Annotated in this window: 58 protein-coding genes and 1 tRNA gene (2 of these 59 running past the window's edge); 38 read left to right on the top strand and 21 right to left on the bottom strand. The window is 69.4% G+C overall.

Annotated elements, in window-relative coordinates; translation table 11 throughout:
* The 4 genes from dapA to CK951_RS01045 form a co-directional block, all read left to right on the top strand.
* Positions 1–347, top strand: partial view of a 4-hydroxy-tetrahydrodipicolinate synthase gene (gene dapA, locus CK951_RS01060; RefSeq protein WP_096787125.1) — the 3' portion only. It extends 526 nt beyond the left edge of the window; the window shows 347 of its 873 coding nt (coding positions 527–873); its start codon lies beyond the left edge, outside the window; it ends in the stop codon at positions 345–347.
* Between the two features lie 143 nt (positions 348–490).
* On the top strand, positions 491–964 hold the full coding sequence (gene smpB, locus CK951_RS01055; RefSeq protein ID WP_096784414.1) for an SsrA-binding protein SmpB: 474 nt from the start codon (positions 491–493) through the stop codon (positions 962–964).
* Between the two features lie 99 nt (positions 965–1,063).
* Positions 1,064–1,912 carry a 3-mercaptopyruvate sulfurtransferase gene (gene sseA, locus CK951_RS01050; RefSeq protein ID WP_096784413.1) on the top strand — a complete coding sequence of 283 codons (849 nt, stop codon included), beginning with the start codon at positions 1,064–1,066 and terminating at the stop codon, positions 1,910–1,912.
* Between the two features lie 7 nt (positions 1,913–1,919).
* On the top strand, positions 1,920–3,104 hold the full coding sequence (locus CK951_RS01045) for an amino acid aminotransferase (RefSeq protein WP_096784412.1): 1,185 nt from the start codon (positions 1,920–1,922) through the stop codon (positions 3,102–3,104).
* A gap of 154 nt (positions 3,105–3,258) precedes the next feature.
* Here CK951_RS01045 and CK951_RS01040 read toward each other — a convergent pair whose 3' ends face one another.
* Together CK951_RS01040 and CK951_RS01035 are read right to left on the bottom strand one after the other, a co-directional pair.
* A complete protein-coding gene (locus CK951_RS01040) occupies positions 3,259–4,611 on the bottom strand; it encodes an ammonium transporter (protein ID WP_096784411.1) in 1,353 nt (450 codons plus the stop codon).
* A gap of 26 nt (positions 4,612–4,637) precedes the next feature.
* Complete coding sequence (locus tag CK951_RS01035; RefSeq protein ID WP_096784410.1) at positions 4,638–4,976, bottom strand: P-II family nitrogen regulator; 339 nt, start codon at positions 4,974–4,976, stop codon at positions 4,638–4,640.
* Between the two features lie 263 nt (positions 4,977–5,239).
* Between CK951_RS01035 and CK951_RS01030 the strand changes: the two genes are divergently transcribed.
* Positions 5,240–7,501 (top strand): transglycosylase domain-containing protein, encoded by a 2,262-nt coding sequence (locus CK951_RS01030; protein WP_157764486.1) that lies wholly within the window; start codon positions 5,240–5,242, stop codon positions 7,499–7,501.
* 258 nt (positions 7,502–7,759) lie between these two features.
* On the opposite strand, the gene CK951_RS01025 is transcribed toward CK951_RS01030, so the two are convergent.
* Both CK951_RS01025 and CK951_RS01020 read right to left on the bottom strand, forming a co-directional pair.
* Positions 7,760–8,383 carry a phospholipid-binding protein MlaC gene (locus tag CK951_RS01025; RefSeq protein ID WP_096784409.1) on the bottom strand — a complete coding sequence of 208 codons (624 nt, stop codon included), beginning with the start codon at positions 8,381–8,383 and terminating at the stop codon, positions 7,760–7,762.
* The gene (locus tag CK951_RS01020) at positions 8,373–9,161 is read right to left on the bottom strand and encodes a VacJ family lipoprotein (protein WP_096787124.1); all 789 of its coding nucleotides are present in this window, start codon (positions 9,159–9,161) and stop codon (positions 8,373–8,375) included. The genes CK951_RS01025 and CK951_RS01020 overlap by 11 nt, the downstream gene beginning before the upstream one ends.
* A gap of 204 nt (positions 9,162–9,365) precedes the next feature.
* Between CK951_RS01020 and CK951_RS01015 the strand changes: the two genes are divergently transcribed.
* The 7 genes from CK951_RS01015 (at position 9,366) to CK951_RS00985 (ending at position 16,029) form a co-directional block, all read left to right on the top strand.
* Positions 9,366–11,102, top strand: coding sequence for a type I secretion system permease/ATPase (locus CK951_RS01015; RefSeq protein ID WP_096784408.1), 1,737 nt, complete (start codon positions 9,366–9,368; stop codon positions 11,100–11,102).
* The gene (locus CK951_RS01010; protein ID WP_096784407.1) at positions 11,099–12,400 is read left to right on the top strand and encodes an HlyD family type I secretion periplasmic adaptor subunit; all 1,302 of its coding nucleotides are present in this window, start codon (positions 11,099–11,101) and stop codon (positions 12,398–12,400) included. Before CK951_RS01015 ends, CK951_RS01010 begins: the two co-directional genes overlap by 4 nt.
* Before the next feature lie 209 nt (positions 12,401–12,609).
* Positions 12,610–13,068: a RidA family protein gene (locus tag CK951_RS01005; protein WP_096784406.1), complete on the top strand. Its 459-nt coding sequence runs from the start codon at positions 12,610–12,612 to the stop codon at positions 13,066–13,068.
* Entirely contained in the window at positions 13,068–13,838 is a 771-nt protein-coding gene (locus CK951_RS01000) for a glycerophosphodiester phosphodiesterase family protein (protein ID WP_096784405.1), read from the top strand. The genes CK951_RS01005 and CK951_RS01000 overlap by 1 nt, the downstream gene beginning before the upstream one ends.
* A 100-nt stretch (positions 13,839–13,938) precedes the next feature.
* On the top strand, positions 13,939–15,120 hold the full coding sequence (locus CK951_RS00995) for a GNAT family N-acetyltransferase (protein WP_096784404.1): 1,182 nt from the start codon (positions 13,939–13,941) through the stop codon (positions 15,118–15,120).
* 10 nt (positions 15,121–15,130) lie between these two features.
* The gene (locus tag CK951_RS00990; protein ID WP_096784403.1) at positions 15,131–15,745 is read left to right on the top strand and encodes a glutathione S-transferase family protein; all 615 of its coding nucleotides are present in this window, start codon (positions 15,131–15,133) and stop codon (positions 15,743–15,745) included.
* Entirely contained in the window at positions 15,742–16,029 is a 288-nt protein-coding gene (locus CK951_RS00985) for a 4a-hydroxytetrahydrobiopterin dehydratase (RefSeq protein ID WP_096784402.1), read from the top strand. Before CK951_RS00990 ends, CK951_RS00985 begins: the two co-directional genes overlap by 4 nt.
* A 15-nt stretch (positions 16,030–16,044) precedes the next feature.
* Here the strand turns inward: CK951_RS00985 and CK951_RS00980 are convergent, their stop codons facing one another.
* A complete protein-coding gene (locus CK951_RS00980) occupies positions 16,045–16,533 on the bottom strand; it encodes a peroxiredoxin (protein WP_096784401.1) in 489 nt (162 codons plus the stop codon).
* Between the two features lie 103 nt (positions 16,534–16,636).
* On the opposite strand from CK951_RS00980, the gene CK951_RS00975 reads away from it, so the two are divergent.
* The 7 genes from CK951_RS00975 (at position 16,637) to CK951_RS00945 (ending at position 22,714) form a co-directional block, all read left to right on the top strand.
* Entirely contained in the window at positions 16,637–17,842 is a 1,206-nt protein-coding gene (locus CK951_RS00975) for an NAD(P)/FAD-dependent oxidoreductase (RefSeq protein WP_096784400.1), read from the top strand.
* Positions 17,839–18,393 (top strand): 16S rRNA (guanine(966)-N(2))-methyltransferase RsmD, encoded by a 555-nt coding sequence (rsmD, locus tag CK951_RS00970; protein ID WP_096784399.1) that lies wholly within the window; start codon positions 17,839–17,841, stop codon positions 18,391–18,393. Before CK951_RS00975 ends, rsmD begins: the two co-directional genes overlap by 4 nt.
* Complete coding sequence (locus CK951_RS00965) at positions 18,390–19,034, top strand: HAD-IA family hydrolase (protein WP_096784398.1); 645 nt, start codon at positions 18,390–18,392, stop codon at positions 19,032–19,034. The genes rsmD and CK951_RS00965 overlap by 4 nt, the downstream gene beginning before the upstream one ends.
* A 191-nt stretch (positions 19,035–19,225) precedes the next feature.
* The gene (locus CK951_RS00960; protein ID WP_394341554.1) at positions 19,226–20,131 is read left to right on the top strand and encodes a metal ABC transporter substrate-binding protein; all 906 of its coding nucleotides are present in this window, start codon (positions 19,226–19,228) and stop codon (positions 20,129–20,131) included.
* Positions 20,131–21,012: a manganese/iron ABC transporter ATP-binding protein gene (locus CK951_RS00955; RefSeq protein WP_096784397.1), complete on the top strand. Its 882-nt coding sequence runs from the start codon at positions 20,131–20,133 to the stop codon at positions 21,010–21,012. Before CK951_RS00960 ends, CK951_RS00955 begins: the two co-directional genes overlap by 1 nt.
* A complete protein-coding gene (locus CK951_RS00950) occupies positions 21,009–21,869 on the top strand; it encodes a metal ABC transporter permease (RefSeq protein WP_096784396.1) in 861 nt (286 codons plus the stop codon). The genes CK951_RS00955 and CK951_RS00950 overlap by 4 nt, the downstream gene beginning before the upstream one ends.
* The gene (locus CK951_RS00945) at positions 21,866–22,714 is read left to right on the top strand and encodes a metal ABC transporter permease (RefSeq protein ID WP_096784395.1); all 849 of its coding nucleotides are present in this window, start codon (positions 21,866–21,868) and stop codon (positions 22,712–22,714) included. Before CK951_RS00950 ends, CK951_RS00945 begins: the two co-directional genes overlap by 4 nt.
* Here the strand turns inward: CK951_RS00945 and CK951_RS00940 are convergent.
* Together CK951_RS00940 and CK951_RS00935 are read right to left on the bottom strand one after the other, a co-directional pair.
* A complete protein-coding gene (locus CK951_RS00940) occupies positions 22,689–23,297 on the bottom strand; it encodes a response regulator transcription factor (RefSeq protein ID WP_096784394.1) in 609 nt (202 codons plus the stop codon). The genes CK951_RS00945 and CK951_RS00940 overlap by 26 nt on opposite strands.
* Positions 23,294–25,279 carry a sensor histidine kinase gene (locus CK951_RS00935; protein WP_096787122.1) on the bottom strand — a complete coding sequence of 662 codons (1,986 nt, stop codon included), beginning with the start codon at positions 25,277–25,279 and terminating at the stop codon, positions 23,294–23,296. The genes CK951_RS00940 and CK951_RS00935 overlap by 4 nt, the downstream gene beginning before the upstream one ends.
* Before the next feature lie 140 nt (positions 25,280–25,419).
* Between CK951_RS00935 and CK951_RS00930 the strand changes: the two genes are divergently transcribed.
* From CK951_RS00930 to CK951_RS00920, 3 genes are all read left to right on the top strand, one after another.
* Entirely contained in the window at positions 25,420–26,424 is a 1,005-nt protein-coding gene (locus tag CK951_RS00930; protein WP_096784393.1) for a TRAP transporter substrate-binding protein, read from the top strand.
* 87 nt (positions 26,425–26,511) lie between these two features.
* On the top strand, positions 26,512–27,195 hold the full coding sequence (locus tag CK951_RS00925; protein ID WP_096784392.1) for a TRAP transporter small permease: 684 nt from the start codon (positions 26,512–26,514) through the stop codon (positions 27,193–27,195).
* 1 nt (position 27,196) lies between these two features.
* Positions 27,197–28,519: a TRAP transporter large permease gene (locus CK951_RS00920; protein ID WP_096784391.1), complete on the top strand. Its 1,323-nt coding sequence runs from the start codon at positions 27,197–27,199 to the stop codon at positions 28,517–28,519.
* Positions 28,520–28,571: 52 nt separating this feature from the next.
* Here the strand turns inward: CK951_RS00920 and CK951_RS00915 are convergent, their stop codons facing one another.
* Both CK951_RS00915 and CK951_RS00910 read right to left on the bottom strand, forming a co-directional pair.
* A complete protein-coding gene (locus tag CK951_RS00915; protein ID WP_096784390.1) occupies positions 28,572–29,192 on the bottom strand; it encodes an enoyl-CoA hydratase/isomerase family protein in 621 nt (206 codons plus the stop codon).
* Positions 29,189–29,941, bottom strand: a complete 753-nt coding sequence (locus CK951_RS00910) for an SDR family oxidoreductase (RefSeq protein WP_096784389.1) — start codon at positions 29,939–29,941, stop codon at positions 29,189–29,191. Before CK951_RS00910 ends, CK951_RS00915 begins: the two co-directional genes overlap by 4 nt.
* Before the next feature lie 124 nt (positions 29,942–30,065).
* Here CK951_RS00910 and CK951_RS00905 point away from each other — a divergent pair, with 124 nt between their 5' ends.
* The 3 genes from CK951_RS00905 to CK951_RS00895 all read left to right on the top strand — a co-directional run bounded on the left by CK951_RS00905 (position 30,066) and on the right by CK951_RS00895 (position 33,815).
* The gene (locus tag CK951_RS00905) at positions 30,066–31,595 is read left to right on the top strand and encodes a DUF2125 domain-containing protein (protein ID WP_096784388.1); all 1,530 of its coding nucleotides are present in this window, start codon (positions 30,066–30,068) and stop codon (positions 31,593–31,595) included.
* Between the two features lie 113 nt (positions 31,596–31,708).
* On the top strand, positions 31,709–33,052 hold the full coding sequence (locus CK951_RS00900) for a TldD/PmbA family protein (protein ID WP_096784387.1): 1,344 nt from the start codon (positions 31,709–31,711) through the stop codon (positions 33,050–33,052).
* Positions 33,039–33,815, top strand: a complete 777-nt coding sequence (locus tag CK951_RS00895) for a 3'(2'),5'-bisphosphate nucleotidase CysQ (RefSeq protein ID WP_096784386.1) — start codon at positions 33,039–33,041, stop codon at positions 33,813–33,815. The genes CK951_RS00900 and CK951_RS00895 overlap by 14 nt, the downstream gene beginning before the upstream one ends.
* Positions 33,816–33,836: 21 nt before the next feature.
* On the opposite strand, the gene CK951_RS00890 is transcribed toward CK951_RS00895, so the two are convergent.
* Complete coding sequence (locus tag CK951_RS00890; RefSeq protein ID WP_096784385.1) at positions 33,837–34,499, bottom strand: protein-L-isoaspartate(D-aspartate) O-methyltransferase; 663 nt, start codon at positions 34,497–34,499, stop codon at positions 33,837–33,839.
* A gap of 150 nt (positions 34,500–34,649) precedes the next feature.
* Here CK951_RS00890 and CK951_RS00885 point away from each other — a divergent pair, with 150 nt between their 5' ends.
* The 4 genes from CK951_RS00885 to CK951_RS00870 all read left to right on the top strand — a co-directional run bounded on the left by CK951_RS00885 (position 34,650) and on the right by CK951_RS00870 (position 37,988).
* Positions 34,650–35,507 (top strand): SDR family oxidoreductase, encoded by an 858-nt coding sequence (locus tag CK951_RS00885; protein WP_096784384.1) that lies wholly within the window; start codon positions 34,650–34,652, stop codon positions 35,505–35,507.
* A gap of 247 nt (positions 35,508–35,754) precedes the next feature.
* Entirely contained in the window at positions 35,755–36,687 is a 933-nt protein-coding gene (exbB, locus tag CK951_RS00880) for a tonB-system energizer ExbB (protein WP_096787121.1), read from the top strand.
* A 3-nt stretch (positions 36,688–36,690) separates the two neighbouring features.
* Entirely contained in the window at positions 36,691–37,122 is a 432-nt protein-coding gene (gene exbD, locus CK951_RS00875; protein WP_096784383.1) for a TonB system transport protein ExbD, read from the top strand.
* Positions 37,119–37,988, top strand: coding sequence for an energy transducer TonB (locus tag CK951_RS00870; RefSeq protein ID WP_096784382.1), 870 nt, complete (start codon positions 37,119–37,121; stop codon positions 37,986–37,988). Before exbD ends, CK951_RS00870 begins: the two co-directional genes overlap by 4 nt.
* 3 nt (positions 37,989–37,991) lie before the next feature.
* Here the strand turns inward: CK951_RS00870 and map are convergent, their stop codons facing one another.
* Entirely contained in the window at positions 37,992–38,810 is an 819-nt protein-coding gene (gene map / locus CK951_RS00865) for a type I methionyl aminopeptidase (protein WP_096784381.1), read from the bottom strand.
* Positions 38,811–38,963: 153 nt separating this feature from the next.
* Between map and CK951_RS00860 the strand changes: the two genes are divergently transcribed.
* The 3 genes from CK951_RS00860 (at position 38,964) to CK951_RS00850 (ending at position 41,425) form a co-directional block, all read left to right on the top strand.
* Positions 38,964–39,695 (top strand): molybdopterin-binding protein, encoded by a 732-nt coding sequence (locus CK951_RS00860; RefSeq protein WP_096784380.1) that lies wholly within the window; start codon positions 38,964–38,966, stop codon positions 39,693–39,695.
* A complete protein-coding gene (locus CK951_RS00855; RefSeq protein ID WP_096784379.1) occupies positions 39,692–40,402 on the top strand; it encodes an N-acetyltransferase in 711 nt (236 codons plus the stop codon). Before CK951_RS00860 ends, CK951_RS00855 begins: the two co-directional genes overlap by 4 nt.
* A gap of 63 nt (positions 40,403–40,465) precedes the next feature.
* Complete coding sequence (locus tag CK951_RS00850; protein ID WP_096784378.1) at positions 40,466–41,425, top strand: OmpA family protein; 960 nt, start codon at positions 40,466–40,468, stop codon at positions 41,423–41,425.
* Here CK951_RS00850 and CK951_RS00845 read toward each other — a convergent pair whose 3' ends face one another.
* Positions 41,426–42,331: a LysR family transcriptional regulator gene (locus CK951_RS00845; protein ID WP_096784377.1), complete on the bottom strand. Its 906-nt coding sequence runs from the start codon at positions 42,329–42,331 to the stop codon at positions 41,426–41,428.
* 331 nt (positions 42,332–42,662) lie between these two features.
* Between CK951_RS00845 and CK951_RS00840 the strand changes: the two genes are divergently transcribed.
* Positions 42,663–42,803: a hypothetical protein gene (locus CK951_RS00840; RefSeq protein WP_096784376.1), complete on the top strand. Its 141-nt coding sequence runs from the start codon at positions 42,663–42,665 to the stop codon at positions 42,801–42,803.
* Positions 42,804–42,829: 26 nt separating this feature from the next.
* Here the strand turns inward: CK951_RS00840 and CK951_RS00835 are convergent, their stop codons facing one another.
* Genes CK951_RS00835 through CK951_RS00825 form a run of 3 tightly spaced genes read right to left on the bottom strand, consistent with a single transcriptional unit; the run spans position 42,830 to position 44,586 of the window.
* Positions 42,830–43,195, bottom strand: coding sequence for a hypothetical protein (locus CK951_RS00835; protein ID WP_096784375.1), 366 nt, complete (start codon positions 43,193–43,195; stop codon positions 42,830–42,832).
* Positions 43,196–43,205: 10 nt separating this feature from the next.
* Positions 43,206–43,979, bottom strand: coding sequence for a DUF6478 family protein (locus CK951_RS00830; RefSeq protein ID WP_198402379.1), 774 nt, complete (start codon positions 43,977–43,979; stop codon positions 43,206–43,208).
* A gap of 49 nt (positions 43,980–44,028) precedes the next feature.
* A complete protein-coding gene (locus CK951_RS00825) occupies positions 44,029–44,586 on the bottom strand; it encodes a cation transport ATPase (protein WP_232520652.1) in 558 nt (185 codons plus the stop codon).
* 366 nt (positions 44,587–44,952) lie between these two features.
* On the opposite strand from CK951_RS00825, the gene CK951_RS00820 reads away from it, so the two are divergent.
* The 3 genes from CK951_RS00820 (at position 44,953) to CK951_RS00810 (ending at position 47,572) form a co-directional block, all read left to right on the top strand.
* Positions 44,953–45,195, top strand: coding sequence for a hypothetical protein (locus CK951_RS00820; protein WP_157764485.1), 243 nt, complete (start codon positions 44,953–44,955; stop codon positions 45,193–45,195).
* Positions 45,196–45,344: 149 nt separating this feature from the next.
* Positions 45,345–46,301, top strand: coding sequence for an acetyl-CoA carboxylase, carboxyltransferase subunit beta (gene accD / locus CK951_RS00815; protein WP_096784373.1), 957 nt, complete (start codon positions 45,345–45,347; stop codon positions 46,299–46,301).
* Positions 46,298–47,572, top strand: coding sequence for a folylpolyglutamate synthase/dihydrofolate synthase family protein (locus CK951_RS00810; RefSeq protein WP_096784372.1), 1,275 nt, complete (start codon positions 46,298–46,300; stop codon positions 47,570–47,572). Before accD ends, CK951_RS00810 begins: the two co-directional genes overlap by 4 nt.
* A gap of 6 nt (positions 47,573–47,578) precedes the next feature.
* Here the strand turns inward: CK951_RS00810 and CK951_RS00805 are convergent, their stop codons facing one another.
* From CK951_RS00805 to dapF, 6 genes are read right to left on the bottom strand one after another with little or no spacing between them, the layout of a single operon-like run.
* Positions 47,579–48,067 (bottom strand): RNA pyrophosphohydrolase, encoded by a 489-nt coding sequence (locus CK951_RS00805; RefSeq protein WP_096784371.1) that lies wholly within the window; start codon positions 48,065–48,067, stop codon positions 47,579–47,581.
* Between the two features lies 1 nt (position 48,068).
* The gene (locus CK951_RS00800; RefSeq protein WP_096784370.1) at positions 48,069–49,415 is read right to left on the bottom strand and encodes a S41 family peptidase; all 1,347 of its coding nucleotides are present in this window, start codon (positions 49,413–49,415) and stop codon (positions 48,069–48,071) included.
* A gap of 7 nt (positions 49,416–49,422) precedes the next feature.
* Positions 49,423–50,538 carry a murein hydrolase activator EnvC gene (locus CK951_RS00795; protein WP_096784369.1) on the bottom strand — a complete coding sequence of 372 codons (1,116 nt, stop codon included), beginning with the start codon at positions 50,536–50,538 and terminating at the stop codon, positions 49,423–49,425.
* Positions 50,535–52,055, bottom strand: coding sequence for a 2,3-bisphosphoglycerate-independent phosphoglycerate mutase (gene gpmI / locus CK951_RS00790; protein ID WP_096784368.1), 1,521 nt, complete (start codon positions 52,053–52,055; stop codon positions 50,535–50,537). Before gpmI ends, CK951_RS00795 begins: the two co-directional genes overlap by 4 nt.
* Positions 52,056–52,085: 30 nt before the next feature.
* A complete protein-coding gene (gene mtaB / locus CK951_RS00785; protein WP_096784367.1) occupies positions 52,086–53,363 on the bottom strand; it encodes a tRNA (N(6)-L-threonylcarbamoyladenosine(37)-C(2))-methylthiotransferase MtaB in 1,278 nt (425 codons plus the stop codon).
* Positions 53,360–54,202, bottom strand: a complete 843-nt coding sequence (dapF, locus tag CK951_RS00780) for a diaminopimelate epimerase (RefSeq protein WP_096784366.1) — start codon at positions 54,200–54,202, stop codon at positions 53,360–53,362. Before dapF ends, mtaB begins: the two co-directional genes overlap by 4 nt.
* A gap of 146 nt (positions 54,203–54,348) precedes the next feature.
* On the opposite strand from dapF, the gene CK951_RS00775 reads away from it, so the two are divergent.
* Positions 54,349–54,423 (top strand) — tRNA-Lys (locus tag CK951_RS00775).
* A 108-nt stretch (positions 54,424–54,531) separates the two neighbouring features.
* Positions 54,532–54,843: the beginning of a DUF72 domain-containing protein gene (locus tag CK951_RS00770; RefSeq protein ID WP_096784365.1), read on the top strand. It continues 477 nt past the right edge of the window; only the first 312 of its 789 coding nucleotides appear in the window; it begins with the start codon at positions 54,532–54,534; the stop codon falls past the right edge of the window.

The following is a 54,843-nucleotide window of genomic DNA, read 5'->3' as shown; positions in this document are numbered from 1 at the left end:
GCGGAACGGATTTCATCCAGCTCTCGGGCGAGGATGCGACGGCGCTCGGCTTCAACGCGCACGGCGGCGTGGGCTGCATCTCGGTCACGGCCAACGTGGCCCCGCGCCTCTGCGCCGAGTTCCAGCAGGCCACGCTCGCCGGCGATTTTGCCAAGGCGCTGGAGTATCAGGACCGCCTGATGCCGCTGCACGAGGCGATCTTCCTCGAGCCGGGGCTGGTGGGGGCGAAATACGCGCTCTCGAAGCTCGGCCGCTGCTCCGACGAGGTGCGCCTGCCGCTCGTGGGCCTCACCGATCCGACCAGGGCGCGCATCGATGCCGCCATGCGCCACGCCGGCCTGATCTGATACCTTGCACCGGCGGCCAGATCGCGCCGCCGGTTCCACCCTCCGCGGCAGCGCCGTCCGAGGGGGCTCGATGCCCCCTCGGACGGCACCCTCCCCGCGCGACGCTGGACAGCGCCCCGCCGCTCGCCTATCTCGGTCGCGTCATGGCCAAGCATTCCGACCCCAACAGCAAGCTCATCGCCGAGAACCGTCGCGCCCGCTTCGATTTCCACATCGAGGAGGAGATCGAGGCCGGCATCATCCTCATGGGCTCCGAGGTGAAGTCGCTCCGGCAGGGCGGGTCGAACATCGGCGAAAGCTACGCCTCGGTCGAGAATGGCGAACTGTGGCTGATCAACGGCTACATCGCCCCCTACCTGCAGGCCAAGACCTGGGGCCACGAAGAGCGCCGCAAGCGCAAGCTGCTCGTCTCGCGCAAGGAACTCGCCCGGCTCTGGAACGCCACGGCGCGCGAGGGCATGACCATCGTGCCGATCCGGATGTATTTCAACGACCGCGGCATCGTGAAGCTGAAGATCGGCATCGCCAAGGGCAAGAAGCTCGCCGACAAGCGCGCGACCGAGGCCAAGCGCGACTGGAACCGCGAGAAGCAGCGCCTGCTGAAGCAGAACGTCTGAGCCGGCGACGGTCGTCCCGCGCCCAGAGGTCACGGCCATGCGGGCTTGCCTGCGGAGAGCCGCCGGATTAAGCGGGATTGGCTTTCCGAGGAGCCCGCCATGACCGATGATCCCAGAACGCTCGTTTCCACCGACTGGCTCGCCGCCCACCTGCGGGATCCCGACCTGAGGATCATCGACGCCTCGTGGTATCTGCCCGCGATGGGGCGCAACGCGCGCGCCGAATACGAGGCGGGCCACATTCCCGGCGCCCGCTTCTTCGACATCGACGAGATCGCGGACCTGCGCTCGGCCCTGCCGCACATGGCGCCTCCGCCCGAGAAGTTCATCAGCCGGATGCGGGCGATGGGCATCGGCGACGGTCACCAGGTGGTGATCTACGATGGCGCGGGCATCCTGTCCGCGCCCCGGGTCTGGTGGACCTTCCGCCTGATGGGCAAGACCGATGTCGCCGTGCTCGACGGCGGGTTGCCGAAATGGACGGCCGAGGGCCATCCGCTCGAGGACATGCCGCCCGTCGTGCGCGACCGCCACATGACCGTGCAGCGACAGGCGGGCCTCGTGAAGGACGTGACGCAGGTCGCCCACGCCTCGAAGCTTGCCGAGGCCGAGATCATCGACGCCCGCTCCGAAGGCCGCTTCAAGGGCACCGAACCCGAGCCGCGGCCGGGCCTGCGCGGCGGCCATATCCCCGGCTCGAAGAACGTGCCGTTCCAGACGCTGCTGACCGGCAATGGCACGCTGAAGCCCGCCGCCGAACTGCGCGCGATCTTCGAGGCGGCGGGCGTGGATCTCGCGAAGCCCGCGATCACCACCTGCGGCTCCGGCGTGACCGCCGCCGTGCTGAGCCTCGCGCTCGAGATCATCGGGCACCGCAATCATGCGCTCTACGACGGCTCCTGGGCCGAATGGGGCATGTACGACGATCTCAAGGTCGCGAAAGGATGACGAAGGAATGCTGACCGCCCTGAAGCCGCAACCTGCGGACAAGATCCTGCAACTGATCCAGATGTTCCGCGAGGATCCGCGCGACGGCAAGATCGACCTCGGCGTGGGCGTCTACAAGGACCCGACCGGCCTGACCCCGGTGATGCGCGCGGTGAAGGCGGCCGAAAAGCGGCTGTGGGAGGTCGAGACGACCAAGACCTACACCGGCCTCGCGGGCGAGCCCGCCTACAACGCGGCGATGGTGAAACTGATCCTCGGCGGGGCTGTCTCTGGCGAACGCGTGGCCTCGGTCGCGACGCCGGGCGGCACGGGGGCGGTGCGGCAGGCGCTGGAGCTGGTGCGCATGGCTTCCCCGCAGGCCACCGTCTGGATCTCGAACCCGACGTGGCCGAACCACCTGACCATCGTGAAGTACCTCGGCATCCCGATGCAGGAGTACCGCTACTTCGACGCCGAGTCGGGTGCGGTCGATTTCGACGGCATGATGGCCGACCTCGCGCAGGTGAAGGCGGGCGACGTGGTGCTGCTGCACGGCTGCTGCCACAACCCGACCGGCGCCAACCCGAACCCGGTGCAGTGGGAGGCGATCTGCGCCGCCATCGCCAAGGCGGGCGCCGTTCCGCTGATCGACCTCGCCTACCAGGGCTTCGGCGACGGGCTGGAGGAAGATGCCGCAGCGACCCGGCTGATCGCCTCGAAGCTGCCCGAGGTGCTGATTGCTGCGTCGTGCTCGAAGAACTTCGGCATCTACCGCGAGCGGACCGGCATCCTCATTGCCATCGGCGGGGCCGAGGGCAAGGCGGTGGTGCAGGGAAACCTCAACTTCCTGAACCGGCAGAACTTCTCGTTCCCGCCGGACCACGGCGCGCGGCTGGTGACGATGATCCTCGAGGACGAGTCGCTGACGGCGGACTGGAAGGCCGAGCTCGAAGAGGTTCGGCTGAACATGCTGACGCTGCGGCAACTGCTGGCCGAGGCGCTGCGTGCCGAGACGGGATCGGACCGCTTCGGCTTCGTCTCCGAGCACCGCGGAATGTTCTCGCGCCTCGGCCTGAGCCCCGAGCAGGTCGAGAAGCTGCGCACGGAACACGCCGTCTACATGGTGGGCGACTCGCGGCTGAACATCGCCGGGCTGAACCGGACGACCGTGCCGGTGCTGGCCCGCGCGGTGGCTGAGGTGCTGCGCGGCTGACGGGGAGGTGCCGCCCGCCGCCCCCGTCGAGGGGGCTGCGTGCGGCGCTGCCGCGGACCTCAAACCGACCCGGAACGAAGAAGGCCCGGACCATCGTCCGGGCCTTCCGCTTTCGGGGTGGCAGGGGGAGGAGGAACCCGCCGCCCCGTCTGTCTCAGGCGTGATAGGCCGATTCGCCGTGCGAGGTCTGGTCGAGGCCGATCCGCTCGCTTTCAGTATCGACGCGCAGGCCCACGATCAGGTCGGCGACCTTGTAGGCGACGACCGAGACGATGGCCGTCCAGATGATCGTCACCGCGACGGCCTGGATCTGGATCGTGGTCTGGCCGATGATCGAGTAATCCTCGACCTTCACGCCGCCGAAGGTGCCGGCCGAGAGGATGCCGGTGCCGACCGCGCCGATGATGCCGCCGATGCCGTGGATGCCGAACACGTCGAGGCTGTCGTCATAGCCCAGCGCGTTCTTCACGGTGGTCACGAAGAAGTAGCAGACGACAGAGGCGAGGGCGCCAAGGACGATGGCCCCCATCGGGCCGATGGTGCCGCAGGCAGGCGTCACGGCGACGAGGCCCGCGATCATGCCCGAAGCCGCGCCGAGCATCGAGGCCTTGCCGCGCTGCAGCGCCTCGATCAGCGACCAGGCGATCACGGCGGCCGCGGTGGCCACGAAGGTGTTGATCATGGCGAGGGTGGCGCCGCCGTTCGCCTCGAGGTTCGAGCCCACGTTGAAGCCGAACCAGCCGAACCACAGCATAGAGGCGCCGATCATGGTCATGACCATCGAATGCGGCGCCATGTTCTCCTTGCCGAAGCCCACGCGCTTGCCGAGCATCAGAGCGCCGATCAGAGCCGCAACGCCCGCGTTGATGTGCACCACGGTGCCGCCGGCGAAGTCGATCGCGCCCCACTTGAAGATCAGGCCATTCGCATCCCAGACCATGTGGGCGATCGGGAAATAGGCGAAGGTTACCCAGATCACCGCGAAGATCAGCACTGCGGAGAACCTGATCCGCTCGGCGAAACCGCCGACGATCAGCGCCGGGGTAAGGGCCGCGAAGGTCATCTGGAAGCAGATGAACAGGTATTCCGGGATGACGTAACCCGCCGAGAAGGTGGCCGACATCGAGTCGGGCGTGACGCCCGCGAGGAACAGCTTGCCGAGGCCGCCCCAGAACGGGCTGGTGCCGCCGCCGAAGGCGAAGGAATAGCCGTAGAGCACCCAGATCACCATCACGACGCAGCAGATCAGCGTGCACTGCATCAGCACCGACAGCATGTTCTTCGCGCGCACGAGGCCGCCGTAGAACAGCGCGATGCCGGGCAGGATCATGAAGAAGACCAGCACGGTCGAGATCAGCATCCACGACACGTCGCCCTTGTCCATGACGGGGGTGACGGTCTCGGCCGCGGCTTCGGCCGCCTCGGTGGCGGCCTCCTGCGCCCATGCGGGCAGGGCGGCTGCCGCGGCAAGCGCGGAGAGGCCCCAAAGTTGCGAAAGTTTCTTCATCTTACCCTATCCCTCTGCCGTCCGCGTCAGAGCGCGTCGTCGTTGATTTCGCCCGTGCGCACGCGGACAGCGTGTTCGACGTCGAGCACGAAGATCTTGCCGTCGCCGATCTTGTCGGTCTTGGCCGTGGTGCGGATCGTCTCCACCACCGGGTCGGCCAGGCTGTCGGGCACGACGATCTCGAGGCGGACCTTCGGCACGAAGTTCACGGCATATTCAGCCCCGCGATAGATTTCCGTGTGGCCGGACTGAGAGCCGAAGCCCTTGATCTCGGTCACCATCATGCCGCGGACGCCGATGGTGGTGAGCGCCTCGCGCACCTCCTCCAGCTTGAACGGCTTGATTGCTGCAATGATGAGTTTCACGACGATCCCCTGTTCTGCATTGGGCCGCTTTCGGACCCCACGCAGCCACAAGGCTCGCTCCATCGGCAGGCGACAACAGGACGGCAGCGAACCTGCGCCCCCCACATCGAGAAGTTGCACATTTTTTGCACCAACCCGCGCATTCGCCCATTTTTAATGCAACATGAAGAGCCGATTTAAAGCCGGTGCGGCTCCACATTCCCTGTCCCTGCGGGTAGAGTCGCGCGAAAGTCCCGGCGGGACGAACGACGGACAAGGCAGGCATGAGCGGGTCGAACGGACGGCGTCCGCCCCTGGTGGCGGACAGGCGATATGGCGCGCCCCCGGCGCGGAATGCGACGACGGCCAAGCCCAAGTCGGGCGGAGGCGGCGGGCGTCCCCCGGCACCGCGGCGCAGGAAGAAGCGCGATCCGCTCTCGGCGCTGGTCGCATGGGTCTTCGGGCTGGTCTGGGGGATCTTCCGCTTCGTCTGGCGGATCGTCTGGGGCATCGGCTGGCGCATCGCGGCGTCGGTCGGCCTCGTCGTCGGGCTCTCGTCCTACTACTTCTACTCGCAACTGCCCGAGGTCTCGCAACTGGTGGACGGACGCGCCCGCGGCTCGGTCACCATGCTCGACCGCGACGGCAAGGTCTTCGCCTGGCGGGGCGAGACCTTCGGCGGCATGATCACCTCGGATTCGGTGTCGGACCACCTGCGGGACGCGGTGGTCGCGACCGAGGACCGCCGCTTCTACGGCCATTTCGGGATCAGCCCGCGCGGCATCGCCTCGGCCATCAAGATCAACCTCAGCGAGGGGCGCGGACCGCTGGAGGGCAACGGCGGCTCGACCATCACGCAGCAGGTGGCGAAGCTCTTGTGCCTTGGCGTGACCTACGATCCCAAGCAGTGGAAGAGCGAGGCCGAGTATGAGGCCGACTGCCGCCGGGGCGGGATCTGGCGCAAGGTGAAGGAGGTGCCCTTCGCCTTCGCGATGGAGGCGAAGTATTCCAAGGCCGAGATCCTGACGATCTACTTCAACCGCGCCTACCTTGGCGCCGGCGCGCGCGGCTTCGAGGCGGCGGCGCAGCGCTACTTCGGCAAGTCGGCCAATGTCGTCAACGCGGCCGAGGCCGCCATGCTGGCCGGCCTGCTCAAGGCGCCGTCCTACTATGCGCCGACGGCGAACCTTGAACGGGCGCGCGACCGGGCGAACGTCATCATCGGCCTGATGGAGGAGCAGGGCTACCTGACCCGGGACGAGGCCGACAAGGCGCGGCGCAACCCCGCGCAGCTGTCAGAGGCGGCGCAGAGCCGCTCGGGCGGGTTCTTCGCGGACTGGGTGATGGAGTCGGGGCCGACCTTCCTGACCAAGGACACGACCGAGGACGTCATCATCCGCACCACGCTGGACCAGCGCCTGCAGAAGGCGGCGGAAAGCGCGCTGGCCGATGTCTTCGCGACGAAGGTCAGCGCAGGCTCGAAGGCGCAGGCCGCGGTGGTGGTGATGTCGGCCGATGGCGCGGTGCGCGCAATGGTCGGCGGCCGCAAGGTCGAGGCGGCGGGGGCCTTCAACCGCGCGACGCAGGCGCTGCGCCAGACGGGTTCGGCCTTCAAGCCGTTCATCTATGCCGCGGCCATGGATCTCGGCTACAGCCCGGCGGATTTCGTGGACGACAGCCCGCTCACCGTGATGGTGAAGGGCTCGGGGCCATGGACGCCCGCCAACTACGACCGCGAGTTCCGCGGCCTCGTGACGCTGACCACGGCGCTGAAGCAGTCGCTGAACATCCCCGCGGTGCGGATCACCGAGGCCGTGGGACGCGACAAGGTCCGGCAGGTGGCGACCGAATTCGGCATCAAGAGCGACCTTGCCGCCGGGCCCGCGCTGGCGCTCGGCGTGTCCGAGGCGACGCTCCTCGAGATGACGGGCGCCTATGCCGGCATCCTGAACGGCGGCTCGGCGGTGCGTCCCTACGGCCTCTTGGAACTGAAGCTGCAGGGCGACGACCAGCCGCTGATCGGGCAGGAAGGCGGCATCGGCGAGCGCGTGATCTCCGAGAAGGCGGCGCGGCTTCTGACCTACATGATGACGCAGGTGATCGAGTCCGGCACCGGAACGCGCGCCCGCATTCCCGGCTGGGAGGCTGCGGGCAAGACCGGCACCACCCAGGCCGCGCGCGATGCCTGGTTCGTGGGCTTCACGGCGGACTACGTCGCCGGCGTCTGGATGGGCTACGACGACAACACGCCGCTGAAGGGCGTCACGGGCGGCGGCCTTCCGGCCGAGATCTGGCACGAGGTGATGCTGCGCGTCCACGAGGGCCTCGTCCCGCGGCCTCTGGAGAAGATCGTTCCCGAGCCGCGCCTGCCGCCCCGCACCTCCTCGGACGTGCGGACCGACCCGGTGCCGCAGGATACCGGCGACTGGCAGGCGGCGCCTGCACCGCGCGACACCGGCGACTGGATGGCGGCGCCGCGTCCGCCCAGCGCCGGCGAACAGATCGTGCGCGACGTGCTGGGGATCTTCGGCGGCGGGCGGAACTGACCCGCTCCGTCCAGGGACGGATCCGCCTGCTGCGGTGATGCGGCGCCGGATCCCGGAAAGGGAGCCGGACCCCGGCCGGCGGTCGCGCTTCAGGCATGGGCGCCGGGTGTGCCCCCTTTGCCGTATCGACGTCGCTGTCCGCCTCCGGTCATACCGCCGATCCGCGCCGACCGGACCACCGCCTGAACGACCGCCTGCCCCGCAATGCAAACGCCGCCCGGCTGGGCGGCGTTCAGGCCTTCGGAGGCTCAGGCGCGGTCAGCTCGCGCGTTTCAGCTGCTCGGTCAGCGCCGGGATCGAGCCGCGCTGCCTGTCCAGCATGGCGCCGATCTCGGTCCGCTCCGAGGCGAGCATGTTCACGCCCTCGATGATGATGTTGAAGAAGGCCGGGCGCCCCGACTTGTCCGAGACATGCCAGCGCACCTCGAAGGGGTTCTCGTTGCGCAGGTAGGCGGTCGAGATCACCTCGACCGCGCTCTTCATCTGGCGGGCGTCGATCACCTTGATCTCGCTGCCGATGAACTCGCGGAAGCGCTTGCCATACTTGCGGCTGATGTAGCCCTGATAGGCCTTCGTGAAGGCGGCGAGTTCCGCCCTGCTCGCGCTGCGGCCCGCGACACCCAGGGCGGTGCGCGCGATGGCCGGCACATCGGCATACTGCACGAAGAGCCGCTCGAAATCGGCGAACATGGCCTGCTCGGACTTGCCGGAGTTGATCGTGCGGTTCACCTCCGCCACGGCCTGGACCACCAGCGCGCGGGCCGAGGCCGTATCAAGCGCCTCCGCGCGCCAGGGCATGACGCCAGCGGCCAGGCCCGCCACCAGGCCCGCCGTCACGAGCCGACGGTTGGGCCTTGCGAAGGGGGAAAGTTCATTGGGCATCGAAATCCTCATAGGGGTCGGTGGCGTAGGGGTCGATGTAGACATCGTCCGCACCGCCGGTCTGTCCAAGCTCGAAGCGCCGGTTCTGCAGGTAGAGCAGCCGGCTCTGAGCATAGCTGTCGGCGCTTTCATATAGGACAGAGTCGATCGTGTCGGAATACTGCGCCCGTTCACCAAGTATTGAGGCGCCCTCGGCCGCCGTGCCGAACGGCCCGAAGGCCGAGGGCACGATCAGGCGAAGCGGGTTCATCGCGATGTCGACCACCTCGCCGACGACGTCGCGCTCGGTCCGCGGACCGAAGAACGGAACCTCGCCATAGACGCCTTCCTCGGCGCCCCAGACATACAGGGTCTCGCCGAAATCCGTCTCGTGCCCCTCAAGGCCCATCTCTCCTGCGGGATCGAAGATCCCCAGGAGGCCGACGGTCGAGTTGACGGCGAAGCGCGCCGTGTTCTCCAGCGCGGCGACCGGCCGCCCCTGAAGCAGGCTGTTCAGCGCCTCCTTCGGCAGGTCGAAGTTCTCGGCGACATTGTCGATCCCGCGTTCCACCGGATCGGGCAACCGTGAATAGCCCTGCGACAGGGGGCGAACGAAGTTGCGGTCGAACGACTTGTTGAACTCGTGGATCTTGCGGTTGTCGGCCTCGTCCGGGTCATTGATCGCCTGGGTCGGACCGGCGGTTCCGGCGCAGGCCGAGACGGAGGCCACGAGAACCGCCAGAAGGGCGCAACGGGCCATGATTCGGTGCCCCTGGATGCTGGATGTTCGGTGTTCCACGCTCATGATCCCGATCTGCAACGATGCCGCGCGAAGAGGAATCGCCATTTCAATCAAAGCACAAGCCATAAGCAGCTTGAGCGGCCAAGGCAACGAGCGAAACGCTGCCTCAGTGCAACTGGGGGGTATTGCGCCGACTTTTCCCGCTGTAAATGGACGCGAAAGGTCGTCGTGCGAAACAGGCGACGCACCGAAAGGAAGGCAATGATAGCGCTCGACATCCGCAAGGGACTGGAAGAACTGCGCGCCGCGCGCCGCATCTCGCTGGGATCGCTGGTGGCGGCCTTCGTCTTCAGCGTGTTCGTCAACCTGCTGATGCTGACGGGTCCGCTCTACATGCTGCAGGTCTACGACCGGGTGCTCGGCTCGCGATCGGAGGAGACGCTGCTCGCCCTGTCGCTTCTGGTGACATTCCTGTTCGTAGCCATGGGTCTTCTCGATCATGCGCGGGCAAGGGTGATGGCAAGGGTCGGCGCCCGCTTTCAGGACCGTCTGGACCGCCGGGTGTTCGAGGCCGCTGTGCGGCGCCTCTCGGTCGCGCCAGGCGATCCGGCCGCCCTGGCCGCGCAGCGCGACCTCGAGTCCGTGCAGCGCCTGTGGTCCTCGCCGGTGCTGCTGGCCCTGTTCGACATGCCCTGGACGCCGTTCTTCGTGGGCGCGATCTTCGTCTTCCACCCGTGGATGGGCTGGCTCGCCGTCGGCGGCGGCGTGGTGCTGGTCATCGTCACCCTGCTGAACCAGCGCCTGTCCGAGGCGCCGATGCAGCGCGCAACCCAAAGCTCGCTCCACGCCGACCGCTTCGCCGAGAACCTGAAGGCCGAGGCCGAGCTGGTCCAGGCTCTCGGCATGGCCGGTGCGGGCTTCGACCGCTGGCAGAAGGCGCGCGGCGCGGCCCTGGCCTCCAACATGTCGGCGGCGGATCTCACCGGCGCCTTCGGCACGCTGACCAAGACGCTGCGCCTGTTCCTGCAGTCCGCCATGCTGGGCCTCGGCGCGTGGCTGGTGCTGCGGCAGGAGCTGAGCGCGGGGGCCATGATCGCGGGCTCGATCCTGATGGGCCGCGCGCTCGCGCCGATCGAGATGGCAATCGGACAGTGGTCGCTGGTCCAGCGCGCCAGCGAGGGATGGCGACGGCTGGCCGAGCTTCTGACCCGCCAGCCGTCGGAGCCGCCCCGCACGGCGCTGCCCCGGCCCCGCGCGCTGATCGAGGCGCAGAACCTCAGCGTCGTCCCGCCCGGCGAGGCGGTCGCGGTGCTGCGCGGCATCAGCTTCCGGCTCGAGCCGGGTCAGGCCCTCGGGGTGATCGGTCCCTCGGGCTCGGGCAAGTCCACGCTGGCGCGGGCGCTGATCGGCGTCTGGCGCCCGGCCACCGGCAGGATCCGCCTCGACGGGGCGGCGCTCGACCAGTATGACCCGGACGTGCTGGGCGGCTACGTCGGCTACCTGCCGCAGCGCGTCGTGCTGTTCGAGGGCACGATCGCCGAGAACATCGCCCGGCTGAAGGGCGCTCCGGACGGCGAAGCCGTGGTCGCGGCGGCGCGGAAGGCGGCGGCGCATGACATGATCGTGGCCCTGCCGCAGGGCTACGATACGCGTGTCTCGGCGCTCGGCGGGCGGCTGTCGGGCGGGCAGATCCAGCGGATCGGGCTTGCCCGCGCCATGTATGGCAACCCGGTCTTCCTGGTGCTGGACGAGCCGAACTCGAACCTGGACAACGAAGGGTCGATGGCGCTGAACGCCGCGATCCGGGCGATGAAACAGGCAGGCGGGTCGATCTTCATCATGGCTCACCGGCCCGCCGCAATCCAGGAATGCGACCTTCTGATGGTTATGGAGAACGGAGTGCGCGCGGCCTTCGGACCGCGGGACCAGGTGCTGCGCGACATGGTGAAGAACCACACCGAGATCGTGCGAAACGCCGGACCCGGAGGCGTGACATGAACCGCCCTGCGCCCTGGTCGGGCCGCGGCCCGCTGATCCTCGGCTTCCTGACGCTGACCGTCCTTCTCGGCGGCTTCGGCACCTGGAGCGTCTTTTCCAGCATCGCCGGCGCCATCGTGGTGCCCGGCCAGATCGAGGTCGAACAGAACCGCCAGGTCGTCCAGCACCCGGACGGCGGCGTCGTCGAGAGCATCGAGGTCGAGGAAGGCAAGGTGGTCACCGCCGGCGACATCCTCCTGCGCCTCGACGGCACGGCGCTGCGCTCGGAACTCGCCATCGTCGAGGGGCAGCTTTTCGAGCTGATCGCCCGCCGCGCCCGGCTCGAGGCCGAACGCGACGATGCAGAAACACTCACGTTCCTGCCCGAGCTGGTCGAGACCGCCGGGACGCGGCCGGCCGTCGCCGAACAGATCGAAGGCCAGCAGCGCCTTTTCGCCGCCCGGCGCGAGACGCTTGCGCAGCAGATCGACCAGCTGGGCAAGCGCAAGGCGCAGATCGTGAGCCAGATCGAGGGCGTGGATGCCCAGATCGCGGCGCTCGGAACGCAGCTTAACCTGATCGAACAGGAACTCGACGACCAGCAGGACCTGCTGTCGAAGGGCCTCGCGCAGGCCAGCCGGGTCCTGAGCCTGCAGCGCGAGCAGGCCCGGCTGAAGGGCGAGCTGGGCGAACTCGCCGCCTCGCGCGCCAATGCCGAGGGGCGCATCACCGAACTCGACATCGAGATCCTCCACCTCGGGTCGAGCCGGCGGGAGGAGGCGATCACCCAGTTGCGTGACTTCGGCTATCGCGAGCTGGAGCTTGCGGAACGCCGCAGCGCGCTGATCGAACAGATCTCGCGCCTCGACCTGCGTGCGCCGGTATCCGGCATCGTGCTGGGGCTGCAGGTGACCACGCCCCGCGCCGTCATCCGGGCGGCGGATCCGGTGCTCTACCTGATCCCGCAGGACCGCCCGCTGGTCATCGCGGCACAGGTGCCGCCCATCCACATCGACGAGGTGAAGGTGGGTCAGCCGGTGCGGATCGTGTTCTCGGCCTTCTCCAGCCGCACAACGCCGGAACTGAACGGCCATGTCACCGTCCTCTCGGCCGATGCGCTGACCGACAACCAGACCCAGACCACCTTCTACCGCGCCGAGATCACGCTGGATGCCGGCGAAGCGCAGAAACTGGAGGAGCGCGAGCTTCTGCCGGGAATGCCGGTCGAGGCCTTCATCCGCACGCGCGAGCGGTCGCCCCTCGCCTACCTGCTGAAGCCCTTCACGGACTATTTCAACCGAGCATTGCGGGAGACCTGACCATCCTCGGGGCGGCCATCGCCCCCTGTCGAGCCGAGGTCCCGGCCTTCCGCTCCGCCGGCGGCAGGTCACCTGATGCGACGGTCCGCGCGCATTGCGCGCGGGCACAAGCATGGCTTCGGGCCGAAGGCTGGCGCGATGCTGCGGAAGCCCGCTTGCCGCTATCCGGTGAGCGGTCTAGCTTCGGCGGCAAATTACCGGAGACCGCCATGACCATCGAAGCCCGCCTCGCCGAACTCGGCGTCACCCTGCCCGACGCGCCCGCCCCGGCCGCGAACTACGTTCCCTTCGTGGTGACCGGCAATCTCGTCCATGTCTCGGGCCAGATCAGCCAGGGACCGGACGGCCTGATCAAGGGCAAGCTCGGAGCCGACATGGACCTCGAGGCAGGCGCCGCGGCGGCGCGTGCCTGCGCGATCAGCCTGCTTGCCCAGCTTCGCCGCGCCTGCGAGGGCGACCTATCGCGCCTCGTCCGCGTCGTGAAGCTAGTGGGCTTCGTGAACTCCACCGCCGATTTCACCGACCAGCCCAAGGTGATCAACGGCGCATCGGACTTCCTCGTCGCCGCGCTGGGCGACGCGGGCCGGCACGCGCGCTCGGCGGTCTCGGCCGCGAGCCTGCCCTTCGGCGTCGCCGTCGAGATCGAGGCCATCTTCGAGATCCGCTGATGCGCGTTCCCCTGCCCGAAGCCTTCCTGCGCCTGCCGATCGCGCATCGCGCGCTGCACGACCGTGCCGCCGGCCGGCCCGAGAACTCCCCCGCGGCCGTCCGTGCCGCGGTGGAGGCGGGCTACGGCATCGAGATCGACCTGCAGCTTTCCGCGGATGGCGCGGCGATGGTGTTCCATGACGAGGCCCTCGACCGGCTGACTGGCGCGACGGGACCCGTATCTGCCCGCAGCGCCGCCGAACTGGCAGGGATCCGGCTGCGCGACAGCGACGAGGGCATCCCGACGCTGGGCCGGATCCTCGGGATGGTCGACGGCCGCGTTCCGGTTCTCATCGAGATCAAGGATCAGGATGGCGCGCTGGGGCCGACGGTCGGACCGCTGGAAGCCGCGACCGCCCGCGCGCTGGAAGGCTACGCGGGGCCGGTGGCGGTGATGTCGTTCAACCCGCACAGCATCGCCGAGATGGCGAGGCTCGCCCCGCATCTGCCGCGCGGCCTCGTCACCTGCAGCTACCACCCGCAGGACTGGGCGCCCACCCCGGCCGAGACCTGCGAGCGGCTGCGCGCGATCCCGGATTTCGACCGCGTGGGCGCCAGCTTCATCTCGCACGAGGCGGCAGACCTGTCCCGCCCGCGGGTGGCCGAGCTGAAGGCCGCCGGTGCCGCGATCCTGTGCTGGACCATCCGGTCGCCCACTGACGAGGCGAAGGCGCGCCGCATCGCCGACAACGTGACCTTCGAGGGCTACCTTTCGCCCCTGCCGGCTTGACCGGACGGCGGCGGGCCCCACCTGACACACGGCCCGCCCGCGATCCCCTACGGGGTCCGCGAGCTCCAGGGGGCCCGCCTCGCCCGTTCGGAAACAGCGCATGACGACAGCCGAGATCGAGATCACCGCCCTCCCGGGCATTGCCGACATCGCCGCCGAGGACTGGGACGCCGTCGCCTGCCCCGAAGCCGCCGGCGGCGGCAGGCCGGCCGACCCCTTCACCACCCACCGCTTCCTCGTGGCACTGGAGCGCTCCGGCTCGGTCGGGCCGGGCACGGGATGGCAGCCGCATCCGCTGGTGGCGCGCGAAGGCGGGCGCATCATCGCCGCGGCGCCGCTTTATGCGAAGACGCACAGCCAGGGCGAATACATCTTCGACCACAACTGGGCGCATGCCTACGAGCGGGCGGGCGGGCGCTACTATCCCAAGCTGCAGATCGCGGTGCCGTTCACGCCCGCCACCGGGCGCCGCTTCCTCACCCGCCCGGGCGAGGAGGCCATTGGCCGCGCCGCGCTGATCCGGGGCGCCGTCGAGATCGCGGGACGCAGCGCCCTATCCTCGCTGCACGTCACCTTCTGCACGCCCGACGAGGCCGAGGCCGGGGCGCGGCTCGGCCTTCTCCACCGCATCACGCAGCAGTTCCACTGGCAGAACCGCGGCTATGCGAGCTTCGCGGACTTCACGGGCGACCTGTCCTCGCGCAAGCGCAAGGCGGTCCGGAAGGAGCGCGAGACGGCGCAGGCCTTCGGCGGCACGATCCGCTGCCTGACCGGCGAGCAGATCGAGCCGCGGCACTGGGATGCGTTCTGGACCTTCTATCAGGACACGGGATCGCGCAAATGGGGCCGGCCCTACCTGACAAGGCGCGCCTTCACCGCCTTCCACGAGACGATGCGCCACGACATCCTGCTGGTGCTGGCCGAGCGCAACGGCCGCCCCGTCGCCGGCGCGCTGAACTTCATCGGCCGGGATGCGCTCTTCGGCCGCTACTGGGGCTGCATAGAAGATCACCCCTGCCTGCACTTCGAACTCTGCTATCATCAGGCCATCGACTGGGCGATCGCACAGGGGCTGTCGCGGGTCGAGGCCGGCGCACAGGGCGAGCACAAGCTGGCGCGCGGCTACCTGCCGGTGCCGATCCATTCGCTGCACTGGTTCGCGGATCCGGGCCTGGGCGATGCGGTGTCGCGCTACCTCGACGCCGAGCGGCGCGCGACGGACGAGGAAATCGAGGTGCTCACCGCCTACGGCCCGTTCCGCCGCGGCGGGAGCTGCGAGTGAGGGGGACCGGATGGACAAGCTGACGCTCTACACCAACCCGCAGTCGCGCGGGCGGATCGCGCGCTGGATGCTCGAGGAGATCGGCGAGCCCTATGAGACCGTGGTGCTGGGCTACGGCGCCGACATGCAGAGCCCCGGGTATCTTGCGATCAACCCGATGGGCAAGGTTCCGACCGTGACGCATGGCCCGCGCGTCATCACCGAATGCGCGGCGATCTGCGCCTATCTGGCCGATGCCTTCCCCGAAGCGGGCCTGCGCCCCCGCGGCACGGCCGCCTACTACCGCTGGCTGTTCTTCGGCGCCGGTCCTCTGGAGGCCGCGGTGATTGACCGCGCCCTTGGCGTCGAGATCCCGCCCGAACGCGCGGCGATGGTCGGCTATGGCAGTTTCGAACGGATGCTGGCCACGCTGGAGGCGGCGGTGTCGTCCGGCCCGTTCGTTGCCGGCGACAGCTTCAGCGCGGCAGATGTCTACATGGGGGCGCAGGTCGGCTGGGGCCTCGCCTTCGGCAGCCTGCCCGAGCGGCCGGCCCTGCGCGCCTACTGGGACCGCCTGAAGAACCGCCCGGCGCTGGCGCGGGCCAATGCCGCCGACGAGGCGCTTCGTGCGGAGGCGGGCGCATGACCGACCGGATCGACCCCGCCGACCTCGCATCGCTTGTTGCCGCGGGATGGAGCCACGACACCGCGCGCGACGCGATCACCAAGACCTATCGTTTTGCGAATTTCGTCGATGCCTTCGGCTTCATGACCCGCGTCGCGCTCTGGGCCGAGAAGTGGAACCACCACCCGGAATGGCGCAACGTCTATCACACGGTCGAGGTCACGCTGACGTCGCATGACGCCGGCGCCCTGACGGCGCGCGACGTGAAGCTTGCGCAGCGGATGGACGCCCTCGCCCAGGGCTGAGGGCGTCCGCGCCGGTCAGATCGCCGCGAGCAGCGACTCGCCGGCCGAGGTCTCGCAGACGCCGGGGCTGTCCTCGACGTGGATCACCGTCACCACCCCGTCCACTGCCTGCAGCGCGTAGCGCTTCGAGCGGCCGAGCAGACCCACCGGCGGCGCATCGAAGTCGAGACCCAGCGCGCGGGTGAAAGTCCCGTCCGCATCCGCGAGCATCGAGATCCCGGCCTCGGCGGCGCCGGTCGCCTCGCCCCAGGCCTTCAGGACGAAGGGATCGTTCACGGCGACGCAGATGATCTCGTCCACGCCCTTGCCGGCGAAGCTGTCCCTCGTGCGGATGAAGCTGGGGACATGCGACGAATGGCAGGTCGGGGTGAAGGCGCCGGGCACGGCGAAGATCACCACGTTGCGGCCCTTCAGACGTTCGGACAGCGTGACCTGTTCCGGCCCGTCCGCCCCGAGCCGGATCAGCGTTGCCTCGGGCAGCCGGTCTCCCGCAGAAATCGTCATGTGGTCGTCCCCATCGCGTTGCGTTTCCGATAGGGCGGGATATAGGCTCCGCCCCGGCGCCCGGCCAGCCGGTTTGTCGCAGGCGCCGGCAGGGAGACGGAGCATGTCGGACATCGTGGTCATCGGCGCCGGACAGGCGGGCGCGGCGCTGGCGGCAAGGCTGCGGGCGCTGCGCTTCGAGGGCAGGATCACGCTGCTGGGCGAGGAACCGAGCCCGCCCTACCAGCGTCCTCCGCTGTCGAAGGGCTACCTGCTGGGCGAAATGGAGGCCGAGCGGCTCTGGCTGCGCAGCCGCGCCTTCTGGGCCGAAGCAGGGGTCGAGCTGCGGCTGGGCCATCCCGTGACCGCCATCGATCGCGCCGCGCGGACGGTGTCGGTCGGCGGCGAGACGCTGGGCTACAACCAGCTGGCACTGACCACCGGATCGATCGCGCGCCGTCTGCCCAAGGCGGCGGGTGGCGATCTTGCGGGCGTCTACACGGTGCGGACGCTGGCGGACGTGGACGCGATGCGGGCCGAGTTCGCACCGGGCCGGCGTCTTGTGGTCATCGGCGGCGGCTATGTCGGGCTCGAGGCCGCGGCGGTGGCGCGCAAGCTCGGCCTCGAGGTGACGGTGGTCGAGATGGCGCCGCGCATCCTGCAGCGGGTGGCGGCCCCCGAGACCTCGGACTGGTTCCGCGCACTCCATGCCGCGAAGGGCGTCCGCATCCTCGAAGGGTCGGGCCTCGACCGGCTGCTGGGCGAGGGCCGCGTCACCGGCGCGCGGCTTGTCGACGGGACCGAGCTTGCGGCCGATTTCGTCATTGCGGGCGTCGGCATCCTGCCCGCCACGGCACTGGCCGAGGGCGCGGGCCTTGCGATCGACAACGGGATCGCCGTGGACGCGCAGGGCCGCACCTCGGACCCTGCGATCTGGGCGGCCGGCGACTGCACCTCCTTCCCGTGGCGCGGCGGCCGGCTGCGGCTGGAGTCGGTGCAGAACGCCATCGACCAGGCGGAGCTGGTGGCGGCCAACATGCTCGGCGCCGGCCTCGACTATCGCCCGGTGCCGTGGTTCTGGTCGGACCAGTACGACACCAAGCTTCAGATCGCGGGGCTGAACCTTGGCTATGACCGCGTGGTGACGCGCGGTCCGGAAGGTTCGGCAGTCTCGTTCTGGTATTATTGCGGCGAGGAGCTTCTGGCTGTCGATGCGATGAACGACCCCCGCGCCTACATGGCCGGCAAGCGGCTGATCGAGGCCGGGCGCAGCCCGGACCCGGGCCTCGTGGCCGATCCGGCGGTGCCGCTGAAGTCGCTGCTGGCATGAGGATCATCGGTGGCCGCAGCCGCGGCCTGAAGCTTGCCGAAGTGGGCGAAGGCGACGCGAAGGCCCACCTGCGCCCCACCTCCGACCGTGTGCGCGAGGCGATCTTCAACCTGCTGATCAATGGCGGCTACGGCAATCCGGTGGCCGGCGCCCGCGTCCTCGACCTCTTCGCGGGCACCGGCGCGCTGGGACTCGAGGCGCTGTCGCGCGGCGCAGAAAGCGTGACCTTCGTCGAGAGCGGCGCCGCCGCACTGGCGCTCCTGCGCCGCAACATCGCCCTGATGCGCGCCGAGGCCGCCTGCACGATCGACCGGCGCGATGCCCTGCGGCCCGCGCCCGCCCCGGCCGCGCCCGTGACCCTCTGTTTCCTCGACCCGCCCTACGGCAAGCGGATGGGCGAGGCGGCGCTGGCCGCGCATGCCGGCTGGCTCGCGCCGGGTGCGCTGGTCGTCTGGGAGGAGAGCACGTCGCCGATCCCGCCCGAGGGGTTCACGCCGCTCGACCAGCGCCGCTATGGCGAAACCCTCGTCACCATCCTGGAGGCCCCATGACCGCAGCGGTGATCTTCGATTGCGACGGCGTGCTGGTGGACAGCGAACCGGCCGCCTTCGCCCTGCTGGCCGAGGATCTGGCGCGCCACGGCCTGCCGATGGATCACGACGAGATGGAGGCGCATTTCCTTGGCGGCACGATCCCCGGCGCTGCCGCCAAGGCCCGCGCACTCGGCGCCGACCTTCCGGCGGACTGGGTCCACGACTTCTACGAACGGCTCTACGACCGGCTTGCCCTCGGCACGCCGCTGATGCCGCATGTGCTGACGGTGGTCGAGGCGCTCGATGCAGCCGGAATCCCCTATGCCGTGGGTTCCAACGGGTCCGAGCGGAAGATGCAGGTGACGCTTGGCCAACATCCCAAGCTGATGGCGCGGCTGAAGGGCCGGCTGTTCTCGGGCCAGACGCTCGGCGCGCCGAAGCCCGCGCCGGATCTATACCTTCATGCGGCCCGCGAGCTCGGGGTGGAGCCGCGGCGCTGCACGGTGATCGAGGACAGCCCGACCGGTGCCCGCGCCGCCCGCGCGGCAGGCATGGTCTGCTTCGGCTACGCGCCGAATGGCAGGGCCGAGGCGCTGGCGGCCGAGGGCGCCCTTCCCTTCTCCGACATGCGCGAGCTGCCGCGGCTGCTCGGCCTCTGACCGCGGCCGGTCGGGTGCGAAAGGGCGCCTGATCCCATACGACCATGCCGCGTCAGCGCGGTTCAACCACTGCCCGATCCATGAGCCGGACCGCTTGACCCGCCCTGAACGGCCGAGTTTTTGCGAGCGTCTCGCAACTTCCCCTTGAACTTTTGCGAATGCCTCTCATTTTCATTTCCAGGGGTGAGGGAATGAAGATGCGCGGCACGGCATTCATGATCAGCCTTCTGGCACTGCTTCCGGCGGCAGAACCCGCCGCGGGGCGCGAGGGGCCGATGAAGGTGGCCACGACCTTCACGGTGATCGCCGACATGGCGCGCAACGTGGCCGGCGACGCGGCCGAGGTGGTCTCGATCACCCGCCCCGGCGCCGAGATCCACGGCTACGAGCCGACGCCGCAGGACATCGTGCGGGCGTGGGATGCCGACCTCATCCTTTGGAACGGTCTGAACCTCGAGCTGTGGTTCGCGCAGTTCCTGGAAAACCTGAAGGACGTGCCCTCGGTCACGGTCAGCGACGGGATCGAACCGATCGCCGTGGCGGGCGGCGAGTATCAGGGCAAGCCCAATCCCCATGCCTGGATGGGCCTCGACAACGCGCTGATCTACATCGACAACATTGCGGATGCCCTGGCCCGGCACGACCCTGCCAATGCGACCACCTACCGGGCGAATGCCGAAAGCTACAAGGAGCGGCTGCGCGCCACGCTCGGCCCCCTGCGCGAGCGCATCGCGGCGCTGCCCGAGGAGCGGCGCTGGCTGGTCACCTGCGAGGGCGCCTTTCCCTATCTCGCCCGCGACTTCGGCCTGAAGGAGCTTTACCTCTGGCCGATGAACGCCGATCAGGTCGGCACGCCGCAACAGGTGCGGGCGGTGATCGACGGGGTGCGCCGGCACGACATTCCGGCCGTCTTCTGCGAAAGCACGGTGAACAACGCCCCCGCGCGGCAGATCGCGCGCGAGACCGGGGCGGCCTATGGCGGGATGCTCTACGTCGACAGCCTCAGCCCGCGCGACGGGCCGGTGCCGACCTATCTTGATCTGATGCGCGTGACGGCCGAGACCATCGCGGCCGGTCTGGAACAGGAGACGGACTGATGCAGATGCCGATCCGACCCGAGGCATCCATGGACGAGGCGGGCCTTCTGGTCCGCGACCTGACCGTGACCTATCGCAACGGCCATACCGCGCTGCGCCATGCCAGCTTTGCCCTGCCGCGCGGCACGGTCACGGCTCTGGTGGGCGTGAACGGGGCGGGCAAGTCCACGATCTTCAAGGCGATCATGGGCCTCGTGCCGCGCGGCTCGGGCGAGATCCGGCTTCTGGGCCGCACCGTCGCGCAGGCCCTGCGCGAGAACCTCGTGGCCTATGTCCCGCAGGCCGAGGAGGTGGACTGGACCTTCCCCGTCCTCGTCGAGGATGTGGTGATGATGGGCCGCTATGGTCACATGGGCTTCCTGCGTCGCCCCAAATCGGCCGACCGGCAGGCCGTGGCGCAGGCCCTCGCCCGAGTCGGGATGGAGGGCCTGCGCCACCGCCAGATCGGCGAGCTTTCCGGCGGGCAGCGCAAGCGCGTGTTCCTTGCCCGGGCGCTGGCGCAGGACGGGCAGGTGATCCTGCTCGACGAGCCCTTCACCGGTGTCGATGTCCAGACCGAGGCCGAGATCATCGCTCTCCTGCGCGAGTTGCGCGACGAGGGGCGGGTGATGCTGGTCTCGACGCACAACCTCGGCTCGGTCACCGAATTCTGCGACCGCACGGTGCTGGTGAAGGGCACGGTGCTGGCGCACGGGCCGACCGAGACCACCTTTACCCATGCCAATCTGGAGCGCGCCTTCGGCGGCGTGCTGCGCAGGTTCACCCTGTCGGGCACGCTGCTGCATGACGACGACGACCCGCGCGAGGTCAGCATCCTGACCGACGACGAGCGTCCCCTTGTGGAATACGGCGGCCGGATCCGCCGGCAGGAGGATGAATGACCTTCGCCAGCCTGACCGAGCCGTTCCTTTACGGCTACATGACCAACGCCATGGCCGTCTCGGCGCTGGTGGGCGCGGTCTGCGCCTTCCTGTCGTGCTTCCTGATGCTGAAGGGCTGGTCGCTGATCGGCGACGCGCTTTCCCATTCGGTCGTGCCGGGGGTGGCGGGGGCCTACATGCTGGGCCTGCCCTTCGCGCTGGGGGCCTTTCTGGCCGGAGGGCTGGCGGCCGGGGCGATGCTGTTCCTGTCCGACCGCAGCGGGCTGAAGACCGACGTGGTGATCGGGCTGATCTTCACCTCGTTCTTCGGGCTGGGGCTGTTCATGATCTCGGTCGATCCGATGGCGGTCAGCATCCAGACCATCATCATGGGCAACATCCTTGCGATCTCCCCGTTCGATACCCTGCAACTTGTGCTGATCGGGGTGATCTCGCTGGCGATCCTGCTGGCGAAATGGAAGGACCTGATGGTGACCTTCTTCGACGAGACGCACGCGCGCTCCATCGGGTTGCGCACCGGCGCGCTGAAGGTGCTGTTCTTCACCCTGCTCTCGGCCTCGATCGTGGCGGCGATGCAGACCGTGGGGGCGTTTCTGGTGATCGCCATGGTAGTGACGCCGGGCGCCACGGCCTACCTGCTCTGCGACCGCTTTCCGCGGCTACTGACGACGGCCGTGACCATCGGCGCGACCACCGGCTTCGTCGGAGCCTACGTCTCCTATTTCCTCGACGGCGCGACCGGCGCGGTGATCGTGACGCTGCAGACCGTGCTCTTCCTGCTCGCCTTCACCTTCGCAACCAAGCACGGGATGCTGGCCACCCGCCGCCGCGCGGCCGAGGCTGTGGGGCAGCCATGACCGAGACGCTGCTTTTCCCCTTCCAGTTCCCCTTCATGCAGCAGGCCTTCCTGATCTGCCTGCTGGTCGCGGTACCGACGGCGCTGCTGTCCTGCTTTCTGGTGCTGAAGGGCTGGGCGCTGATGGGCGATGCGATCAGCCATGCTATCCTGCCCGGCGTGGTGCTGGCCTATGTCGCCGGCATCCCGCTGCTGGTGGGCGCGTTCGGGGCGGGCATGGCCTGCGCGCTCGCCACCGGCTTTCTGGCGGGCAACAGCCGGGTCAAGCAGGACACGGTGATGGGCGTGGTGTTCTCGGGAATGTTCGGGCTTGGCCTGCTGCTCTACACCTCGATCGAGACCGACGTGCACCTCGACCATATCCTCTTCGGCAACATGCTGGGCGTGGGGAGGCAGGATCTGCTGGTCACCGGGGCGATCTCGGCCGCGGTGACGCTGGCGCTGCTGCTGACGTGGCGCGACCTGATGCTTCACGCCTTCGATCCGGCGCAGGCGCGGGCCTCGGGGCTCAGGGTGGGGCTTTTGCACTACGGGCTGCTGACGGTGCTGGCGCTGACCATCGTGGCGACGCTGACGGCGACCGGGCTCATCCTCGCCATCGGTCTCCTGATCGCGCCGGGCGCCATCGCCTTCCTGACGGTGCGGAGGTTCGGCGCCATGCTGGCCGTGGCCGTCGCGGTCTGCCTGATCGCGATGCTGGCCGGCACCTATGCGAGCTTCTTCCTCGACAGCGCGCCGGCGCCGACGATCATCCTCATCCTCAGCGCGATCTTCGTTGCGGCCTTCCTCAACCGGCTGCGGACGAACCGGCGGGCCGCGCTCAGCGCGGCAGCCCCGTCTCGCTGAGCAGCGCCGCAAGCTCCACCGCGTTGCGGGCGCCCATCTTGGCGATCAGGCGCGAGCGGTGAAGCTCCACCGTCCGCATCGCGATGCCCAGCGTGTCGGCGATCTGCTTGTTGAGTCGGCCCTGAAGCATCAGCCGCAGCACCTCCTCCTCGCGCGCGGACAGGGTGGCGAGGCGACGCTCCACATCCTGCCGCGCGCCGAGTTCGGCGGTGCGGGCGGTGTGGCTTTCGATGGCGGCCAGCACCAGATCGACGATCGCATTGTCGTTGAACGGCTTCTCGACGAAGTCGAAGGCGCCAGCCTTCAGCGCGCGCACGGCGACGGGCACATCCGCATGACCGGTCAGGAAGATCACCGGGGCACGACAGCCGGTCGCCCGCAATCTGTCGAACGTGTCGGGACCCGACAGCCCCCCCATGCGCACGTCCAGCACGATGCAGGCGCAATCCGGCTGGGGCAGCGCGGCAAGGAAATCCTCGCCCGAGGCCCAGGCCGTCGCCCTCAGACCGCGCGAGGCGAACAGGAACGACAGCGCATCGCGGATCGCCTCGTCATCGTCGATGATATGGACGCATCCGGTCATTCGGCGGCCACTCCCTCTTCGGCGGCGGCGGGCAGCGCCACCCGGAACACGCATCCGCCGCCCTCGCGCGGGCGGTGGGTCAGGCGGCCGCGGTGCATCTCGACGATGGAGCGGCAGACGTTGAGACCGATGCCCATGCCCTCGGCCTTGGTCGAGGTGAAGGCGTCGAACAGCCGCTCGGCCACCTCGGGGGCAATGCCGGGGCCGCGGTCGGCGACCTCGACCACGGCGCCGCCGAGCTCGGGCCGCAGGCTGACCGTCAGCGCATCGCGCGCCTGCGCCTCGGCCATGGCCTCGATGCCGTTGCGCATCAGGTTGATCAGAAGCTGCTCGATCAGGATGCGGTCGGCCAGCACGGGCGCGACCGGCGCAAGGTCGGTGGCGATCCGCACGCCGCGCGCGCGGGCGTCGGCGGCAAGGAAGCCCGCCGTCTCGCGGATCACCTCGGCAAGGTCCAGCGGCAGGAAGCGCGGCTCGCGCTTCTTCACCAGGTCCTGGATGCGCCGGATGATCTGCCCCGCCCGGTCGGCCTGCCGCGAGAGCTTGCCCAGCGCGTCGCCCAGCAGCGCCGGATCCGCCCGCCCCTGTGCCAGCAGGTTCGTCGCTCCCGCCGCATAGCTGGCGATGGCCGCGAGCGGCTGGTTCAGCTCATGCGCCAGCGTCGAGGCCATCTCGCCCAGTGTCACGAGGCGGCCGGTGCGGGCAAGGCTGTCTTCCTGCTCGCGCGCCTGCCGCGCGGCGCGGCGCGCCTCGGTGATGTCGATGATCGAGCCCATCCAGCCGCGGTGCATGCCCTTGGCGTCGATCAGGGGCGCCTCGTAGACCTGAACGTCGATCTCCGAGCCGTCACCGCGGCGGAAGCGGGTTTCGAAGGACTGCGGCACCGCCCCGCCCTCGGCGAGGATGCGCTGGCGGTTCAGCGTCTCGTCCAGCCGGTCGGGCGCCCAGTAGGGCATCGGCGGGGCGCGGCCCACCAGTTCGGCGGCGGGCTGGCCGACGAGGTTGCAGAAGGCCGAGTTCACGTAAAGCACACGCCCCGCATGATCCTTGGCGCGCAGGCCGACGGTCAGGCTTTCCTCCATCGAGCGGCGGAAGGCCATTTCCTCGTTCAGCCGCAGTTCCGCCTGCCGCCGGCGCTGCGCGTTGCGGTAAAGCGCCAGAAGCGCAAGGATCGCGAAGGCCGCGAGTCCCGCGATGGCGGCGGGCAGCAGCGTCCGCCCGAAGGGCGACACCCGGTCATAGGAGGCAATGCGCAGCACCGCGCCGGGGATCGGCGGGTCGAAGCTGATCGAATGCGCCGGCCCCATCGGCTCGGGCCCCGACCGGGACCGGCTTGCGCGGATCTCGCCTCCGGCGTCCAGCAGATGCACCGCGTATTCTCCCGCGATCCACCAGGGAATGTGACGCTCGAGCATCAGGGGCAGCGAGATGGTGGCGGTGATCGTGCCCGCCGAGCCCTGCGGCCGGACCCCCATCGTGACCGTCGATCCGTCGATGGCCCCCCAGACAGGCCGGGCGCGCGGACCGCTCAGCTGAAGCTGCGCGGCCAGCGCCTCGTCGCCCGGCCCCTCGGAGGCGCCGGGGATCGCGCGGCGCGCCCGGCCGTCGGGGTCGTGCCAGACGATCGACAGCATCTCGGGATTGTTGGCAATGTGCAGGCGGGCCCGCGCCTCGAGGACCGAGGGCGCCGTGCCGCCGGCCTCGTCCAGCGCCATCCGGGCCAGAAGATCCTCGTCCACCGAAAGCTGGAAGCGCAGCGTCTGCTCGACCCAGAGCGCATCCGTGGCAAGCTTGGTGCGGACCTGCTCGACTTCGTTGCGGCCCGCCAGCCAGACCAGGGCGCCGACCAGCGCCACCAGCGCCACGATGGCGACCAGCGGCGTCAGCGACAGAAGATCCAGCCCCGCGCGCGGCGCAGGCGCCTCCAGCGCCCACGGCTCGCCGCCGCGGTCCCTGCTGTGGCGGCTGATCCCGTCCTGCACCCGGCCCCCCTGCGCGATTTGCGCCTGCGGCAAGGTGTCGTCGCCCTCGCCCCTTGCGGAAACCCACAATAGCGGCAGCGCCCATCCGCTGGCAAGGAAGGGCGGAACCGCCGGGAGGGCGGGACCACAGGAGGAGAGCCATGATGACCCGTCGCAGCCTTGCCGCGCTGGCAGGCGCCGCAGCCCTGGCGCTTGCCGCCGCCATGCCGGCCCTTGCCCAGCCGATCGTGATCAAGTTCAGCCACGTCGTCGCCCCGGACACGCCGAAGGGCAAGGGTGCCGCCAAGTTCGAGCAACTGGCCGAGCAATACACCAACGGCGCCGTGGACGTCGAAGTCTATCCCAACAGCCAGCTCTACAAGGACAAGGAAGAGCTCGAGGCGCTGCAACTGGGCGCCGTGCAGATGCTTGCGCCCTCGCTGGCCAAGTTCGGCCCCCTTGGCGTGCAGGACTTCGAGGTCTTCGACCTGCCCTACATCTTCAAGGGCTATGACGCGCTGCATACCGTGACCAACGGCCCCGTCGGGCGGATGCTGCTCGACAAGCTGGAAGACAAGGGGATCAAGGGCCTGGCCTACTGGGACAACGGCTTCAAGATCATGTCGGCCAACAGCCCGATCACCAACCCCGACGAGTTCCTGGGCCTGAAGATGCGGATCCAGTCCTCGAAGGTGCTGGAAGCGCAGATGAACGCGCTGGGCGCCGTGCCGCAGGTCATGGCCTTCTCGGAAGTCTATCAGGCGCTGCAGACCGGCGTCGTGGACGGCACCGAGAACCCGCCCTCGAACATGTATACCCAGAAGATGCACGAGGTGCAGAAGCACGCCACGGTCTCGAACCACGGCTACCTCGGCTATGCGGTCATCGTGAACAAGCAGTTCTGGGATGGCCTGCCCGAGGACGTGCGCGCCGGGCTCGAGAAGGCGCTGGCGGAAGCCACCGACTACGCCAACGGCATTGCCAAGGCCGAGAACGACGCGGCGCTGGAAGCCATGAAGGCCGCCGGCACGACCGAGTTCCACGAGCTGACGCCGGAAGAGCTGGCGGCCTGGGAAGCGGCGCTCGAGACCGTGCATGAGGAGATGGCCGATCGCATCGGCGCGGAAACCATCGCCGCCGTGAAGGGCGCCACCGCCACGAACTGATCCCCGAAGACCCGCAAGCGGCCGGACATCCCGGCCGCTTGCGCATTTTCCTTTCCCGCAACATCCAGAGCCACAGGAGGGGTCGCCATGATGCGCCTTCTCGACCGGCTGGAAGAAACGCTCATCGCCACGCTGATTGCCGCGGCGACCGGGCTGATCTTCGTTTCGGTCGTCCACCGCTATTCGCTGGGCTTTCTCGCCGACGGAGTGGCCTTCTTCCGCGGCCACGACATGCCGGGGCTCTCGACCATGATGCGCAACGCCTATTTCGGCCTGCGCGAGGTCAACCTCGTCTGGGCGCAGGAGCTGTGCATCATCCTTTTCGTGTGGATGGCCAAGTTCGGCGCGGCTTACGGCGTGCGCACCGGCATCCATGTCGGCATCGACGTGCTGATCAACCGGATGGAGGCGCGTCGGCGCGGCTTCTTCATCCTGTTCGGCCTTCTGGCCGGTGCGCTCTTCACGGGGATCATCGCGACGCTGGGCGCCAACTTCGTCTGGCACATGTTCCACACCAGCGCGATTTCGCCCGACCTCGAGCTGCCGATGTGGCTCGTCTATCTCGCGATCCCGCTGGGGTCGGCGCTGATGTGCTTCCGCTTCCTGCAGGTGGCGGTGATCTTCGGGCGCACGGGCGAGCTGCCGCACCACGACCACGGCCATGTCGAGGGCGTGGACACCGAGGACGAGGGCATCGACGTGCTGGGCAGCACGTTCCTGAAGTCCCCGCTGACGCCCCGCGACCTTGTCGAAAAGCCGAAGGACGAGTGAGATGAACGCAGCCCTCATCTTCGGCGGGCTCATCGCCCTGATGCTGACCGGCATGCCGATCTCGATCGCGCTCGGCCTGACGGTTCTGACCTTCCTGTTCACCATGACGGCGGTGCCGATCGACACGGTGGCGCTGAAGCTGTTCACCGGGATCGAGAAGTTCGAGATCATGGCGATCCCGTTCTTCATCCTCGCCGGGAACTTCCTCACCCACGGCGGCGTGGCGAAGCGGATGATCAACTTCGCCACCTCGCTCGTCGGGCACTGGCACGGCGGCCTCGGCCTCGCGGGCGTCTTCGCCTGCGCCCTCTTTGCGGCCGTCTCGGGCTCGTCGCCCGCAACGGTGGTGGCCATCGGCTCGGTCATCCTGCCCGCCATGGTGGCGCAGGGCTTCCCCACCCGCTTCGGCGCGGGCGTCATCACCACCTCGGGCGCGCTGGGCATCCTGATCCCGCCCTCGATCGTCATGGTGATGTATTGCGTCGCCACCTCCGGGATGATGGTCGAGGGGCCGGACGGCCAGATCGTCGATGCGGCCTCGGTCGGCGAGATGTTCATTGCGGGCGTCATTCCCGGGATCATGCTGGCCGGCTTCCTTGCGCTGACGACCTGGTACCGGGCGCGCAAGTTCGACTATCCGCGTCTGGCCCGCGCAACCTGGCGGGAACGCTGGCAGTCGTTCCGCAAGGCGATCTGGGGCGTGCTGCTGATCTTCATCGTGATGGGCGGGATCTATACCGGCACCTTCACCCCCACCGAGGCCGCGGCGATGAGCGCCGTCTATGCCTTTGTCATCGCGGTCTTCGTCTACAAGGACATGACGCTGCGGGACGTGCCGCGGGTGCTGCTGGCTTCGGCGAACATGTCGGCGATGCTGCTCTACATCATCACCAACGCGGTCCTGTTCAGCTTCCTGCTCACGCACGAGAACATCCCGCAGGCGCTGGGCCAGTGGATGGTCGACTCGGGCCTGACCTGGTGGATGTTCCTGATCGCGGTGAACATCATCCTGCTCGCCGCCGGCAACTTCATGGAGCCGTCCTCGATCGTGCTGATCATGGCGCCGATCCTGTTCCCGGTCGCCGTGAAGCTCGGGATCGACCCGGTGCATTTCGGCATCATGATCATCGTGAACATGGAGGTCGGCATGTGCCACCCGCCGGTGGGCCTGAACCTCTACGTCGCCTCGGGCATCACCAAGATGGGCATCACGGAGCTCACCATCGCGGTCTGGCCCTGGCTGCTGACGATGCTCGGCTTCCTGCTGCTCGTGACCTATGTCCCGCAGCTTTCGCTGTTCCTGCCGCAGCTGCTGGGCATGTGACGGCAGCGGCTCAGGGCCTGAAGGCCGCCCCCCGGGGCGGCCTTTTTCCGTTTCACGCCTCGACGACCATCCGCTTGATCGCCTCGACATGGCCGTCCCTGGCGCCCAGCGCATCGGCGGCCAGCGCCGCCGCCTCGGACAGAAGCGCCTCGGGCGGCACGATCCGGTCGAGGATGCCCCAGGCCAGCGCCTCGGCATCACTGGCCTTCACGCCCCCCATCAGGATCATCTTCGCACGCGACGGACCCGCCAGCGCCTTCAGCCGGGCCACATCCGAGGGCTGCGGCCGGAAGCCGAGCTTCATCACCGGATAGAAGACCTTCGTCCCCGGCACCGCGATCCTGAGATCGCAGGCCAGCGCCATGCCCATGGCCCCGCCCGCAATGGTTCCATTGAGCGCGGCGATGGTCAGGCACGGCAGCGCCGCCACCGCCGAGGACAGCCGCTCCCACACCGGATCGGTCGCGAGGCCCGCCCGCGCCTCGTCGAGATCGGCCCCGGCCGAGAACACCTTGCCGGTGCCCGTCAGCACCAGCGCCCTCACGCCATCGGCCGCGACCGAACCCACCGCCGCCTCCAGTTCCAGCAGCATCGCCCGGGTCAGCGAATTGGCCTTCTCCACGCGGTCGAGCGTCAGGATGCGCAGGGCGCCTTCGTCCGAGACACGGATCATTGGATCAGCCCCGCCGACCGCCGGATCGCCTCGTCGCGGAGCGAGATCTCCTGTCCCAGCCACTTGTCGGCCCCGCTGCCACACATCCACAGAAGCGCGCGCGCCGGCCACTCGGGCGGGATATGCGCGGACGGGTCGAGGCGGCTGACGGGGTTCACCCCGCTTTCGCGGATCTTGTCCTGCATCTCGGTCGCCACGGTCCCGGGCGACAGGCTCATGATGCGGATGCGGTTCACCGCCTCCTCGAGATGGGCGCAGCGGGTCAGCATCGCGGCCCCGGCCTTGGAGCTGCAATAGGCGCTCCAGCCCTCCAGCGCGTTCTGCGCGGCGCCGGAGCTGACCGTGATGATGGTGCCGCCCTTGCCGCGCATGTGCGGAACGGCCGCCCGCATGCCGTGGAACACGCCCTTGAGGTTGATGTCGATGGCGCGACCCCAGCCGGCCGGATCGGACTCGGCCATGCGCGAGATCGGCTCGATCACCCCGGCGTTGTTGATCAGCACGTCGATACGTCCCGCGACCGACACGACCTGATCGATGGCCGCCCGCGTCTCTTCCCAGTCAGCCACGTCGCATCGGATCGCGAAGGCGCCGCCGCCGACCTCCTGCGCCAGCGCCTCGATCGCGTCGACGCTGCGCGCCATCAGCGCGACTCGCGCACCGGCGGCGGCGAAGACGCGGACGGCCGCAGCCCCGATGCCACGGCTTGCCCCGGTGATCGCCACCACCTTGCCCTGCATAGTTCCCATCGCCGCGCTCCTTCCCGTGGCCCTTCTGACAAACTTGTTAGCCGATCCTCGCATTCGACGGAAAGGCTTGACCCTTCAGGACCCTCGGAAGAATGTGGGCCAATCTTGGCGTTGGGGAAGGCAGATGACGTATTTCAGGACACTGGCAGGCAGCACCGCCCTGGTGACGGTCGTGGCGGCAGGGGCGGCCTCTGCCGACGTCACGCCCGAGCAGGTGTGGCAGAACTGGCAGGAACTGGGTGCAAGCTTCGGCCAGACGCTGACCGCCTCGAACCAGAGCCGCAGCGGCGACACGCTGAAGCTCGAGGATGTCCGCATCCATTTCGCGCAGGAGGGCACGCTGGTCGAGGGCGTGATCCCCGAGATGAACCTGACCCAGCGGGGCGACGGCACGGTCGAGATCACCATGTCGCCGGAATTCCCGATGGAGATGACGATCGAGAACCCGCCCGAGGAAGGCAAGCCTGCGCCCGCGCCGACGAAGCTGGACCTCTCGCTGCGCCAGCCGGGTCTGGTGATGGTGGCGGGGGGCGACGACAGCATGTCCACGCTCGATCTCGACGCGCCCTCGACGATGGTCGCGGTGACCGGCGTGGATGGCGTGGCGGCCGAGACGATGAACCTTGTCGCCGAGGTGTCGCTGAGCGACGTGGCCGGCAAGTATCGCACCGAAGGCACCGATACGCGGGCGATCACCAATGACTTCACCGCCTCGGTGGCCGAGATGACCTTTGCCATGACCGACCCCGAGCAGGGCGGCCGGGTGAACCTGCGCGCCAGCGCGACCGACCTCAAGGGCACCTCGTCGGGCACGATGGTAGGCCCCCTTGGCATGACCGACATCGCGGCGGCGCTGCGGGCCGGCGCGGCCTCGAACGGCCAGTTCACCTATGGGCCCGCCACGATGGAGTTCGACTTCGAGGACGCGACCGACAAGGCCAAGGGTTCGGCCAGCGCGGCAAGCGGCCATCTGAACGTGGCGATGAACGGCGACCGCCTCGCCTATGGCGGCGGCAACAAGGGCGTGAGCCTGACGGTCAGCGGCAGCCAGATCCCGTTCCCGCAGTTCAACATGAGCTATGCCGAAGCCGCCTTCGACCTGCTGGCGCCGGTGGTGAAATCCGAGGCCGCGCAGGACTTCCGCCTGCTGACGAAGCTCGTGGACCTGAAGATCTCGGATGAGATCTGGGCCATGTTCGATCCGCAGGCGCAGCTGCCGCGCGACCCGGCCACGCTGGTGATCGACACCAAGGGCAAGGCGAAGCTCGACGTCGACCTGCTTGACCCCACCGCGGTCGAGAAGTTGGGCGACACCGCGCCCGGCCAGCTCGAGGCGCTGGAGGTGGACGAGCTGAAGCTGACCGTGGCGGGCGCGGCGCTGACCGGCCGGGGCGGTTTCACCTTCGACAATTCCGATACCACCACCTTCGACGGCATGCCCGCGCCGAGCGGCAGGCTCGACCTGAAGCTCGTGGGCGGCAACGGGCTGATCGACAAGCTGGTGGCCATCGGCATCGTCCCGCAGGATCAGGCGATGGCCGCGCGCATGATGCTGGGCATGTTCGCCCGTCCCGCCGATGGCGAGGACACCATGACCTCGACGCTCGAGTTCAAGGACAAGGGCTTCTTCGCCAACGGCCAGCGCCTGCAGTAGGCGCGGACGCGCGGCAGGGCGGCGCCTCCGGGCGCCGTTCCCATCTGGCGGAGGCATCCTTGCTTCCGCCGTTTCCGCCCATTACCTCGGGTCTCAACCAGAGGAGCATCTCCATGACCGAACCGCTCGACCGCCTGACCGAACGGCTGCTCGATGCCGCGCGCCGCGCGGGAGCCGAGGCCGCCGACGCACTGGCGGTGCGCGGCACCTCACTGTCCATCGACATCCGCGCGCGGCAGCTGGAACAGGCCGAGCGCGCCGAGAGCCTCGAGGTCGGCCTGAGGGTTCTGATCGGCGGCCGGCAGGCCTGCGTCTCGGCCTCGGACGTGTCGGATGCCACGGTCGCGGCCATGGCCGAGCGGGCGGTGGCCATGGCACGCGAGGCGCCCCAGGACCCGCACGTCGGCCTCGCCGATCCGGCGCAAATCGCCCGGGACTGGGATCTGGCCGGGCTGGAGTTGCAGGACCACATGGACGAGCCCGCCCCGGCGGCGCTGGAAGAGGATGCCCGCCGCGCCGAGGCCGCGGCACTGGCCCATGGCGGCATCTTCCAGGTGGAGGCGACCGGCGCCTATTCCCGTCGCGAAATGCATCTGGCTGCCACCAACGGCTTTTCGGGCGGCTACGGTCGCAGTTCGCGCTCGATCTCGGCCGTGGCCTTCACCGGCTCGGGCACGCAGATGGAGCGCGACTGGGCCGGCGAGACCCGCGTCTTCGCCGCGGACCTCCCGTCGCCCGATTGGGTCGGCGAACTGGCCGGGGCACGGGCACTGGCCCGCGCGGGCGCGCGCAAGCCGCGCACCGGACATTTCCCGGTGATCTACGACGAGCGTGTCTCGTCCTCGCTGATGAGCCACCTGCTGTCGGCGGTGAACGGCTCCACCATCGCGCGGGGCGGGTCGTGGCTGCGCAACGACCTTGGCCGGCAGGTTCTGCCCGCGCATCTGTCGTTCGTCGAGGACCCGCTGCGCCCGCGCACCGGCTCGTCGCGGCCCTTCGACGGCGAGGGGCTGCCGACCCGACGCCGCGCCATCGTCGAGAACGGCATCCTGACCGGCTGGACGCTGGACCTGGCCACCGGGCGAAAGCTGAAGATGCCGAGCACGGCGAATGCCGCGCGTTCGACCTCGCAACCGCCCTCGCCCTCGGTCTCGAACACCGAGTTGACAGCCGGCATCCTGACGCGCGAGGCGCTGATCGCCGAGATGGGAACGGGCCTTCTGGTCACCGCGCTGATGGGGTCGTCGATCAACAGCAACACCGGCGACTATTCGCGCGGCGCCTCGGGCTTCTGGGTCGAGGGGGGCGAGATCGCCTATCCGGTCAATGAATGCACCATCGCCGGCAACCTGCGCGAGATGCTGCTGACCCTGGTGCCGGCGAACGATGCGCGGCCCCATCTGTCGAACCGGGTGCCGAGCCTTCTGGTGGAGGGCATGACGCTTGCCGGGGCATGACCTCGCCCTTCTGACCGATGCCGTGCTGGCCGCGGGCAAGATCGCACTGCGCTACTGGAAGAACAGCCCCCGCGCCTGGGAAAAGGACGCGGGCGCAGGTCCGGTGACCGAGGCCGACCTTGCGGTGAACGACCTGCTTGCGGAACGTCTGCGCAGCGCGCGCCCCGACTATGGCTGGCTGTCCGAGGAAAGCATCGACACCGCCGAGCGGCGTCAGGCGCATCGCGTGTTCATCGTGGACCCCATCGACGGGACTCGCGCCTTCATGGCCGGCGAGGACACCTTTGCCCATTCGCTCGCCATTGCCGAGGCGGGCCGCATCATCGCGGCGGTGGTCTACCTTCCCGCGCTGGACCGGCTTTACACCGCCAGTGCGGCCTCGCCCGCGATGCGGGACGGGCGCCCGATCCGTGCCAGCACGCGCCCCGGCACCGCGGGCGCCACGCTGCTCGCCACCCGCCCCACGCTGGGCGAAAGCTACTGGCCCGGCGGCGTGCCGGACGTGAAGCGCAGCTTCCGCGCCTCGCTCGCCTTCCGGCTTTGCCTGGTGGCCGAGGGCCGGCACGACGGGATGCTTACCCTGCGCGAGGCGTGGGAATGGGACATCGCCGCCGGCAGCCTGATCGCGCAGAGCGCGGGCGCCGCGGTGACCGACCGCTTCGGCCGCCCGCTGCGTTTCAATGCCGAGCATCCGCAGGCCGCGGGCGTCATCGCCGCGGCGCCGGGCGTGCATGCCGAACTGCTGACCCGCCTCTCGGCCTGAGGACCACAGCGCCCCGGCAGCCTAGGCGGACCGGAAGGTATCGGCCCAGCCGCCTTCGCCGATCAGCGGCACGAAGTGGACGGCGCCAAGATCCTCCTCGGCAAGTGCACCGTCTTCGCGGCGGGTGATGCGCAGCAGCCGCTGGCGCCCGACGTCGGGCCCGACCGGGATCACCAGCCGGCCGCCGATCGCCAGCTGGTCGCACAGCGTCTTCGGGACCGAGGGACCGCCCGCCGAGACGATGATGGCGTCGAAGGGCGCAAGATCGGGCGCGCCGAGGGTGCCGTCGCCCAGCCTCACCTCGATCCGCGTGCAGCCCAGATCGGCAAGCCGCTGCCGCGCCTCGTCCGCCAGCGTCGCGAGCCGCTCGACCGTGACCACCCGGGCGGCGAGTTCCGCCAGAACCGCCGCCGCATAGCCCGAACCGGTGCCGATCTCGAGCACCCGGTCGGCCGCCCCGATCCGCGCCGCCTCGGCCATCAGCGCGACGACATAGGGCTGCGAGATGGTCTGGCCGCCCGCGATCGGCTGGGGCCCGTCGAGAAAGGCCAGCGCCTCCCGCCCCGGCAGGAACCGTTCCCGCGGCACCCCGCGCATCGCCTGAAGGACACGCGGGTCCCGGATCCCGCGGGCGGCAACCTGCTCCTCGACCATGCGACGCCGGGCGGCATCGAAGCCCGCCATGGGCCTCCTCCCTCCGCTGTTCTTCCGAGACGGCCGATGATGCGGGCCGGGCCCGCGGCGGTCAAGCCGGGCGCTGGGCCTTCGTCTGCCGCCCGGAACATCGGCCGGCGCTGCGGGTTGCCCGGTCCGATCCCGTCAGTGGAGGCCAGGATGACAGACCACCCGAAACCGCCGTTCCCCGATCAGGCCCAGTCCATGCCGGGCACCACCGCGAAGCTCGATCCGCCGCCGGATCATGGCGAGAAAAGCTATCGCGGCTCGGGGAAGCTCCGCGACATGAAGGCGGTGATCACGGGCGCCGACAGCGGCATCGGACGCGCCGTGGCGCTGGCCTTCGCGCGCGAGGGGGCGGATGTGCTGATCTCCTACCTCTCGGAGGACGAGGACGCCGCCGAGACGGAGCGGCTGGTCACCGAGGCAGGCCGCAAGGCGGTGCTGGTGCGCGGCGACATCCAGGACGCGGAGCATTGCCGGGCGATCATCGACCGGGCGGTGTCCGAACTGGGCGGCATCGACATCCTCGTGAACAATGCGGCGCATCAGGCCTCGTTCAGCGATCTGGACGAGATCCCGGACGAGGAGTGGGAGCTGACCTTCCGCGTCAACATCCACGCGATGTTCTACCTGTCCAAGGCCGCCGTGCCGCACATGCGGCCGGGAAGCTCGATCATCAACACGACATCGGTCAATGCCGACACGCCCAGCCCGCATCTTCTGGCCTATGCCACCACCAAGGGCGCGATCCAGAACTTCACCGGCGGGTTGGCGCAGATGCTGGCGGAAAAGGAAATCCGGGTGAACTGCGTCGCACCGGGTCCGGTGTGGACGCCGCTCATTCCCTCGACCATGCCGGGGGAGAAGGTGAGAAACTTCGGCAAGCAGGTGCCGATGCAGCGCCCCGGCCAGCCGGCGGAACTGGCGACGGCCTATGTGATGCTGGCAGATCCGCTGTCGAGCTACACCTCGGGGGCGACCATCGCCGTCACCGGCGGCAAGCCGATCCTCTGAGGCAGGACGCTCGTAAACTCCAACGCGACTTTTGCCTGCGCGGGCGAGGCGGCGCGTGGGCGGACGCTTCCGCCGACAGTGGGACCGCGGCGCTTTGACCGCTCTGAAAACTTGACCATTTTGGTAAACATACAGTAAACGGGGCGCAGCCGCGACCTTGCTGCGACTCGGATACCTGCCGGCCAGCGAGACACAAGCCAGAAACACAGTGCCGCCGGGGGGCGGCGAATTCCGGATGATGTTCCCGATGGCCTTGTTCCTGCGCCCGATGCTGATCGTGCTCCTTTTCGCCTGCGCGGCGCAGGCACAGGAGCAGCCGCCGGCGGTTCCCGATCTCGCCCCGCGGATGCAGGCTGCCCCGGCCGAAGCGCCCGCCGCGCCCTCCCTGCCCCCTGCCGCAGCGGCGCCGGAGATCCCGCCGGCCGGCGCCACCGCGGCCGAAGCCCCGGGTGGGAGCGGGGCCGTCGGGACCGCCGCAGCACCCGTGCCCGTCCTGCCGCACGAACTGACCCCATGGGGCATGTTCGAGGCGGCGCATTGGGTGGTTCAGGCGGTAATGATCCTGCTTGCTGCGGCCAGCTTCCTGACCTGGACGGTGCTGCTGTTCAAGGCGGTGGAGCTTGCCCTCGCCCGGCGCCGCCTCGGGCGCTCGGCCGGGGCGATCCGGCAGGCGGCGACGCTGGACGAGGCGGCCGGGCAACTTGCCGGACGCTCCGATCCCGCGGCCTTCATGGCGCGCGCCGCGCTCGAGGAGATGCGCCGCTCGGATGCCGCACTGGACGGGGCGGGCACCTCGGGCCTGAAGGAGCGCGTGCGCTCGATCCTCGAACGGGTGGAGGCGCAGGGCAGCGAGCGGCTTCGGCGCGGCATCGGCCTGTTGGCAACCATCGGCTCGACCGCGCCCTTCGTGGGCCTGTTCGGCACGGTCTGGGGCATCATGAATGCCTTCATCGGCATCTCGCAGAGCCAGACCACCAACCTCGCCGTCGTGGCCCCGGGCATCGCCGAGGCGTTGCTGGCCACCGCCATGGGCCTCGTGGCGGCGATTCCGGCGGTGGTGATCTACAACCACTTCGTCCGGTCGATCGCCGCTTGGCGGCTGCGCCTCGGCGATGCCGGTGCCGCGGTCGAGCGGATGCTGAGCCGCGACCTCGACTTCCGCGCGGCGCGGAGGGGCTGAGGCATGGCGGGGTTCCGGAGCAACGGCGAGGACGAGCTGGCCGAGACGCATGAGATCAACGTCACACCCTTCATCGACGTGATCCTTGTCTTGCTGATCATCTTCATGGTGGCGGCACCGCTTTCGACGGTGGACGTGCCGGTGGACCTGCCGGGCTCGACCGCCAGCCGCAGCCAGCGCCCGGACGAGCCGGTGTTCCTGAGCCTGCAGAAGGACCTGACGCTCTCGCTGAAGAACGCCGCCGTGGCGCGCGAGGGGCTTGGCGCGCAGCTTGATGCGGCCACCGGCGGCGACCGCGAGACCCGGATCTTCCTGCGCGCCGACGAGGCCGTGGCCTATGGCGACGTGATGCGGGTGATGGACCTGCTGCGCGGGGCGGGCTACCTCAAGGTGGCCCTGGTCGGCCTCGAGGCCCGGCCGGGGGCGGCGCCATGAGCCATCTCGCGGATTGGCGCCACAGCCTCGGGCCGCGCCACCTGCGGCGCGAACTGGCGGGCTGGTCGCTCGCCGCTCTGACGGTGGCAGCGACCGCGGCGGCAGCCACCACGGCCGTGATGCGCAGCGAGAACCTCGGGCGGAGCGATGCGCTGCAGGATGCCGTCTACATGGATCTCGCCCCGGCCGCCTCGGCTGCCATCGCCGCACCCGAGCCCGCGCCGGAAGTGCCGATGACCGAGGCGCCGGTCGCGCGCCCGGTCGAGGAGATGGCCGACCTCGCGCCGGACCTTGCCCCGCCACCGCCGGATCCGCGGCCGCCGGCAGAGGTGGAGCCGCTGCCCGATCTCGCGCCCCCTGTCCCCGACAGCCTTGCCTACGATCCGCCGCCGCCCCCGCCCCAGCAGGTCGCGGAGGCACCGCCCGAGCTTCGCCCCCGGCCGCGGCCGCTGCACCCGCCCGTTCGGGAACCCGTGCCCGAGGCGAAGCGCGAGACGAAGCGGACGGTCGCGCCGCCACCGCAACAGGCGCAGGCACCGCAGCCCCAGGCCGCGGGCCGGGCCGTTGCGGCGGCCTCGAAAGGCGAGGTGGACAATCTGAAGGCGCGGTGGGGAGCAGAGATCCGCAAGCGCATCCAGCGACGCACGCGGTCCGCGCAGGGGATGGCGGGTGAAGTCGTGGTGCGGCTGACGGTGGCCCAAGGCGGAAGCCTCGGCGCGGCCTCGGTGGCGCGGTCCTCGGGGAACGCCCGGCTCGACCAGCTTGCGCTGCGCGCGGTCACCTCTGCCGGTCGGTTCCCGAGCGCGCCCACGGCCCTGACCGACCCGAGCTATACCTTCACCCTGCCGATCACCTTCAGCCGCTGAGGCTTACTCGGACACCGGCCAGGTGGGGTAGAACCGGCCGGCGGGCGACAGCGTGAAGATCTCGCAGCCGTCCGCGGTCACGCCCACCGAATGCTCGAACTGCGCGGAAAGCGACTTGTCGCGGGTGACGGCGGTCCAGTCGTCGGCGAGCACCTTGGTCTCGGGCCGGCCGAGGTTCACCATCGGCTCGATGGTGAAGAACATGCCTTCCTCGAGCACGGGTCCGGTGCCGGCGCGGCCGTAGTGCAGCACGTTCGGCGGCGCGTGGAACACCCGGCCGAGGCCATGGCCGCAGAAATCGCGCACAACCGACATGCGGTTGTTCTCGACATGGGTCTGGATCGCGGCGCCGATGTCGCCGAAGGTGGCGCCCGGTTTCACCACCTCGATGCCCTTCATCAGCGCGTCGTGGGTGACCTCGAGCAGCCGTTCCGCCTTGCGGCCCAGCATGCCCGCCACATACATCCGGCTCGTGTCGCCATACCAGCCATCGACGATCACCGTCACGTCGATGTTCAGGATGTCGCCATCCTTCAGCACCTTCGCACCCGGGATCCCGTGGCAGACCACGTGGTTCACCGAGATGCACGAGGCGTGCTGGTAGCCCTTGTAGCCGATGGTGGCCGAGGTCACGCCGCGCCGCCCGATCTCGTCGGTGATGAACTGGTCGATCTCGGCCGTGGTCACTCCGGGCTGCACCAGCGGGCAGACGACATCGAGGATCTCGGCCGCGATGCGCCCGGCCGTCCGCATGCCCTGAAAGTCCTCGGGGTCGTAGATCCGGATGCCGTTCTTGGTGATGCGCCCGCGCGTCTCGTCCACTGGGCCTGTCCTTCTGGTCTGGTCGCTTGCCGGTAACCTTTCCGGACGAAGATAGTCAAGCTTTCGGACCTTTGCCAGACCGCAGCGGCCCGCGAAAGGTTTGAAACGGCCTGCCTGCGGCCCTATAGCTTCTCCATTCGAAGGGAGGAGCCGATGCCTGCGAACCCCACCGCCGCCATGCTCGTGATCGGGGACGAGATACTCTCGGGCCGCACCCGGGATGGCAACAGCCACTATCTGGCGGGCGAACTGACGCGCCACGGCATCCGCCTGTGCGAGATCCGCTGCGTGGCCGATGACCGCGCCGCGATCATCGAGGCGGTGAACGCCCTTCGTGCCCGCTGGGACGACGTCTTCACCTCGGGCGGCATCGGACCCACGCATGACGACATCACCGCCGAGGCGATCGCCGAGGCCTTCGGCGTGCCCATCGGCATCCGCGAGGACGCCTACCGGCTGCTGGCAGCCCATTACGCGCGCACCGGGCTGGAGTTCAACGAGGCGCGCCAGCGGATGGCGCGCATCCCGGAAGGCGCCACGCTGATCGACAACCCGGTCTCGGCCGCGCCGGGCTTCACCATCGGCAACGTGCACGTGATGGCCGGCGTGCCGAACATCTTCCAGGCGATGGTGGCCTCGGTCCTGCCGACGCTGACGGGGGGCGAGCCGCTGCTCAGCCAGTCGCTGCGGGTGGACCGCGGCGAGGGCGAGATCGCCGCCCCCTTCGCCGCGCTTGCCGCCGACTATCCTGACCTTCAGATGGGCAGCTATCCCTTCATCCAGAACGGCGCCTATGGCGCGAACCTGGTGATCCGGGGAACCGATCCGGGCCGGATCTCGGAGGCGATGACGCGGCTCGCCGCGCTGTTCCCGCAGCCGCGATGACCCCGGCCGAGCTTTACGCCACGCTCGAGGCGACCTGGCCGCCGGCAGCGCACCGCCGCATCGGTCCCTGGACGATCCGCGACGGCCGGGGCGGCGGCAAGCGCGTCTCGGCCGCGACGGCCGAAGCAGAATGGACGCCCGAGGACCTTCCCGGGGCCGAGGCCGCGATGGCGGCGCTGGGGCAGCCCGCGCTGTTCATGCTGCGTGCCGGCGAGGAGGCGCTGGACGCAGCCCTGGAGCAGCGCGGCTACCGGATCGTGGACCCCGTGACCGCCTATGCCGCGCCGGTGACGGCGCTGGCGGCGGAACCGCCCTCGGGAATGGCGGCCTTTCCGCATTGGCCTCCGCTCGGCATCGTGCGCGACCTTTGGTCCGAAGGCGGCATCGGACCGGAGCGCGTGGCGGTGATGGAGCGCGTCGCCGTCCCGAAATGCTGCCTGCTCGGCCGTCAGGACGACCGGCCGTCCGGGGCGGCCTTCGTCGCCATCCACGGCAGGGATGCGATGCTTCATGCGCTGGAGGTAACCCCCTCGCTGCGCCGGCTGGGATCGGCCAACAACATGCTGCGGCGTGCAGCATGTTGGGCTCAAGATCATGGCGCCACACGATTTTCCCTTGTCGTTACAAGCGCAAATCTGCCGGCGCGCGCGCTCTATGCTTCTCTGGGGCTGCAAGTTGTGGGACAGTATCACTATCGAATGAAATGAGCCCGAGAGAGGCCGGAGCAGGTGGCAGGATCAGGTTCGCGTCGGGCGGTCCGGCGCCGCAGCATGGCGACCTTTGCGGGAACGGTCGCAGCGGTGCTGATCGGGCCGCCGGCATTTGCGCTTGCCCTTGACCTGCCCCAGCCATGGACGCTGGCCGAGCGTGTGCAGGAGAACGGCGCAAGCTATCGCCTGCCGATCGGGCGCTGGGTGGAGCAGGGCCTGCCCGTCCGCGTGATCGAGGGCACCGTCACCCGCAGCGCATGGCGTCGCGATGCCGCCGCCGGCTCGACCCTGGACTTGCTTGCACCGCTGCGGTCTTCGCTCGAGGCGGAGGGGTTCCGGACCCTATTCCAGTGCGAGACGGATGGCTGCGGCGGGTTCGACTTCCGCTATGCGACCGACGTCCTGCCCGAGCCGGACATGCATGTCGATCTTGGCGATTTCCGCTTCTATGCCGGGCTGCGGGACACACCCGCCGGGCCCGAGGCGGTGAGCCTGCTGGTCAGCCGCTCGGCCGCCTCAGGTTTCGCGCAGGTTATCCGCGTCGCCGCGGCGACAGGCGATCCGGCACCCGAGGCGGACCCCGCCCCTGCCGGGATGCCGGCACCGCCGGACGCGCCGGAAGCCACGCCCGAGCCGCCGGGCGATTCCCTCGGCAGCAGGTTGTCGCTGGGAGGATCGGCGGTGCTGGAGGATCTGGTCTTCGCCAGCGGCTCGGCGGAGCTGGCCGAGGGCAGCTATGCCTCTCTCGCCGAGTTGGCGGACTGGCTCGCGCAGGATCCGGCGCGGCGGGTGGCGCTGGTCGGGCATACCGACGCCTCCGGCGGCCTGACCGCGAACGTGGCCCTGTCACGGGCGCGGGCGGAATCCGTGCGCGACCGGCTGATCGCCCGGCACGGCGTGGCGGGTGATCAGGTGACGGCCGAGGGCGTCGGATCGCTCGCGCCGCGGGCGCCCAACGGCACCGAGGAGGGCCGCGCCCGCAACCGCCGGGTCGAGGTCATGCCGGCAACGGCCGGCTGATCACCAGCGGTCGGGACCCTTGTCGATATAGCGCCGCGCAAGGAAGTCGATGAAGGCGCGCACCTTGGGCTGGGTGAAGCGGCCGGGCGGATAGACGGCATAGATCCCCAGCGTCTCGACCGGCAGGCCGGGGATCGCCTCCTCCACCAGACCCTCGCGCATCGCCTCGGCGAACAGGAACGACGGGAGATAGGCGATGCCGAGCCCCGAGATTGCCGCGTTCAGCAAAGACTGGCCGTCGTTCACCGTCAGCCAGCCGGCCGTGCGGATCTGCCGCTTCTCGCCGGTGGGCGAGGTGATCTTCCAGACGTTGCCGTTCGCCTGGTTGGAGTAATGCAGAAGCTTGTGATCGTTCAGGTCGTCGATCTTCGCCGGCCGCCCGTAGCGCTCGAAGTAGCGCGGCGAGGCGATCATCCGCTTCGTGGTATCGGTCAGCTTGCGGGCCCGGAGGCTGGAGTCCTCCAGCTCGCCCACCCGGATCGCCATGTCGAAGCCTTCCGAGATCAGCTCCACATAGCGGTTGTTAAGCACCATGTTCACGGTGATCTCGGGATATTCCAGCAGGAAGTCCCCGAGGATCGGCGACAGCAGGTTCACGCCGAAGTCGGTCGCGACCGAGATGCGCAGAAGGCCCGAGGGCGCCGACTGCATCGAGGTGACCAGCGCATCGGCCTCGCCCGCGTCGTTCAGCACGCGCCGGGCGCGGTCGTAATAGGCCAGCCCGATCTCGGTCGGGCTGACGCGCCGCGTCGTCCGGTTCAGAAGCCGTGCGCCCAGCCGCGCCTCGAGCGCGGAGACGTGCTTGGACACTGCCGACTTCGAGATCCCCATCTTCTTCGCGGCATCGGTGAACCCGCCCTGGTCAACGACCGTCGCGAAGGCTTCCATTTCCGTCAGTCGGTCCATTGCCGTTCTTCCCGTGAGCACAGTCTGAGGCGTCCCACCGCTATTGCGGACAAATCGGGCAGGATTGCGGAACGCGGCAGGCAAGTCGGGGAAATCATGCGGCGCGGAAATCCCGCGAAGCGATTCGCGACGCGGGCGGGCGGACCTGCGACGACCCGTCCGAGGCAGGCGGCGCGCCGAAGACACAATGTCACGTGGCCAAGGATGAACGCGCAACAAAATTGCGTCACGGTGTCGCGCTGCGTTGCAGCGCCGGCATGGGAGGCATGCAGCATTAGGGAGAAGTCAAGAAATCTGTGAGGTTTATATCGGTGGCCAAAGGAGAACGACCATGAAACACGATCATCGTCCCATGACTGCCGCCCGCGCCGCCGAAATCGCTCCGGCCTACTTCATGCCCGAGCGCAACACCCGCCAGCTGCGGAACCTCAGCGTTCTCGAACAGATGTACGGGTACTACAACCGCGACTGATCCGGTGCCGCCACGACGGCGGGCTTTCAGCCCGTCGTCTCCGTGCAGTGCCGCCGGAAGGCCCGCTTGAGCATGTCAAGCTCGGCCCGCAGGAGATCCACTTCCGCCCGCAGATCATCCTCGACCGGAACCCCGGTGATGATGGTGAAATGGGCCAGCTTCTCTCCCGACGTCCGCTCGCGGATCAGGAAGGTCTGGACACCCTCGTTCAGCGCCTCGGCGGGAATGGGAACCCGGACGGCCCAGGCACCCGGACGATCCGGGAGCGGGGCAACTTCGACACCCGGCAGCGGCGCATCGAGAAGCGTGACCGTCAGCTCTGGCCGCTCCTCGGACCCGGTCAGCAGTCCCTCCCAGGAACCGCCGCGGATCCGCGTCTGACTGAGGTTCATCGCCACCTCCTCACAGTTCGGCGCGCGGGCGGCGGCTCAGCGTCACGTCGCGCAGGATGATCTGGTTCATCTCGGGTCGGTCGAGGATCAGGTCCACCCACATCTTCTCGACCCGCTTTTCGACCATGCGCGTATAGGCAAGGTCGAACTCGGCCGCACTCTCGCCGCCATCCACCGCGATCCCCTGAACGATCTCCTCGGTGTTGGGCCCGTGCCGCACGTTCAGCCGGGCAAAGACCCGAAGTGGGCGTTCGCATTCGGCGGTGACCTCCAGCCGGATCACGTGGCGCAGCTGCAGGCCCTGAACCGCCTCGTCGGGAAGATCGAGGACGACCGACAGGAAGCTGCCGCCGAAACGGAACACGTCGAGCCGCAGGCCATAGGGTGCAAGGTCCGCCTCGCGCGTGTTGCGGATCTGGCGGACTGTGATCTCGGCTTCGGGGCAGTCGTGAAAGAGTGTCGTCCCTGCCGCGATCTCTGCCCGGCGCGGGGCCGCCGCGATGCCGGTGGTGGCGATCGGGCCGCGCCAGAGGTCGGGCCGCCACGTCCAGTCCGTCCCCATCGGGCGCCGCATCGCCTTCGAGCCGATCAGCGGCAGCGCCAGCCGGTTCTCGGCCGTGTGCAGCAGCCGGTCGAGCTGCCGCCGCAGGGTCCGGGCCTGCGCGCGCTGCCGTCGCAGCGTCCCGAGATCGATCGCCGCGGCGGAATCGGCCGCACGCGACCAGCGCCGAAGCACGGCCCGGTGGAACAGCCGGCCCATGAGGGAGCGCAGGCGCCTGCTCATCGCCACCCAACTTCCTCTGCTCCCGGGCCCGGGACCTGCATCTGTATCCTCAGTTCCCGGCCTGCCGGCCGCGCGGATTGGCGGCTTCCATCGCATCGACGAAGGCGCCGATCAGCCGCTTGCCATTCTCGCGCGAGAGCGGCGCCGCGCCGGTCCCGGTCGCGGTCAGGGTCACAAGCCGCCCGTTCAGCGACAGGACGGCGCGCCAGCCCTCCGTCTGGCCGTGATGGCCGGGGCTGGTGTCCCGAAGGCGCAGAAGGAAGGCCTCGCCCCGTCCCCGCGCTTCGAGCAGCTCCACCCGCCGCGCATTTCCCGACCGGCTGAGCGCGGCGCGCCCTTCGGTCGAGGAGAAGAAGGCCGCCAGTTCCTGCCCTCGCGCCCTGACGTCCATCCCCGAGCCGGATGGACCCACCACCGCCGTCAGGATCGCGGGAGGGCGCTCGCTGTCGCCCTCGCACCGCCCCATGAGGACGAGGCCGTGTCCGGCGCTGGCCTCGCGGTCGATGCAATAGCCGGCAGGCGCCGCCACATGCACGCCCTGCGCCGCAAGCGCCGCACCTGCCGCCATCGCGAGGGCAAGGCCAAGGATCAGGATCCGGCCCGTCATCGGACACGTCCCCGTGCCGGAAACGGGATCGCGGCGCCCGACGCCCCTTCGGGCCGCAAGCATCTGGATTTCATGGGGAACCTCCCTCGGAACTGGCATAATCTCCCGCCCTTCGCCGAGCAAGACGCAATTCTCGCGCCGACCGGCCGGCACAGCTTCCGGGGCTGCCGCGGAAGAAAAGGACGATAAACGCAGTCGGGAATGATGGTCCGTAAAACAGCCCATAAACCCCGCCTGCGTCAGGATCTTCTGCCGACTTGGGGCCGTTGCCGGGAACAATGTTCGCTGATCGCCGCCCGGGGCCATCCAGCCCACGCTTGAACCGGCCCGGACGCTCCTGTAGGACCCGCAGCCGTGACCTGCACCATGATCCCCGATTCCCTCGCCCCGCCTCCGATGTCCGAGCTTCACCCCCTGCGCCGCCGGCTCGACGCCGGCGACGGCATGATCGACGCCCGCACGGAAAGCCTCCGCCGCGCTGCGCTGTCGCCGCGGCCGAGGGTCCTGTCGCTCGCGCTGTTCCTTCTGGCCTATGGCGCGCTCTGCGCCACCCTCGTCGCGCCCTCGGACTGGCTGCGGACGCAGAGCGTGGTCACGGCCGACGAGTGATCCGCGTTGCCGGTCCGGGCGCGGCGCGCTTGGCAGCGCAGGGGCCGCCACCCGCGCGCGGGCGTCACAGGGGGCCCCCGCCCGATTGCATTTCCCGCCCCTGCGGACTATCTCGGCACCAACGCTGCGACCGGAAGGGCAAGCCCCGCATGAACTGGATCTCCAACTACGTCCGCCCGAAGATCAACTCGCTGTTCTCGCGCCGCGAGGTGCCGGAGAACCTGTGGACGAAGTGTCCCGAATGCGGGACGATGCTCTTTCACCGCGAGCTGGCCGAGAACCAGAACGTCTGCACGACCTGCGACCACCACATGGCGATCAGCCCGCGCGAGCGGTTCGCGGTGATGTTCGACGGCGGGATCTTCACCGAGGTCGAGGTTCCGGTGCCGCTGGCCGATCCGCTGCAGTTCCGCGACCAGAAGCGCTACCCCGAGCGGATGAGGGCGGCGCAGAAGTCCACCGGCGAGAAGGAGGCGATGCTGGTCGTCGAGGGCGAGATGGCCCGCACGCCGGTCGTCGCCGCCGCGCAGGACTTCAGCTTCATGGCGGGCTCCATGGGCATGTATGTCGGCAACGCCATCATCGCGGCGGCCGAGCGGGCGGTGAAGCTGAAATGCCCGCTGATCCTGTTCGCGGCCGCGGGTGGCGCGCGGATGCAGGAGGGGATCCTGTCGCTGATGCAGATGCCGCGCACCACCGTTGCGGTGCAGATGCTGCGCGAGGCGGGGCTGCCCTATATCTGCGTGCTGACGCATCCGACGACCGGCGGGGTGACGGCAAGCTATGCGATGCTGGGCGACGTGCAGATCGCCGAGCCGAATGCGCTGATCTGCTTTGCCGGGCCCCGCGTGATCGAGCAGACCATCCGCGAGACCCTGCCCGAGGGCTTCCAGCGTGCGGAATACCTGCTGGATCACGGGATGCTCGACCGGGTGACCCACCGCAAGAACATGCGCGAGGAACTCGTCACCATCATCCGGATGCTGATGAACCAGCCGCCGGCCATCAAGGGCGAGCTTCCCGCCCCCGAGATCCGGCCGGTGATCGACCTGATGCCGCCGCCCGCCACGCCGGAAGCGGTGGTGGAAGACAAGGCCGCCGAGTGAGCCTGCCCGCCTCGGACGTCATCCTCGACCGGATGATGTCCCTGCACCCGAAGGTCATCGATCTCACGCTCGACCGGGTGCACCGGCTGCTCGCGGCCCTCGGCCACCCCGAGCGCAGCCTGCCGCCGGTGATCCACATTGCCGGCACGAACGGCAAGGGTTCGACGCAGGCGATGATCCGGGCGGGGCTGGAGGCCGCGGGGCTGAGGGTTCACGCCTATACCTCGCCGCACCTCGCCCGCTTCCACGAGCGGATCCGGCTGGCCGGCGAGTTGATCGAGGAGCCGGCGCTGGCAGCGCTGCTGGACGAATGCCTCGCGGCGAACGGGCCGGACCCGATCACCTTCTTCGAGATCACCACCTGCGCGGCGCTCCTCGCCTTCGCGCGCACCCCGGCCGATGCCGTGCTGCTGGAGGTCGGGCTGGGCGGCAGGCTCGATGCGACCAATGTGGTGGACCGGCCGGCGCTGACCATCATCACGCCGGTCTCGATCGACCATCAGCAATATCTGGGCGAGACGCTGCCCGAGATCGCCGGCGAAAAGGCCGGCATCCTGAAGCGCCTTGTTCCCTGCGTCGTCGGCCCGCAGGCGCCCGAGGCGTTGGCCGTGATCGAGGCCCGCGCCGAACGGCTGGGTGCGCCGCTTCTGGCGCATGGCCAGCACTGGCACGCATTGGAAGAGCGCGGGCGGCTGGTCTTTCAGGACGAGACCGGGCTTCTCGACCTGCCGCTGCCGAACCTGCCCGGGCCGCACCAGATCCAGAACGCCGGCGCCGCACTGATGGCGCTGCGCCACCTCGGACATGGCGAGGCCGCCTGCGCGGCCGCCGTCACCCGCGCCGACTGGCCGGCCCGCATGCAGCGCCTGCGCCGCGGCCCGCTGGCCGACCTCGCCCCCGGGATCGAACTCTGGCTCGATGGCGGGCACAATCCGGCGGGGGGCGAGGCAATCGCCGCGACGCTGGCGCGGATGCCCGCCCGGCCCACGCATCTGATCTGCGGCATGCTGAACACCAAGGACGTGACGGGCTACATGCGCCCGCTGGCCCCGCATGTCGCGCGGCTGCATGCCGTGGCGATCCCGGGCGAGAAGAACACCCTGCCGGCCAAGGACACCGAAGCCGCGGCGCTGGCGGCCGGCATCGACGCGATCACGGCAGGGTCCGTGGCCGAGGCGCTGGCTGCCATTGCCGCCGACCAGCCCGAGGCCCGGGTGCTGATCTGCGGCTCGCTCTATCTGGCGGGAGCGGTCCTGCGCGAGAACGGCTGACCCAGCTCAGCGCAGGTGGTCGCGGAAGGCGTCCACCACCTGTTCATAGACGGCGCGCTTGAACGGAACGATGGCGGCGATCATCTCGTCCGCGCCAATCCAGCGCCAGCACGAGAATTCGGCATGGTCGGTGCCGATCCCCACCTGATCGTCACTGCCAAGGTAGCGGAACAGGAACCACTTCTGCCGCTGGCCACGATACTTGCCGCCCCAGACCTTGCCCAGAAGCTCGGGCGGCAGGTCGTAGGTCACCCAGTCCGGCGCCTTCGCGACGAATTCCACCAGATCCTCGGGGATGCCGGTCTCTTCCCACAATTCGCGCAGGGCAGCGGTGCGGGGCTTCTCGCCGTCGTCGATCCCGCCCTGCGGCATCTGCCAGGCGGGCAGCGGACTGTCGATCCGCTGCCCGGCGAAGATGAGCCCCTCGCGGTTGATCAGCACGATGCCCACGCAGGGGCGATAGGGCAGCGCCTCGGGGTCGATCACGCGCTCCATCTCAGGGCTTCACTTCGATGGCCGAAAGACCCTTGAGGATGTCCACCGCGTAGGCCAGCTGGTAATCCTCGTCGCGCAGCTTGGCGGCCTCCTCGGCGCGGGCACGCTCGGCCTCGAGCTGCTTCTTCTCGTCCTCGGTCATCGAGTCGTTCGTGAGCACCCCGCGCAGGTCGGCCTCGGACCGGCCACGGGGGGCGGCGTTCGGCGCCTCGGCCTCCTCCTCGGTCGCGGGCGGCTTGGCGGGCGGCTGGTTCACCACGATGTCCGGCGCCACGCCCAGCGCCTGGATCGAGCGGCCCGACGGCGTGTAGTAGCGCGCCGTGGTCAGGCGCATCGCGCCTTCGCCGCGCAGCGGGATCACGGTCTGCACCGATCCCTTGCCGAAGCTCTTGGTGCCGACGACGATGGCCCGGCGGTGATCCTGCAGCGCGCCCGCCACGATCTCGGAGGCCGAGGCCGAGCCGCCGTTGATCAGCACGACCATCGGCTTGCCCCCGATCAGGTCGCCGGTGGTCGCGTTGAAGCGCTCGCCGTCGCTGGCCTCGCGGCCGCGGGTCGAGACGATCTCGCCCTTGTCGAGGAAGGCGTCCGAGACCTGGATCGCCTGCGTCAGCAGGCCGCCCGGGTTGTTGCGCAGGTCGAGCACCACGCCGTTGATCTTGTCGAGCCCGCCCAGTTCCTTCGCGCCGCTTTCCAGCCCTTCCTTCAGCCCGGCGAAGGTCTGGTCATTGAAGGTGGTCAGGCGCACGACCACGGTGTTGCCGACCACGCGGCTGCGGGCGGCCACGAGCTTGATCGTGTCGCGGATGATCGAGACGTCGAACGGCTCGGCCGTGCCCTCGCGCACCACGGTGATGATGATCTCGGAACCCACCGGGCCGCGCATCATGTCCACCGCCTGGTCGAGCGTGAGGCCGAGGACCGACTCGCCGTTCACATGGGTGATGAAGTCACCCGCCTGGATGCCCGCAGCGTCCGCGGGCGTGCCGTCCATCGGCGAGACGACCTTGACGAAGCCCTCTTCCTGCGTGACCTCGATGCCGAGACCGCCGAATTCGCCGCGTGTCTGCACCTGCATGTCGTCGAAATCGTCCGGCGGCAGGTAGCTGGAATGGGGATCGAGCGAGGTCAGCATGCCGTTGATCGCGGCCTCGATCAGCTTGTCGGTCTCGACCTCCTCGACATACTGGCCGCGGATCCGCTCGAAGATGTCGCCGAACAGGTCGAGCTGCTCGTAGACGGAACTCGACCGCTGCTGCTCCTGCGCGACGAGCGGGCCGGCCACCTGGGTGGCCAGCAGCGCGCCGGCGACGGTGCCGCCCAGCGCGGCCATCATGTACTTCCTCATGCCGGTCCTATTCCCCATCCACCGCGAACCACTGCGCCGGATCGACCGGCTCGGCCCCTTGTCTCAGTTCCAAATAAAGCGTCTCCGTGTCGCGCACGCCAGCACCCTGGCCGCCCGACGAGGGAAAATCCGCCGCTCCCGTCCCGCCGCCGCCCATCAGGCCCAGCGGCGCACCGGCCGCGACCACCTCGCCGGTGTCACCATAGACGGTCCCCAGACCTGCCAACACCAGCAGATAACCGGCGCCGGGCTCCAGGATCATCACATTTCCGTAGTCGAGCAGCGGCCCGCGATAGCGGATCGTCGCGGGCCAGGGCGCGGTCACCAGCGCCTGCGGCCGCGTCGCGACCAGCATGCCGGGCCGGCGGACGCCTGCCGCATCGGCCTCGTTCGCGCGCCTGAGGATCGTGCCCAGCACCGGCAGGGGCAGGCGGCCCTGCGCACCCTCGAAATCGCGAGCGGCGGCATCGGGATCGCCGGTCGCCAGCCCTCCGGCAAAGGCGTCGAGAGTGTCGGCGCTTTCCAGCAGGCCCCTGAGCACCTCAGGGTCGTCGGTGAACCGCTTCGGAGGCTCCACCCGGTTCGAGATCGCATGGCTGAGCGCGGTGCGCGCCTCCTGCGCCACGGCCAGCCCCTCGGACAGGGTCTTGCCGGCGGCGGTCTGCAACTCGCGCAGGTCGCGCATCTCCTGCAGCTGCTGGCGCAGCGACTCGGCCTGCGAGAGCAGAGCGGGCGTCACCTCCGAGAGGATCATTCCCGAACGCGCGGTCCCGAGCGGCCCCGCCGGGTGCATCAGCAGCAGCGGTCCCGGCCGCGCATCCATCCGGGCCAGGACGCCCAGAAGCTGGGCCACCTCGTCGCGCTTGGCCTCGAGCAGCATGGCGAGGACGGATTCGCGGATCGCCGCCTGCCGCAGGTTCTCGCGCAGGGCGGCCAGACCCTTCTCGTAGGCGCTGATCGTCGTCGTCAGCGCCGAGACCTGATCGCGCGCGCCCTGCGCCTCCTGCAGCGCCGTCACCGCGGCCTGCAGGTCACGGGCCGCCTGCGCCGCCTCCTGCGCCACGGTGACGGCCGAAGCCGGCGTGGCGAGAAGCGCGAGCGCGAGGGCGCAGGCGCGGATCATGCGTCGATCAGGCTCCGCCCGGTCATCTCCTCGGGCTGCGGAAGCTGCATCAGTTGCAGGAGCGTCGGCGCGAGGTCGGCGAGCCGCCCGTCGTGCAGCCGCGCGCCCGCCGGCCCGTTCACGAGGATCACGGGCACCGGGTTCGTCGTGTGGGCGGTGTGGGGACCGCCGGTCACGGGGTCCACCATCATCTCGCAGTTGCCGTGGTCGGCGGTCACGATCATCGCGCCGCCCGCCTTCGTCACGGCCTCGACGGCCCGGCCGAGGCCCCGGTCCACCGCCTCGCAGGCGGCCATGGCGGCCTTCAGGTCGCCGGTATGGCCCACCATGTCGGGGTTGGCGTAGTTCACGACGATCAGGTCATAGCCCTGCCCGATCGCCTCGACGAGGTGATCGCTCACGTCGGGCGCCGACATCTCGGGCTGCAGGTCATAGGTCGCGACCTTGGGCGAGTTCGCCATGTAGCGGACCTCGCCGGTCTCGGGCACCTCCTTGCCGCCGTTCAGGAAGAAGGTGACGTGCGGGTATTTCTCGGTCTCGGCGATGCGGAACTGCCGAAGGCCGTGCCGCGCCACCCATTCCCCCAGTGTGTTGCGGATGACCTGCTTCGGGTAAGCGGCGGTCATGAAGGTATCGTGTTCCTTGGAGTAATCCACCATGCCGAGGAAGGCGGACCATTCAGGACGCTTGCCGGTCTCGTAGGCGGCGAAGCCGGGCTGGGCCAGCGCCGACAGGATCTCTCGCGCGCGGTCGGCGCGGAAGTTCAGGCAGAAGAAGCCGTCGCCATCCGCCATCCCGGCATAGCCGCCCACCACGGTCGGCGCGATGAACTCGTCGGTCTCGCCGCGGGCGAGCGCCTCGGCCACCGCCGCGGCCGCATCCGCGGCGCGCTCGCCCTTGCCGTGGAGCATCGCGTCGGAGGCGCGCTGTACGCGGTCCCAGCGCTTGTCGCGGTCCATCGCCCAGTAGCGCCCGATCACCGTGCCAACGCGGGCGCCCTGCGGCAGGTCACGCAAAAGCTGTTCAACGTAGACACCGGCCGAAGCCGGCGGCACGTCCCGCCCGTCGGTGATCGCGTGGATCACCACCGGCAGCCCGTCGTCCGCCAGTGCCCGGGCGGCCGCGAGCAGGTGCACGATGTGGCCATGCACCCCGCCGTCCGAGACCACACCCATCAGATGCGCCGTGCCGCCCGCCGCCTTCACCTTCGCCGCGAAGTCGCGCAGCGCCGGGTTCGTGGCAAACGTGCCCTCCTCGACGGCGAGGTCGATGGCGCCGAGATCCATCGCCACGACGCGACCCGCACCGATGTTGGTGTGACCAACCTCGGAGTTGCCCATCTGCCCACGCGGCAGGCCGGCGTCCGGCCCGTGCGTGATCAGCGTCGCGTTCGGGCAGGTCGCCATCAGCCGGTCGAAGGTGGGCGTATCCGCCAGCGCCACGGCATTCGCCTCGCGCTCCGCGCGGAGGCCCCAGCCGTCGAGGATGCAGAGGACGACGGGTTTCGGTGCGGTCATGACAGGGCCTTTCACTGGAATGGCAGGCTTTTACGCCGCAAGGCCGGCCGCGGCAACCTCGGCGGTCAGGCGGCCTTGGTCGTGCCCGGTGATGGTGGCGGAGACGATCCTCCCCTCGGGCATGTCGGCAGCGAAGGCGACCTCGGTGAACTGCTCGGTCCGCCCGAGGCGCGGGCCTTCCATGAGGACGCGGTGGGTCAGCCCGCGCTGCGCCTCGAGGTGACGGAGCAGCCGGGCGTCGCCCGCCGCGCGCAGCCGCGCCGCCCGCTCGCGGATCACGGGGCCGGCGAGCTGCGGCATCCGGGCAGCCGGGGTGCCCTTCCGGGGCGAGAAGGGGAAGACGTGCAGGAAGGTCAGCCCGCAGTCCCCGACCAGCCGCCGCGAGTTCTCGAACGCCGCTTCGGATTCGGTAGGGAAGCCCGCGATGATGTCGGCGCCGAGCACCAGATCGGGCCGCAGCCGCCGCGCCTCCTCGCAGAAGCGGATGGCGTCGTCGCGCAAGTGCCGCCGCTTCATCCGCTTCAGGATCAGGTCGTCGCCGTGCTGGAGGCTCAGGTGCAGGTGCGGCATCAGCCGCGGCTCGGTCGCGATGGCCTGCATGAGCGCCTCATCCACCTCGATCGAATCGATGGACGAGATCCGAAGGCGCGGCAGGTCCGGCACCAGCCGCAGGATCCGCATGACCAGATCGCCGAGGCGCGGGCCAGCCGGCAGGTCCGCCCCCCAGGAGGTCAGGTCCACCCCGGTCAGCACGACCTCGGCAAAGCCCTTGTCCACCAGCCGCCGGATCTGCTCGACCACCACCCCGGCGGGAACCGAGCGCGAATTGCCGCGACCGTAGGGAATGATGCAGAAGGTGCAGCGATGGTCGCAGCCGTTCTGGACCTGGACATAGGCGCGATGGCGGCCGAAGCCGTCGATCAGGTGGCCCGCGGTCTCGCGCACCGACAGGATGTCATCGACCTGCACCCGTTCGGTCTGCCCGATCAGGTCGGGCGCCATCGCGGCCCAGGTGGAGGCCTGCATCTTCTCGGTGTTGCCGATCACGCGGTCCACCTCGGGCATTGCCGAGAAGGTCGCGGGTTCCGTCTGCGCCGCACAGCCGGTGACGATGATCGTGGCGCCCGGGTTGTCGCGGCGCAGGCGGCGGATCTCCTGCTTGGCCTTGCGCACCGCTTCCGCCGTGACGGCGCAGGTGTTGACCACCACGGTATTGTCCAGACCCGCCGCCTCGGCCAGTTCCTTCATCGCCTCGGATTCGTAGGCGTTCAGCCGGCAGCCGAGGGTGGAGAAGACCGGCGCGCTCATGCCACCGCCGCCAGCCAGTCGGCCGAAAGGCGACCGTCGAAAACATGCACCACGGGACCGGAGAGCCAGACGCCATCCTCGCGCCAGTCGACCTCAAGGGTGCCGCCATCCATGTCGAGCGTCACGCGCCGCGCGGTGAGGCCGCGCTCGGCCGCCGCGACCGCCGTCGCGCAGGCGCCCGAGCCGCAGGCGAGCGTGATGCCCGCCCCGCGCTCCCATACGCGCAGGCGCAGGCGGTCGGGGCCGGAGAGGCTGGCGAACTCGACGTTGGTGCGCTGGGGAAACAGGAGGTGATGCTCCATCACCCGGCCCCGCGCGGACAGGTCGACGGCAGCCGCATCCTCCACGAAGAAGATGCAATGCGGATTGCCCATCCCGACGGCGGCCGGATCGCCGTCCACCGGCAGATGGGCGCGATCCACCGCTTCGGCCAGAGGGATCTCGGACCACAGCAGCTGCGGCTGTCCCATGTTCACCGAAACGCGCCCGTCCGGACGCCTGAGCGCCATCAGCCGCCCGCGCGCCGTCACCAGCGACACCGACTCGCGCCCCAGCCCGCGCATGACGTGATCGCACACGCAGCGCGTGGCATTGCCGCAGGCACCAGCCCGCGAGCCGTCCGAGTTCCAGAAGTCGAGCGCGAAGTCGGCCTCGTCGCTGTCGCGGATCTCGGCCAGCTGGTCGAACCCCACGCCCCGGTTCCGGTCGCCCAGTGCCTTCGCCAGCGCGGCAGTCGTCACCGCCCCGCCGCGTCCGCGCGAGTCGATCACCACGAAGTCATTGCCCGCTCCATGCATCTTCATGAAGCCGAGGCCCGAGGAAGCGCCCATGTCCATCATGCCGCAGCCTATACGCCCCTCTGACTCTTTTTGCCAGAGCGCGGAAGATTTCTGCGAGATTGGCCCTTGACCCCCCGCCGCCCAGTGCGTAGAGAGCGGCCCTGTCGGGAGCGACGGTGAAGATCGCTCGCTCCGGACGATGGTGAGGGCGGGTAGCTCAGTGGTAGAGCAGCTGACTTTTAATCAGCTGGTCGTGGGTTCGATACCCACCCCGCTCACCATTTTCCCTTGAGACGATCAGACGTTGCGGAACCCCGGCCCCATGCTGGGCGTTCGGGGCCTGCACTGCAGGCGGGGCATCCGCCTGCCGACTTTTCGTGGGGGACCAGATGATCCGTGTGGGCGTCGGCGGCTGGGTGTTCGAGCCCTGGCGCGGGACCTTCTATCCCGAGGGCCTGCCGCAGAAGCGCGAACTGGAACATGCCGGCCGGATCTTCACAACCCTCGAGATCAACGGCACCTACTACGGGTCGCAGAAGCCCGAGAGCTTCCGGCGCTGGCATGACGAGGTGCCCGAGGGATTCGTCTTCACCCTGAAGGCGCCACGCTTCGCCACCAACCGCAAGCGGCTGTCCGAGGCCGGTCCGTCCATTACGCGGTTCCTGGACAGTGGCATTCTCGAGTTGAAGGACAAGCTTGGC

The organism is Rhodobacter sp. CZR27 (assembly GCF_002407205.1).
GTDB lineage: Bacteria > Pseudomonadota > Alphaproteobacteria > Rhodobacterales > Rhodobacteraceae > Cereibacter_A.
Note: the sequence above shows the minus strand (reverse complement) of the source record. Positions and strands in the feature narration are given on the sequence as shown.

Coding starts and splice junctions, on each gene's coding strand:
- CK951_RS00940 (WP_096784394.1), bottom strand. CDS start 23,297: ATGACCGGATGCGTCCATATCATCGACGATGACGAGGCGATCCGCGAT.
- CK951_RS00915 (WP_096784390.1), bottom strand. CDS start 29,192: ATGATCCGTGTCTCGGACGAAGGCGCCCTGCGCATCCTGACGCTCGAC.
- CK951_RS00890 (WP_096784385.1), bottom strand. CDS start 34,499: ATGGCGGGCTTCGATGCCGCCCGGCGTCGCATGGTCGAGGAGCAGGTT.
- CK951_RS01010 (WP_096784407.1), top strand. CDS start 11,099: ATGAACCGCCCTGCGCCCTGGTCGGGCCGCGGCCCGCTGATCCTCGGC.
- CK951_RS00945 (WP_096784395.1), top strand. CDS start 21,866: ATGACCGAGACGCTGCTTTTCCCCTTCCAGTTCCCCTTCATGCAGCAG.
- CK951_RS00910 (WP_096784389.1), bottom strand. CDS start 29,941: ATGGGAACTATGCAGGGCAAGGTGGTGGCGATCACCGGGGCAAGCCGT.
- sseA (WP_096784413.1), top strand. CDS start 1,064: ATGACCGATGATCCCAGAACGCTCGTTTCCACCGACTGGCTCGCCGCC.
- CK951_RS00825 (WP_232520652.1), bottom strand. CDS start 44,586: ATGACGGGCCGGATCCTGATCCTTGGCCTTGCCCTCGCGATGGCGGCA.
- CK951_RS01000 (WP_096784405.1), top strand. CDS start 13,068: ATGCGCGTTCCCCTGCCCGAAGCCTTCCTGCGCCTGCCGATCGCGCAT.
- CK951_RS00960 (WP_394341554.1), top strand. CDS start 19,226: ATGAAGATGCGCGGCACGGCATTCATGATCAGCCTTCTGGCACTGCTT.
- CK951_RS01045 (WP_096784412.1), top strand. CDS start 1,920: ATGCTGACCGCCCTGAAGCCGCAACCTGCGGACAAGATCCTGCAACTG.
- CK951_RS01030 (WP_157764486.1), top strand. CDS start 5,240: ATGAGCGGGTCGAACGGACGGCGTCCGCCCCTGGTGGCGGACAGGCGA.
- CK951_RS00885 (WP_096784384.1), top strand. CDS start 34,650: ATGACAGACCACCCGAAACCGCCGTTCCCCGATCAGGCCCAGTCCATG.
- CK951_RS00990 (WP_096784403.1), top strand. CDS start 15,131: ATGGACAAGCTGACGCTCTACACCAACCCGCAGTCGCGCGGGCGGATC.
- mtaB (WP_096784367.1), bottom strand. CDS start 53,363: ATGAGCGCGCCGGTCTTCTCCACCCTCGGCTGCCGGCTGAACGCCTAC.
- CK951_RS00920 (WP_096784391.1), top strand. CDS start 27,197: ATGAACGCAGCCCTCATCTTCGGCGGGCTCATCGCCCTGATGCTGACC.
- CK951_RS00840 (WP_096784376.1), top strand. CDS start 42,663: ATGAAACACGATCATCGTCCCATGACTGCCGCCCGCGCCGCCGAAATC.
- CK951_RS00955 (WP_096784397.1), top strand. CDS start 20,131: ATGCAGATGCCGATCCGACCCGAGGCATCCATGGACGAGGCGGGCCTT.
- CK951_RS00980 (WP_096784401.1), bottom strand. CDS start 16,533: ATGACGATTTCTGCGGGAGACCGGCTGCCCGAGGCAACGCTGATCCGG.
- CK951_RS00855 (WP_096784379.1), top strand. CDS start 39,692: ATGACCCCGGCCGAGCTTTACGCCACGCTCGAGGCGACCTGGCCGCCG.
- CK951_RS01015 (WP_096784408.1), top strand. CDS start 9,366: ATGATAGCGCTCGACATCCGCAAGGGACTGGAAGAACTGCGCGCCGCG.
- CK951_RS00975 (WP_096784400.1), top strand. CDS start 16,637: ATGTCGGACATCGTGGTCATCGGCGCCGGACAGGCGGGCGCGGCGCTG.
- CK951_RS00995 (WP_096784404.1), top strand. CDS start 13,939: ATGACGACAGCCGAGATCGAGATCACCGCCCTCCCGGGCATTGCCGAC.
- CK951_RS00930 (WP_096784393.1), top strand. CDS start 25,420: ATGATGACCCGTCGCAGCCTTGCCGCGCTGGCAGGCGCCGCAGCCCTG.
- CK951_RS00900 (WP_096784387.1), top strand. CDS start 31,709: ATGACCGAACCGCTCGACCGCCTGACCGAACGGCTGCTCGATGCCGCG.
- CK951_RS00860 (WP_096784380.1), top strand. CDS start 38,964: ATGCCTGCGAACCCCACCGCCGCCATGCTCGTGATCGGGGACGAGATA.
- CK951_RS00805 (WP_096784371.1), bottom strand. CDS start 48,067: ATGGAGCGCGTGATCGACCCCGAGGCGCTGCCCTATCGCCCCTGCGTG.
- CK951_RS00965 (WP_096784398.1), top strand. CDS start 18,390: ATGACCGCAGCGGTGATCTTCGATTGCGACGGCGTGCTGGTGGACAGC.
- gpmI (WP_096784368.1), bottom strand. CDS start 52,055: ATGACCGCACCGAAACCCGTCGTCCTCTGCATCCTCGACGGCTGGGGC.
- smpB (WP_096784414.1), top strand. CDS start 491: ATGGCCAAGCATTCCGACCCCAACAGCAAGCTCATCGCCGAGAACCGT.
- CK951_RS00850 (WP_096784378.1), top strand. CDS start 40,466: ATGGCGACCTTTGCGGGAACGGTCGCAGCGGTGCTGATCGGGCCGCCG.
- accD (WP_096784373.1), top strand. CDS start 45,345: ATGAACTGGATCTCCAACTACGTCCGCCCGAAGATCAACTCGCTGTTC.
- CK951_RS00950 (WP_096784396.1), top strand. CDS start 21,009: ATGACCTTCGCCAGCCTGACCGAGCCGTTCCTTTACGGCTACATGACC.
- CK951_RS00795 (WP_096784369.1), bottom strand. CDS start 50,538: ATGATCCGCGCCTGCGCCCTCGCGCTCGCGCTTCTCGCCACGCCGGCT.
- CK951_RS00800 (WP_096784370.1), bottom strand. CDS start 49,415: ATGAGGAAGTACATGATGGCCGCGCTGGGCGGCACCGTCGCCGGCGCG.
- dapF (WP_096784366.1), bottom strand. CDS start 54,202: ATGATGGACATGGGCGCTTCCTCGGGCCTCGGCTTCATGAAGATGCAT.
- CK951_RS00905 (WP_096784388.1), top strand. CDS start 30,066: ATGACGTATTTCAGGACACTGGCAGGCAGCACCGCCCTGGTGACGGTC.
- CK951_RS00830 (WP_198402379.1), bottom strand. CDS start 43,979: ATGAGCAGGCGCCTGCGCTCCCTCATGGGCCGGCTGTTCCACCGGGCC.
- CK951_RS01025 (WP_096784409.1), bottom strand. CDS start 8,383: ATGCCCAATGAACTTTCCCCCTTCGCAAGGCCCAACCGTCGGCTCGTG.
- CK951_RS00985 (WP_096784402.1), top strand. CDS start 15,742: ATGACCGACCGGATCGACCCCGCCGACCTCGCATCGCTTGTTGCCGCG.
- CK951_RS00820 (WP_157764485.1), top strand. CDS start 44,953: ATGATCCCCGATTCCCTCGCCCCGCCTCCGATGTCCGAGCTTCACCCC.
- CK951_RS01040 (WP_096784411.1), bottom strand. CDS start 4,611: ATGAAGAAACTTTCGCAACTTTGGGGCCTCTCCGCGCTTGCCGCGGCA.
- CK951_RS00845 (WP_096784377.1), bottom strand. CDS start 42,331: ATGGACCGACTGACGGAAATGGAAGCCTTCGCGACGGTCGTTGACCAG.
- exbD (WP_096784383.1), top strand. CDS start 36,691: ATGGCGGGGTTCCGGAGCAACGGCGAGGACGAGCTGGCCGAGACGCAT.
- CK951_RS00925 (WP_096784392.1), top strand. CDS start 26,512: ATGATGCGCCTTCTCGACCGGCTGGAAGAAACGCTCATCGCCACGCTG.
- CK951_RS00835 (WP_096784375.1), bottom strand. CDS start 43,195: ATGAACCTCAGTCAGACGCGGATCCGCGGCGGTTCCTGGGAGGGACTG.
- CK951_RS01005 (WP_096784406.1), top strand. CDS start 12,610: ATGACCATCGAAGCCCGCCTCGCCGAACTCGGCGTCACCCTGCCCGAC.
- exbB (WP_096787121.1), top strand. CDS start 35,755: ATGGCCTTGTTCCTGCGCCCGATGCTGATCGTGCTCCTTTTCGCCTGC.
- rsmD (WP_096784399.1), top strand. CDS start 17,839: ATGAGGATCATCGGTGGCCGCAGCCGCGGCCTGAAGCTTGCCGAAGTG.
- CK951_RS00870 (WP_096784382.1), top strand. CDS start 37,119: ATGAGCCATCTCGCGGATTGGCGCCACAGCCTCGGGCCGCGCCACCTG.